General features: G+C 56.0%; 58 protein-coding genes and 3 tRNA genes (2 of these 61 only partly in view). 44 read left to right on the top strand and 17 right to left on the bottom strand.

All coding sequences use genetic code 11. The features are described from left to right. The 3 genes from ACOTXF_RS07520 to ACOTXF_RS07510 form a co-directional block, all read left to right on the top strand. Window positions 1-28: transfer RNA gene (locus ACOTXF_RS07520), tRNA-Met, on the top strand; it begins 49 nt to the left of the window's first position. 42 nt (window positions 29-70) lie between these two features. Beyond that, a tRNA-Gln gene (locus ACOTXF_RS07515) sits at window positions 71-145 on the top strand. A gap of 36 nt (window positions 146-181) precedes the next feature. Next, window positions 182-256: transfer RNA gene (locus ACOTXF_RS07510), tRNA-Gln, on the top strand. Window positions 257-361: 105 nt separating this feature from the next. Here ACOTXF_RS07510 and ubiF read toward each other — a convergent pair. Further along, the gene (gene ubiF, locus ACOTXF_RS07505; protein WP_047745909.1) at window positions 362-1,537 is read right to left on the bottom strand and encodes a 3-demethoxyubiquinol 3-hydroxylase; all 1,176 of its coding nucleotides are present in this window, start codon (window positions 1,535-1,537) and stop codon (window positions 362-364) included. 135 nt (window positions 1,538-1,672) lie between these two features. Between ubiF and miaB the strand changes: the two genes are divergently transcribed. From miaB to rihA, 10 genes are all read left to right on the top strand, one after another. Then, the gene (gene miaB / locus ACOTXF_RS07500; RefSeq protein WP_232926739.1) at window positions 1,673-3,097 is read left to right on the top strand and encodes a tRNA (N6-isopentenyl adenosine(37)-C2)-methylthiotransferase MiaB; all 1,425 of its coding nucleotides are present in this window, start codon (window positions 1,673-1,675) and stop codon (window positions 3,095-3,097) included. A 163-nt stretch (window positions 3,098-3,260) separates the two neighbouring features. Next, entirely contained in the window at window positions 3,261-4,307 is a 1,047-nt protein-coding gene (locus ACOTXF_RS07495) for a PhoH family protein (RefSeq protein ID WP_008501053.1), read from the top strand. After that, the gene (gene ybeY, locus ACOTXF_RS07490) at window positions 4,304-4,771 is read left to right on the top strand and encodes an rRNA maturation RNase YbeY (protein ID WP_008501052.1); all 468 of its coding nucleotides are present in this window, start codon (window positions 4,304-4,306) and stop codon (window positions 4,769-4,771) included. The genes ACOTXF_RS07495 and ybeY overlap by 4 nt, the downstream gene beginning before the upstream one ends. A gap of 89 nt (window positions 4,772-4,860) precedes the next feature. Beyond that, on the top strand, window positions 4,861-5,739 hold the full coding sequence (gene corC / locus ACOTXF_RS07485; protein WP_021242574.1) for a CNNM family magnesium/cobalt transport protein CorC: 879 nt from the start codon (window positions 4,861-4,863) through the stop codon (window positions 5,737-5,739). 5 nt (window positions 5,740-5,744) lie between these two features. Then, a complete protein-coding gene (gene lnt / locus ACOTXF_RS07480) occupies window positions 5,745-7,283 on the top strand; it encodes an apolipoprotein N-acyltransferase (protein ID WP_048962005.1) in 1,539 nt (512 codons plus the stop codon). A gap of 400 nt (window positions 7,284-7,683) precedes the next feature. Then, window positions 7,684-8,589 (top strand): amino acid ABC transporter substrate-binding protein, encoded by a 906-nt coding sequence (locus ACOTXF_RS07475; protein ID WP_008501049.1) that lies wholly within the window; start codon window positions 7,684-7,686, stop codon window positions 8,587-8,589. A gap of 155 nt (window positions 8,590-8,744) precedes the next feature. Next, entirely contained in the window at window positions 8,745-9,485 is a 741-nt protein-coding gene (gene gltJ / locus ACOTXF_RS07470; protein WP_008501048.1) for a glutamate/aspartate ABC transporter permease GltJ, read from the top strand. Beyond that, window positions 9,485-10,162: a glutamate/aspartate ABC transporter permease GltK gene (gene gltK / locus ACOTXF_RS07465; protein ID WP_008501047.1), complete on the top strand. Its 678-nt coding sequence runs from the start codon at window positions 9,485-9,487 to the stop codon at window positions 10,160-10,162. The genes gltJ and gltK overlap by 1 nt, the downstream gene beginning before the upstream one ends. After that, complete coding sequence (locus ACOTXF_RS07460; RefSeq protein WP_014883001.1) at window positions 10,159-10,884, top strand: amino acid ABC transporter ATP-binding protein; 726 nt, start codon at window positions 10,159-10,161, stop codon at window positions 10,882-10,884. Before gltK ends, ACOTXF_RS07460 begins: the two co-directional genes overlap by 4 nt. A gap of 120 nt (window positions 10,885-11,004) precedes the next feature. After that, entirely contained in the window at window positions 11,005-11,943 is a 939-nt protein-coding gene (gene rihA / locus ACOTXF_RS07455; protein ID WP_008501045.1) for a pyrimidine-specific ribonucleoside hydrolase RihA, read from the top strand. A gap of 64 nt (window positions 11,944-12,007) precedes the next feature. Here the strand turns inward: rihA and ACOTXF_RS07450 are convergent, their stop codons facing one another. After that, window positions 12,008-12,490: a zinc ribbon-containing protein gene (locus tag ACOTXF_RS07450; RefSeq protein ID WP_047745918.1), complete on the bottom strand. Its 483-nt coding sequence runs from the start codon at window positions 12,488-12,490 to the stop codon at window positions 12,008-12,010. Between the two features lie 214 nt (window positions 12,491-12,704). Here ACOTXF_RS07450 and leuS point away from each other — a divergent pair, with 214 nt between their 5' ends. The 14 genes from leuS to lipA all read left to right on the top strand — a co-directional run bounded on the left by leuS (window position 12,705) and on the right by lipA (window position 27,667). Next, window positions 12,705-15,287: a leucine--tRNA ligase gene (leuS, locus tag ACOTXF_RS07445; protein WP_047745902.1), complete on the top strand. Its 2,583-nt coding sequence runs from the start codon at window positions 12,705-12,707 to the stop codon at window positions 15,285-15,287. Window positions 15,288-15,301: 14 nt separating this feature from the next. Continuing rightward, entirely contained in the window at window positions 15,302-15,871 is a 570-nt protein-coding gene (gene lptE / locus ACOTXF_RS07440; RefSeq protein WP_008501042.1) for an LPS assembly lipoprotein LptE, read from the top strand. Next, window positions 15,871-16,902, top strand: coding sequence for a DNA polymerase III subunit delta (holA, locus tag ACOTXF_RS07435; RefSeq protein WP_039024429.1), 1,032 nt, complete (start codon window positions 15,871-15,873; stop codon window positions 16,900-16,902). The genes lptE and holA overlap by 1 nt, the downstream gene beginning before the upstream one ends. Further along, on the top strand, window positions 16,895-17,560 hold the full coding sequence (gene nadD / locus ACOTXF_RS07430) for a nicotinate-nucleotide adenylyltransferase (protein ID WP_032622886.1): 666 nt from the start codon (window positions 16,895-16,897) through the stop codon (window positions 17,558-17,560). The genes holA and nadD overlap by 8 nt, the downstream gene beginning before the upstream one ends. 269 nt (window positions 17,561-17,829) lie before the next feature. Beyond that, window positions 17,830-18,147: a ribosome silencing factor gene (rsfS, locus tag ACOTXF_RS07425; protein ID WP_003858696.1), complete on the top strand. Its 318-nt coding sequence runs from the start codon at window positions 17,830-17,832 to the stop codon at window positions 18,145-18,147. 3 nt (window positions 18,148-18,150) lie between these two features. Continuing rightward, the gene (rlmH, locus tag ACOTXF_RS07420) at window positions 18,151-18,618 is read left to right on the top strand and encodes a 23S rRNA (pseudouridine(1915)-N(3))-methyltransferase RlmH (RefSeq protein WP_003858701.1); all 468 of its coding nucleotides are present in this window, start codon (window positions 18,151-18,153) and stop codon (window positions 18,616-18,618) included. A 28-nt stretch (window positions 18,619-18,646) separates the two neighbouring features. Then, window positions 18,647-20,548, top strand: coding sequence for a peptidoglycan DD-transpeptidase MrdA (gene mrdA / locus ACOTXF_RS07415; RefSeq protein ID WP_023293034.1), 1,902 nt, complete (start codon window positions 18,647-18,649; stop codon window positions 20,546-20,548). 2 nt (window positions 20,549-20,550) lie between these two features. After that, window positions 20,551-21,663, top strand: coding sequence for a peptidoglycan glycosyltransferase MrdB (gene mrdB, locus ACOTXF_RS07410; protein ID WP_008501037.1), 1,113 nt, complete (start codon window positions 20,551-20,553; stop codon window positions 21,661-21,663). Between the two features lie 16 nt (window positions 21,664-21,679). After that, window positions 21,680-22,792, top strand: coding sequence for an endolytic peptidoglycan transglycosylase RlpA (gene rlpA / locus ACOTXF_RS07405; RefSeq protein ID WP_232926740.1), 1,113 nt, complete (start codon window positions 21,680-21,682; stop codon window positions 22,790-22,792). 139 nt (window positions 22,793-22,931) lie between these two features. Next, window positions 22,932-24,143, top strand: a complete 1,212-nt coding sequence (dacA, locus tag ACOTXF_RS07400) for a D-alanyl-D-alanine carboxypeptidase DacA (protein WP_008501035.1) — start codon at window positions 22,932-22,934, stop codon at window positions 24,141-24,143. A 106-nt stretch (window positions 24,144-24,249) separates the two neighbouring features. Continuing rightward, complete coding sequence (gene ybeD, locus ACOTXF_RS07395) at window positions 24,250-24,513, top strand: DUF493 family protein YbeD (RefSeq protein ID WP_003858718.1); 264 nt, start codon at window positions 24,250-24,252, stop codon at window positions 24,511-24,513. Between the two features lie 94 nt (window positions 24,514-24,607). After that, window positions 24,608-25,249 carry a lipoyl(octanoyl) transferase LipB gene (lipB, locus tag ACOTXF_RS07390; RefSeq protein WP_008501034.1) on the top strand — a complete coding sequence of 214 codons (642 nt, stop codon included), beginning with the start codon at window positions 24,608-24,610 and terminating at the stop codon, window positions 25,247-25,249. Between the two features lie 291 nt (window positions 25,250-25,540). Beyond that, on the top strand, window positions 25,541-26,494 hold the full coding sequence (locus ACOTXF_RS07385; protein WP_021242582.1) for a YbeF family transcriptional regulator: 954 nt from the start codon (window positions 25,541-25,543) through the stop codon (window positions 26,492-26,494). 207 nt (window positions 26,495-26,701) lie between these two features. After that, a complete protein-coding gene (gene lipA / locus ACOTXF_RS07380) occupies window positions 26,702-27,667 on the top strand; it encodes a lipoyl synthase (protein ID WP_008501032.1) in 966 nt (321 codons plus the stop codon). An 81-nt stretch (window positions 27,668-27,748) separates the two neighbouring features. On the opposite strand, the gene tatE is transcribed toward lipA, so the two are convergent. Beyond that, entirely contained in the window at window positions 27,749-27,952 is a 204-nt protein-coding gene (gene tatE / locus ACOTXF_RS07375; protein ID WP_008501031.1) for a twin-arginine translocase subunit TatE, read from the bottom strand. Window positions 27,953-28,077: 125 nt separating this feature from the next. Further along, a complete protein-coding gene (locus ACOTXF_RS07370) occupies window positions 28,078-28,866 on the bottom strand; it encodes a deaminated glutathione amidase (RefSeq protein ID WP_021242583.1) in 789 nt (262 codons plus the stop codon). A gap of 67 nt (window positions 28,867-28,933) precedes the next feature. Between ACOTXF_RS07370 and crcB the strand changes: the two genes are divergently transcribed. After that, window positions 28,934-29,317, top strand: coding sequence for a fluoride efflux transporter CrcB (gene crcB, locus ACOTXF_RS07365; protein ID WP_008501029.1), 384 nt, complete (start codon window positions 28,934-28,936; stop codon window positions 29,315-29,317). 219 nt (window positions 29,318-29,536) lie between these two features. Here the strand turns inward: crcB and cspE are convergent, their stop codons facing one another. Further along, a complete protein-coding gene (gene cspE / locus ACOTXF_RS07360) occupies window positions 29,537-29,746 on the bottom strand; it encodes a transcription antiterminator/RNA stability regulator CspE (protein WP_002439184.1) in 210 nt (69 codons plus the stop codon). Window positions 29,747-29,936: 190 nt separating this feature from the next. Continuing rightward, window positions 29,937-30,554 carry a lipid IV(A) palmitoyltransferase PagP gene (gene pagP, locus ACOTXF_RS07355; RefSeq protein ID WP_008501026.1) on the bottom strand — a complete coding sequence of 206 codons (618 nt, stop codon included), beginning with the start codon at window positions 30,552-30,554 and terminating at the stop codon, window positions 29,937-29,939. Window positions 30,555-30,948: 394 nt separating this feature from the next. Between pagP and dcuC the strand changes: the two genes are divergently transcribed. Further along, window positions 30,949-32,316 (top strand): anaerobic C4-dicarboxylate transporter DcuC, encoded by a 1,368-nt coding sequence (dcuC, locus tag ACOTXF_RS07350; RefSeq protein WP_021242585.1) that lies wholly within the window; start codon window positions 30,949-30,951, stop codon window positions 32,314-32,316. Between the two features lie 94 nt (window positions 32,317-32,410). Beyond that, entirely contained in the window at window positions 32,411-33,220 is an 810-nt protein-coding gene (gene rna, locus ACOTXF_RS07345) for a ribonuclease I (protein ID WP_023293038.1), read from the top strand. On the opposite strand, the gene ACOTXF_RS07340 is transcribed toward rna, so the two are convergent. Further along, window positions 33,214-33,831, bottom strand: a complete 618-nt coding sequence (locus tag ACOTXF_RS07340; RefSeq protein ID WP_008501022.1) for a flavin reductase family protein — start codon at window positions 33,829-33,831, stop codon at window positions 33,214-33,216. The two genes, rna and ACOTXF_RS07340, sit on opposite strands and share 7 nt — an antisense overlap. Window positions 33,832-34,077: 246 nt before the next feature. Here ACOTXF_RS07340 and rnk point away from each other — a divergent pair, with 246 nt between their 5' ends. Together rnk and yldA are read left to right on the top strand one after the other, a co-directional pair. Continuing rightward, the gene (gene rnk, locus ACOTXF_RS07335; protein ID WP_008501021.1) at window positions 34,078-34,488 is read left to right on the top strand and encodes a nucleoside diphosphate kinase regulator; all 411 of its coding nucleotides are present in this window, start codon (window positions 34,078-34,080) and stop codon (window positions 34,486-34,488) included. A 139-nt stretch (window positions 34,489-34,627) separates the two neighbouring features. After that, window positions 34,628-34,717 carry a small membrane protein YldA gene (yldA, locus tag ACOTXF_RS07330; RefSeq protein WP_274620904.1) on the top strand — a complete coding sequence of 30 codons (90 nt, stop codon included), beginning with the start codon at window positions 34,628-34,630 and terminating at the stop codon, window positions 34,715-34,717. Between the two features lie 10 nt (window positions 34,718-34,727). Here the strand turns inward: yldA and ACOTXF_RS07325 are convergent, their stop codons facing one another. Continuing rightward, window positions 34,728-35,966, bottom strand: coding sequence for a zinc-dependent alcohol dehydrogenase (locus ACOTXF_RS07325; protein ID WP_048962004.1), 1,239 nt, complete (start codon window positions 35,964-35,966; stop codon window positions 34,728-34,730). Between the two features lie 180 nt (window positions 35,967-36,146). Between ACOTXF_RS07325 and uspG the strand changes: the two genes are divergently transcribed. Continuing rightward, complete coding sequence (uspG, locus tag ACOTXF_RS07320) at window positions 36,147-36,575, top strand: universal stress protein UspG (RefSeq protein ID WP_008501017.1); 429 nt, start codon at window positions 36,147-36,149, stop codon at window positions 36,573-36,575. 61 nt (window positions 36,576-36,636) lie between these two features. On the opposite strand, the gene ahpF is transcribed toward uspG, so the two are convergent. Beyond that, window positions 36,637-38,202 carry an alkyl hydroperoxide reductase subunit F gene (gene ahpF / locus ACOTXF_RS07315; RefSeq protein ID WP_232926743.1) on the bottom strand — a complete coding sequence of 522 codons (1,566 nt, stop codon included), beginning with the start codon at window positions 38,200-38,202 and terminating at the stop codon, window positions 36,637-36,639. A 187-nt stretch (window positions 38,203-38,389) separates the two neighbouring features. Beyond that, window positions 38,390-38,953 carry an alkyl hydroperoxide reductase subunit C gene (ahpC, locus tag ACOTXF_RS07310; protein WP_008501015.1) on the bottom strand — a complete coding sequence of 188 codons (564 nt, stop codon included), beginning with the start codon at window positions 38,951-38,953 and terminating at the stop codon, window positions 38,390-38,392. Between the two features lie 675 nt (window positions 38,954-39,628). Here ahpC and citR point away from each other — a divergent pair. The 3 genes from citR to ACOTXF_RS07295 all read left to right on the top strand — a co-directional run bounded on the left by citR (window position 39,629) and on the right by ACOTXF_RS07295 (window position 42,520). Beyond that, window positions 39,629-40,528, top strand: a complete 900-nt coding sequence (citR, locus tag ACOTXF_RS07305) for a DNA-binding transcriptional repressor CitR (protein ID WP_232926745.1) — start codon at window positions 39,629-39,631, stop codon at window positions 40,526-40,528. A 157-nt stretch (window positions 40,529-40,685) separates the two neighbouring features. Next, the gene (locus tag ACOTXF_RS07300) at window positions 40,686-41,909 is read left to right on the top strand and encodes a phosphoadenosine phosphosulfate reductase (RefSeq protein ID WP_232926747.1); all 1,224 of its coding nucleotides are present in this window, start codon (window positions 40,686-40,688) and stop codon (window positions 41,907-41,909) included. Next, on the top strand, window positions 41,894-42,520 hold the full coding sequence (locus tag ACOTXF_RS07295) for an IbrB-like domain-containing protein (RefSeq protein WP_232926749.1): 627 nt from the start codon (window positions 41,894-41,896) through the stop codon (window positions 42,518-42,520). The genes ACOTXF_RS07300 and ACOTXF_RS07295 overlap by 16 nt, the downstream gene beginning before the upstream one ends. Here ACOTXF_RS07295 and ACOTXF_RS07290 read toward each other — a convergent pair whose 3' ends face one another. Then, window positions 42,521-43,681 carry a pyridoxal phosphate-dependent aminotransferase gene (locus ACOTXF_RS07290; protein ID WP_232926751.1) on the bottom strand — a complete coding sequence of 387 codons (1,161 nt, stop codon included), beginning with the start codon at window positions 43,679-43,681 and terminating at the stop codon, window positions 42,521-42,523. It lies immediately after the preceding gene. Between the two features lie 123 nt (window positions 43,682-43,804). Between ACOTXF_RS07290 and ACOTXF_RS07285 the strand changes: the two genes are divergently transcribed. The 3 genes from ACOTXF_RS07285 to ACOTXF_RS07275 are packed head-to-tail and all read left to right on the top strand — an operon-like array spanning window position 43,805 to window position 45,644. Next, complete coding sequence (locus ACOTXF_RS07285) at window positions 43,805-44,419, top strand: methylthioribulose 1-phosphate dehydratase (protein ID WP_008501010.1); 615 nt, start codon at window positions 43,805-43,807, stop codon at window positions 44,417-44,419. Then, window positions 44,416-45,105: an acireductone synthase gene (gene mtnC / locus ACOTXF_RS07280; protein WP_008501009.1), complete on the top strand. Its 690-nt coding sequence runs from the start codon at window positions 44,416-44,418 to the stop codon at window positions 45,103-45,105. The genes ACOTXF_RS07285 and mtnC overlap by 4 nt, the downstream gene beginning before the upstream one ends. Next, window positions 45,102-45,644, top strand: a complete 543-nt coding sequence (locus ACOTXF_RS07275) for a 1,2-dihydroxy-3-keto-5-methylthiopentene dioxygenase (protein WP_232926753.1) — start codon at window positions 45,102-45,104, stop codon at window positions 45,642-45,644. The genes mtnC and ACOTXF_RS07275 overlap by 4 nt, the downstream gene beginning before the upstream one ends. Before the next feature lie 53 nt (window positions 45,645-45,697). Here ACOTXF_RS07275 and ACOTXF_RS07270 read toward each other — a convergent pair whose 3' ends face one another. Together ACOTXF_RS07270 and mtnA are read right to left on the bottom strand one after the other, a co-directional pair. Then, a complete protein-coding gene (locus ACOTXF_RS07270; RefSeq protein ID WP_023326890.1) occupies window positions 45,698-46,168 on the bottom strand; it encodes an SRPBCC family protein in 471 nt (156 codons plus the stop codon). 42 nt (window positions 46,169-46,210) lie between these two features. Beyond that, the gene (gene mtnA / locus ACOTXF_RS07265; protein WP_021242599.1) at window positions 46,211-47,227 is read right to left on the bottom strand and encodes an S-methyl-5-thioribose-1-phosphate isomerase; all 1,017 of its coding nucleotides are present in this window, start codon (window positions 47,225-47,227) and stop codon (window positions 46,211-46,213) included. Window positions 47,228-47,331: 104 nt separating this feature from the next. Here mtnA and mtnK point away from each other — a divergent pair, with 104 nt between their 5' ends. Next, on the top strand, window positions 47,332-48,531 hold the full coding sequence (gene mtnK, locus ACOTXF_RS07260) for an S-methyl-5-thioribose kinase (RefSeq protein ID WP_234115181.1): 1,200 nt from the start codon (window positions 47,332-47,334) through the stop codon (window positions 48,529-48,531). Between the two features lie 87 nt (window positions 48,532-48,618). Here the strand turns inward: mtnK and ACOTXF_RS07255 are convergent, their stop codons facing one another. From ACOTXF_RS07255 to ACOTXF_RS07240, 4 genes are all read right to left on the bottom strand, one after another. Beyond that, entirely contained in the window at window positions 48,619-49,860 is a 1,242-nt protein-coding gene (locus ACOTXF_RS07255; protein WP_232926757.1) for an LVIVD repeat-containing protein, read from the bottom strand. An 83-nt stretch (window positions 49,861-49,943) separates the two neighbouring features. Beyond that, the gene (locus ACOTXF_RS07250) at window positions 49,944-51,008 is read right to left on the bottom strand and encodes a sugar ABC transporter substrate-binding protein (RefSeq protein ID WP_048962800.1); all 1,065 of its coding nucleotides are present in this window, start codon (window positions 51,006-51,008) and stop codon (window positions 49,944-49,946) included. A 19-nt stretch (window positions 51,009-51,027) separates the two neighbouring features. Next, window positions 51,028-52,023: an ABC transporter permease gene (locus ACOTXF_RS07245; protein WP_021242603.1), complete on the bottom strand. Its 996-nt coding sequence runs from the start codon at window positions 52,021-52,023 to the stop codon at window positions 51,028-51,030. Then, a complete protein-coding gene (locus ACOTXF_RS07240; RefSeq protein ID WP_048962799.1) occupies window positions 52,020-53,522 on the bottom strand; it encodes a sugar ABC transporter ATP-binding protein in 1,503 nt (500 codons plus the stop codon). The genes ACOTXF_RS07245 and ACOTXF_RS07240 overlap by 4 nt, the downstream gene beginning before the upstream one ends. Window positions 53,523-53,681: 159 nt before the next feature. Here ACOTXF_RS07240 and ACOTXF_RS07235 point away from each other — a divergent pair, with 159 nt between their 5' ends. From ACOTXF_RS07235 to ACOTXF_RS07220, 4 genes are all read left to right on the top strand, one after another. Then, entirely contained in the window at window positions 53,682-54,770 is a 1,089-nt protein-coding gene (locus tag ACOTXF_RS07235) for an oxidoreductase (RefSeq protein WP_048962798.1), read from the top strand. A 57-nt stretch (window positions 54,771-54,827) separates the two neighbouring features. Next, on the top strand, window positions 54,828-55,571 hold the full coding sequence (locus ACOTXF_RS07230; RefSeq protein WP_039024444.1) for an SDR family NAD(P)-dependent oxidoreductase: 744 nt from the start codon (window positions 54,828-54,830) through the stop codon (window positions 55,569-55,571). 183 nt (window positions 55,572-55,754) lie between these two features. After that, entirely contained in the window at window positions 55,755-56,051 is a 297-nt protein-coding gene (locus ACOTXF_RS07225; protein WP_023326881.1) for a type II toxin-antitoxin system RelE family toxin, read from the top strand. Beyond that, window positions 56,032-56,123: the beginning of a helix-turn-helix domain-containing protein gene (locus ACOTXF_RS07220; protein WP_008500997.1), read on the top strand. Its footprint extends 313 nt past the window's final position; the window shows 92 of its 405 coding nt (coding positions 1-92); it begins with the start codon at window positions 56,032-56,034; the stop codon falls past the right edge of the window. The genes ACOTXF_RS07225 and ACOTXF_RS07220 overlap by 20 nt, the downstream gene beginning before the upstream one ends.

The following is a 56,123-nucleotide window of genomic DNA, read 5'->3' as shown; positions in this document are numbered from 1 at the left end:
ACAGGTTCGAATCCCGTCGTAGCCACCAAATTGAGATTATCGATCGATTTCGGTAATGAGAAAAAATTGTTGGGGTATCGCCAAGCGGTAAGGCACCGGATTCTGATTCCGGCATTCCGAGGTTCGAATCCTCGTACCCCAGCCAATTTACAAAGTCGTTAAGCAGCTTGTTTAACGCAATTGGGGTGTCGCCAAGCGGTAAGGCTCTGGTTTCTGATACCAGCATTCCGGGGTTCGAATCCCTGCACCCCAGCCACTTAAAACAAAAAAGCCCGCTCTGCGGGCTTTTTTGTTTTTGTACAGAATTGTGCGGCCTGATGCCCTCACCCTGGCCCTCTCCCACGGGGAGAGGGAAAAAAGTTTAGAGTCCGAGAGCGTACTTCAGGGCCTGACGCTTCAGGCCACCGGCACGTTCCGCGGCCATCAGGCCTATGTTACGCAGAATACGCACTGGCGCTACGTCATTGCTGAACCCCGCATAGAACAGATCCATCCCCGACTGCATGATGAAGTTATCCGCCATACGTCGCGTCTGATAACGCTTCAGCACCTGATGGCTGGCCCAGTTTTCCGCGTGTCCGCGGGCGCTGCCCAGGACATCCAGCAGGGCATCGACGTCACGATATCCCAGGTTCACGCCCTGCCCGGCCAGCGGATGAATGGTGTGTGCCGCATCCCCCACCAGCGCTAAGCCTGCGCGGGCATACTGCAACGCATGACGGCGCGTGAGTGGGAACGCCCCGGCGGCGACCGGCGTGACGTGCCCCAGACGGCTCGGGAAGTGCAGCAGGATCTCGCGCTGCAGCTGTTCCATGTTCATCCCCTGCAGCTGACGAATGCGCGCCGGTTTGTCGTACCACACCAGCGACGCCCAGTTATCAAACAGCGGTAAAAAGGCATGCGGGCCGTTCGGCGTAAAGTGCTGCCAGGTGCTTTCACCCGGCGCATTCTCGCACTCGGCGGTAATCAGCATACAGGACTGTTCATACTGCCAGGCATGAACCCCGATCCCCGCCATCTGTCTGACCTGCGAGTTAGCGCCGTCCGCCCCGATGACCAGCTTCACGGCCAGCTCATCGCCGCTGTCGAGCGTCAGTAGATAGCCGCTCCCGTGAGGATGCAGCGCCTTAAGCGACGCAGGCACGCGCAGCGTCACCTTCGGATGCGCCTCCAGCGCCTGCCAGAGCGCCCGCTGGAGCACGTTGTTTTCCACCATATACCCCAGGCGCGGCAGCTTTAGCTCAGCGGCATCAAACGCGACGTGGGCATTTTCCCACTCCCAGGTTTCGAGGCGGCTGTAAGGGTGCGCGCGCATCGCCTGTACTGCCTCCCAGACGCCCAGCCCGCGCAGCAGATCGACGGATGCCGCGCTGATCGCAGAAATGCGCACGTCCGGTTTACTGGCGGGATCGTAGGCTGGCGGAGCCGCCTGTTCGATTACCGTTACCTCAAATCCCTGCTGTGCCAGCCCCAGCGCCAGCGCGCCGCCGACCATACCGCCGCCGACAACGGCAACTTCGGTGTGTTGGAGTGTCATGGTCAATTTTCCTTATTGGAGAATCCCTTAAGTTTACCGGATTTTTGCGGTCCTGAGACACATAACCTTCATACTGGTCACAACCCCACCAAAGCATTACAATACGCGGCTTGCAATCCTGAGCTGAGCAAGTCGATGACTAAAAAACTCCATATAAAAACCTGGGGCTGTCAGATGAACGAATACGATTCATCCAAGATGGCCGATCTGCTGGATACCACCCACGGATACCAGCTGACTGAAAATGCGAAAGAAGCCGATGTGCTGCTGCTGAACACCTGTTCAATTCGGGAAAAAGCGCAGGAAAAAGTCTTTCACGTGTTAGGCCGCTGGAAACTTCTCAAACGAAAAAATCCGGACCTGATCATCGGCGTGGGCGGCTGCGTCGCGTCGCAGGAAGGCAAGCTGATCCGCCAGAGAGCCCCGTATGTGGACATTGTCTTTGGCCCTCAGACCCTGCACCGTCTGCCTGAGATGATCAATCAGGTTCGCGGCAACCGTAGCCCGGTCGTTGACGTCAGCTTCCCGGAAATCGAAAAATTTGACCGTCTGCCGGAGCCGCGTGCCGATGGCCCGACCGCCTTCGTCTCCATCATGGAAGGCTGCAACAAATACTGCACGTACTGCGTGGTGCCGTACACCCGTGGTGAAGAGGTCAGCCGCCCGGCAGATGACATTCTGTTTGAAATCGCGCAGCTTGCCGCGCAGGGTGTGCGCGAAGTGAACCTGCTGGGCCAGAACGTTAACGCCTGGCGCGGTGAGAACTACGACGGCACGACCGGCAGCTTTGCTGAGCTGCTGCGTCTGGTGGCCGCGATTGACGGCATCGACCGCATTCGCTTTACCACCAGCCATCCGATGGAATTTACCGATGACATCATTGACGTTTATCGCGATACGCCAGAGCTGGTGAGCTTCCTGCACCTGCCGATTCAGTGTGGCTCTGACCGCGTGCTGAACCTGATGGGCCGTCCCCATACGGTGCTGGAGTACAAATCCACCATCCGTAAGCTGCGTGAAGCACGTCCGGATATCCAGATTAGCTCCGACTTTATCGTCGGGTTCCCCGGCGAAACCGCAGAAGACTTCGAGCGCACCATGAAGCTCATCGGCGAAGTGAACTTTGACGTCAGCTACAGCTTCATCTTCTCTGCGCGTCCAGGAACACCGGCGGCCGATATGGTTGACGATGTACCGGAAGAAGAGAAAAAGCAGCGCCTGTATATTCTGCAGGAGCGCATCAACCAGCAGGCTAACGCCTGGAGCCGCCGCATGCTCGGTACCGTACAGCGCATTCTGGTGGAAGGCACTTCCCGCAAGAGCATTATGGAACTCTCTGGTCGTACGGAAAATAACCGCGTGGTGAACTTTGAAGGCACCTCGGATATGATCGGTAAGTTTGTGGACGTCGAGATTGTCGAGGTGCTGACCAACTCGCTGCGCGCGAAAGTGGTCCGCACCGAAGACGAAATGGGCCTGCGTATTGCAGAGTCACCGGAATCCGTGATCTCGCGTACCCGCAAAGAAAACGATTCTGGCGTTGGGATTTACCAGCCATAATCCTTCAGGCCTGCCGCTTTGGCAGGCCTTGTATTTCCTCTCATCGCCCCCAATATCTTCCGCAACGCTTGCGCCTTTATTCTGTGGCGTGAATAATTTCGGTAATGACCGTTTTATTGCGCCGTGTGGCAGCGGGTCAGTTAATCAATCAAAGAGGAACAGTTTGAACATAGATACGCGTGAAATTAGCCTTGAGCCAGCAGACAACGCTCGCCTGCTGAGCCTGTGCGGGCCGTTTGATGACAACATCAAACAACTGGAGCGACGTCTGGGTATCGAAATCAATCGTCGCGATAATCATTTCAAACTCACCGGACGCCCTATCTGCGTCAACGCCGCTGCGGACATTCTGCGTAGCCTGTATGTCGACACCTCCCCCATGCGCGGCGAAATTCAGGATATCGAACCGGAGCAGATTCACCTCGCCATTAAAGAGGCGCGCGTGCTTGAGCAGAGCGCGGAGAGCGTGCCGGACTATGGCAAGGCAATCAACATTAAGACCAAGCGTGGCGTCATCAAGCCGCGTACGCCAAACCAGGCGCAGTATATCGCCAATATTCTCGACCACGACATCACCTTCGGCGTGGGGCCGGCGGGTACGGGTAAAACCTATCTGGCCGTTGCCGCGGCGGTCGATGCGCTGGAGCGTCAGGAAATCCGGCGTATCCTGCTGACCCGCCCTGCCGTTGAAGCCGGTGAAAAACTGGGCTTCCTGCCTGGCGATCTGAGCCAGAAGGTCGACCCGTATCTCCGTCCTTTATACGATGCGCTGTTCGAAATGCTGGGCTTTGAGAAGGTCGAGAAGCTCATTGAGCGTAACGTGATCGAAGTGGCCCCGCTCGCCTACATGCGCGGCCGTACGCTGAACGATGCGTTCATCATTCTCGATGAGAGCCAGAACACCACCATCGAACAGATGAAAATGTTCCTGACGCGTATTGGCTTTAACTCGAAAGCGGTGATTACCGGCGACGTCACGCAGATCGATCTGCCGCGCAGCACCAAATCGGGCCTGCGCCACGCCATCGAAGTGCTGGCCGAGGTCGATGAAATCAGCTTTAACTTCTTCCACAGTGAAGACGTGGTACGCCACCCGGTGGTCGCGCGTATCGTTAACGCTTATGAAGCCTGGGAAGAGGCAGATCAGAAGCGTAAGGCCGAACTGGCCGCAGAACGTAAGCGCGAAGCGCAGGAGCAAGAACAGAAATGAGTCAGGTGATCCTCGATTTACAGCTGGCCTGTGAAGACAATTCCGGCATGCCAGATGAGGCACAGTTTCAGAAATGGCTGGATGCCGTTATCCCCCAGTTTCAGGAAGAATCAGAAGTCACGATTCGCCTGGTGGATGAAGCAGAAAGCCATGAGCTTAACCTGACCTATCGCGGGAAAGATAAGCCGACCAACGTGCTCTCTTTCCCGTTCGAAGCCCCGCCTGGCATCGAGATGCCGCTGTTGGGCGATCTGATCATCTGCCGCCAGGTGGTTGAACAGGAAGCTAAAGAGCAGCAGAAACCCCTTGAAGCCCACTGGGCGCACATGGTGGTACACGGCAGCCTGCATCTGCTCGGCTACGATCATATTGAAGACGACGAAGCGGAAGAGATGGAGTCCCTCGAGACAGAGATAATGCTTGCTCTGGGCTATGAGGATCCGTACATTGCCGAGAAAGAATAGTCAGTCACCGGACTGACTCCCCTGCCGCCACGAAAGGACATCGCGTGGCGGTAAACATTGAACTAACAAGAGAACCCTTAACAAACGCCATGAGCGACGACAATTCACACAGTAGCGACACGACAACCAGTAAAAAGGGATTTTTCTCCCTCATTCTGAACCAGCTTTTCCACGGCGAACCGAAAAACCGTGATGAACTGCTGGAGCTGATTCGTGATTCCGGGCAAAACGACCTTATCGACGAAGATACGCGCGAAATGCTCGAAGGGGTTATGGACATCGCCGACCAGCGCGTTCGCGATATCATGATCCCCCGCTCGCAGATGATCACCCTGAAACGTAACCAGACGCTGGACGAGTGTCTCGATGTCATCATCGAATCCGCCCACTCGCGTTTCCCGGTCATCAGCGAAGACAAAGATCACATCGAAGGGATTTTGATGGCGAAAGATCTGCTGCCGTTTATGCGCAGCGATGCCGAAGCCTTCAGCATGGAAAAAGTGTTACGCCAGGCCGTGGTTGTGCCGGAAAGTAAACGTGTGGATCGGATGCTGAAAGAGTTTCGCTCTCAGCGTTACCACATGGCGATTGTTATTGATGAATTTGGTGGCGTCTCCGGTCTGGTCACGATCGAGGATATCCTTGAGCTGATCGTGGGCGAAATCGAAGATGAGTATGACGAAGAAGAGGATATCGACTTCCGTCAGCTCAGCCGCCACACCTGGACCGTGCGGGCGCTGGCCTCCATTGAGGACTTCAACGACGCCTTCGGGACCCACTTCAGCGATGAAGAGGTCGATACCATTGGCGGGCTGGTGATGCAGGCCTTTGGCCACCTCCCGGCGCGCGGAGAGACCGTTGACATCGACGGTTACCAGTTCAAAGTAGCCATGGCCGACAGCCGACGTATTATACAGGTTCACGTCAGAACGCCGGACGACTCACCGGTGCCAAAACTGGAAGATTAATGTAAATGGCATTTGCCCCATTGCTTGAACGCCAGCGCGTCCGTTTGCTGCTGGCGCTGTTAGTCGGAGCCAGCGGTACGCTGGCTTTTTCTCCTTACGACATCTGGCCTGCGGCCATTCTCTCTCTGATGGGGCTTCAGGGGTTGACCCTGAACCGTCGTCCGGTGCAGGCTGCCGCTATTGGCTACTTCTGGGGACTGGGGCTGTTTGGCTCAGGGATTAACTGGGTCTACGTCAGCATCGCCCAGTTTGGCGGTATGCCGGGCCCGGTAAACGTCTTCCTGGTGGTACTGCTCGCCGCGTATCTCTCGCTCTATACCGGTCTGTTCGCCGGCATCCTTTCTCGCCTGTGGCCCAAAACCACCTGGCTGCGCGTTGCCATTGCCGCGCCGGTGGTCTGGCAGATCACGGAATTCCTGCGCGGCTGGGTGCTGACCGGCTTCCCGTGGCTGCAGTTCGGCTACAGTCAGATTGACGGCCCGCTGAAAGGCATGGCGCCGGTCATGGGCGTTGAGGCCATTAACTTCCTGCTGATGGTCGTTAGCGGCCTGCTGGTATTAGCGCTGGTTTCACGATGCTGGAAACCGCTGGCTGTGGCGCTGGTGCTGTTCGCCCTGCCCTTCCCGCTGCGCTATATCCAGTGGTTCACGCCGGAGCCCGCGCGCGCCATGCAGGTCTCCATGGTGCAGGGGAATATCCCGCAGTCGATGAAGTGGGACGAGAAAGAGCTGCTGAATACGCTGAAGATCTACGCCAACGCCACCGAAGAGGTGATGGGTAAATCGCAGCTGATTATCTGGCCGGAGTCTGCTATTCCCGATCTGGAGATCAACCAGCAGCCGTTCCTCAACATGATGAACGACCTGCTGCTCTCGCGTGGCAGTACGCTGATCACCGGGATTGTCGATGCGCGTCTGAATCAGCAGAACCGCTACGACACCTACAACACCATCATTACGCTCGGCAAAGACAGCGAATACAGCTACCACTCCACCGATCGGTACAACAAGAACCACCTGGTGCCGTTTGGTGAATTTGTGCCGCTGGAGTCAATTCTTCGCCCGCTGGCCCCGTTCTTTGATCTGCCGATGTCCTCCTTCAGCCGCGGACCGTACGTTCAGCCTCAGCTGCACGCGCACGGCGCAGCCCTGACGGCGGCCATCTGCTACGAAATCATTCTCGGCGAGCAGGTGCGCGACAACTTCCGCCCGGATACGGACTATCTGCTGACCATCTCTAACGATGCCTGGTTTGGTAAATCAATCGGCCCGTGGCAGCACTTCCAGATGGCACGCATGCGCTCCCTGGAGCTGGCCCGTCCGCTGCTGCGCAGCACCAACAACGGCATCACCGCCGTGATTGGTCCGCAGGGTGAAATCCAGGCCATGATCCCGCAGTTCACCCGAGAAGTGCTGACCACCAACGTCACTCCTACCACCGGGCTGACGCCGTACGCCCGCACCGGCAACTGGCCGCTGTGGATCCTGACCGCGCTGTTCGGCTTTGGCGCGGTGCTGATGAGTCTGCGCCAGCGTCGTCGATAATCCCTCCTCTTCCTGCCGGGTGGCGCTGACGCTTACCCGGCCTACTGTTTCGCTTTTGTAGGTCGGGTAAGCGTCAGCGCCACCCGACAATTCCCTCCGGACTTCAATTCTGGCACGCCTATTGCTTTGTTTATTCAGTTAAACGCAGTTTGGCTTACTGTGCAACCTTGTCGCACCAGCGTAGATCATCGGTAGCACCGAAACGGTGCAACGGGAGATATTTGCCTCTGAATGGTGCGGCGTGCTTCGCAAAAATAAACAATAACGCAGCAAAATCTTTACATTAAGCCAGACTAAATGTTAACAAGCTTGCATAACACTGCACTCGCATTGCGCGAGATATAACAACATCACAATGGGTATCAATGCGTCGCTGGCGCTGATAAAAAAGGAGTTGGGTATGCAATTACGTAAACTGGCCACAGCAATGCTGGTTATGGGGATGTCCGCAGGCGTGGTTCACGCTGAAGACGCTCCGGCAGCAGGCAGCACTCTCGACAAGATTGCCAAAAACGGCGTTATCGTGGTCGGCCACCGTGAATCTTCTGTCCCGTTCTCTTACTACGACAACACGCAAAAAGTCGTGGGCTATTCACAGGATTACTCCAACGCCATCGTTGAAGCTGTGAAGAAAAAGCTGAACAAACCTGACCTGCAGGTGAAGCTGATCCCCATCACTTCACAGAACCGTATTCCGCTGCTGCAAAACGGCACCTTTGACTTCGAGTGTGGCTCCACCACCAACAACCTCGAGCGTCAGAAGCAAGCTGCCTTCTCCGACACCATCTTTGTTGTGGGCACCCGCCTGCTGACGAAGAAAGGCGGTGAGATCAAAGACTTCGCTGACCTGAAAGGGAAAGCGGTCGTTGTCACCTCCGGGACCACGTCTGAAGTGCTGCTGCACAAGCTGAACGACGAGAAGAAAATGGATATGCGCATCATCAGCGCGAAAGACCATGGCGACTCCTTCCGTACCCTGGAAAGCGGTCGTGCCGTCGCGTTTATGATGGACGACGCCCTGCTGGCAGGCGAGCGTGCGAAAGCGAAGAAACCAGACAACTGGGATATCGTCGGTACCGCGCAGTCAAAAGAAGCCTACGGCTGTATGCTGCGTAAAGACGATCCGCAGTTCAAAAAGCTGATCGATGACACCATCGCCCAGGTGCAGACCTCAGGCGAAGCGGAAAAATGGTTCGACAAATGGTTCAAGAACCCGATTCCACCAAAAAACCTGAACATGAATTTTGAACTGTCTGACGACATGAAAGCGCTGTTCAAATCTCCAAATGACAAGGCTCTTAACTAATTAGAACAACAGGGGCGGGATCTCCTGCCCTCTCGATTGTCGGGAAGCATGGACAGACTATACGTTGAGTGGTCGTTCCCCACTCAGCGCGAAAAATGAGCTTCTCACCAATCTTCGAGGGTAGCGCTGCTACCCTTTTTTTTCTGGAGTTTATTATGTCAATCGACTGGAACTGGGGCATATTCCTGCAACAAGCCCCGTTCGGCAACACCACCTATCTTGGCTGGCTGTGGAGCGGCTTTCAGGTCACCGTGGCATTATCGATAACGGCGTGGATCATCGCGTTTCTTGTCGGTTCTCTGTTCGGTATTCTGCGCACCGTCCCTAACCGTTTTCTTTCAACACTCGGCACCCTGTACGTGGAACTGTTCCGTAACGTTCCGCTGATCGTGCAGTTCTTTACCTGGTATCTGGTTATCCCGGAACTGCTGCCGGAAAATATTGGCATGTGGTTCAAGTCGGAACTGGATCCGAATGTGCAGTTCTTTGTCTCCTCCATGATGTGTCTGGGGCTGTTTACCGCTGCGCGCGTTTGTGAGCAGGTGCGTGCCGCCATTCAGTCATTACCCCGCGGACAAAAAAATGCGGGTCTGGCGATGGGGTTAACCCTGCCACAGACCTACCGCTACGTGCTGCTGCCTAACGCCTACCGCGTCATCGTTCCGCCGATGACCTCCGAGATGATGAACCTGGTGAAAAACTCGGCCATCGCCTCGACCATCGGCCTGGTCGATATGGCCGCGCAGGCGGGCAAGCTGCTGGATTACTCCGCTCACGCGTGGGAATCCTTCACCGCGATCACGCTCGCCTACGTTCTGATTAACGCTTTCATCATGCTGGTGATGAACCTGGTTGAACGCAAAATTCGCCTGCCGGGCAACATGGGGGGCAAATAATGTACGAATTTGACTGGAGTTCTATCGTTCCATCCATGCCTTACCTGCTTGATGGACTGATGATTACCTTAAAAATCACCGTCATTGCCATTATCGTCGGTATCGTCTGGGGCACCCTGCTGGCCGTCATGCGCCTGTCGAGCTTTAAGCCGCTCGCCTGGTTTGCGACCGCCTACGTTAACGTGTTCCGTTCCATCCCGCTGGTAATGGTGCTGCTGTGGTTTTACCTGATCGTGCCCGGCTTCCTGCAAAACGTGCTGGGGCTGTCGCCAAAAACCGACATCCGTCTGATCTCGGCGATGGTGGCGTTCTCAATGTTTGAGGCCGCTTACTACTCGGAGATTATCCGTGCAGGCATTCAGAGTATCTCCCGCGGGCAATCCAGCGCCGCGCTGGCGCTGGGGATGACGCACTGGCAGTCCATGCAGCTCATTATTCTGCCGCAGGCGTTTCGCGCCATGGTTCCGCTCCTGCTGACCCAGGGAATTGTGCTGTTCCAGGATACGTCCCTGGTCTACGTGCTGAGCCTGGCAGACTTCTTCCGTACCGCGTCCACCATCGGTGAGCGTGATGGTACGCAGGTTGAGATGGTGCTCTTTGCGGGAGCGGTCTATTTTGTGATTAGTTTAAGCGCGTCGCTGTTGGTCAGCTGGCTGAAGAAAAGGACGGTACAATGATTTCCCTGAAAAATGTTTCGAAATGGTATGGGCACTTTCAGGTGCTGACCGACTGCTCCACCGAAGTGAAAAAAGGCGACGTGGTAGTGGTGTGCGGACCGTCCGGTTCCGGTAAATCGACGCTGATCAAAACCGTTAACGGACTGGAGCCGGTCCAGCAGGGTGAGATCGTCGTCAACGGCACCAAAGTCAACGACAAGAAAACCAATCTTGCCCAGCTTCGCTCTCACGTTGGTATGGTGTTCCAGCATTTTGAGCTGTTCCCTCACCTCTCCATTATTGAGAACCTGACGCTGGCCCAGGTGAAAGTGCTCAAGCGTGATAAAAAAGCGTCGCGCGAGAAAGGCCTGAAGCTCCTGGAACGCGTTGGCCTCTCTGCGCATGCCGATAAGTTCCCGGCGCAGCTTTCCGGCGGCCAACAGCAGCGTGTGGCGATCGCCCGCGCGCTGTGCATGGATCCGGTTGCCATGCTGTTTGATGAGCCCACGTCGGCGCTCGATCCGGAGATGATCAACGAAGTGCTGGACGTAATGGTCGAACTGGCGCACGAAGGGATGACCATGATGGTGGTGACCCACGAAATGGGCTTCGCCCGCAAGGTGGCCAACCGCGTGATCTTCATGGACGAAGGGAAAATTGTCGAAGATTCCCCGAAAGAGGAGTTCTTCGCCAACCCGAAATCGGAACGTGCGAAAGATTTCCTCGCGAAAATCCTGCACTAACCTTCTCAGTGCGCAATCTGCGGATTGCGCACTGCCTCACGCTTTCGCTCACTTCTTCTCGTCGGTGCCCCATTGCAGCGTTAACCTTGTCACAAAATAACGCTATGAATGGAGAACGCTATGGCACAACCTATAATTTTCGATTGCGACCCGGGTCATGATGACGCGATCGCGCTCGTCCTTGCACTTGCCTCCCCCGAGCTCGACGTCAAAGCCGTCACCTCTTCTGCCGGAAACCAGACGCCGGATAAAACCCTGCGTAACGTTTTGCGCATGCTGACGCTGCTCAAGCGCACGGATATTCCTGTCGCCGGCGGCGCCCTCAAGCCCCTGATGCGTGAATTAATTATTGCGGATAACGTGCATGGCGAAAGCGGGCTGGACGGTCCGGCGCTGCCGGAACCTGGCTTCACGCCGCAAAGCTGCACCGCCGTGGAGCTGATGGCAAAGGTGCTGCGCGAGAGCGCGGAACCCGTCACTCTGGTGGCAACGGGACCGCAAACCAACGTCGCGCTGCTGCTGAACAGCCATCCTGAACTGCACAGCAAAATCGCTCGTATCGTCATCATGGGCGGGGCTATGGGCCTGGGAAACTGGACGCCTTCCGCAGAGTTCAACATTTTTGTCGACCCGGAAGCAGCGGAGATCGTCTTCCAGTCGGGCCTGCCAGTTGTGATGGCAGGGCTGGACGTGACGCATCGCGCGCAGATTATGGCAGACGACATTGAGCGCTTCCGCTCCGTGGGCAATCCGGTCGCGACAACCGTGGCTGAGCTGCTCGACTTCTTTATGGAGTATCACAAAGCCGAGAAATGGGGATTCCACGGCGCGCCGCTGCACGATCCGTGCACCATTGCCTGGCTGTTAAAACCGGAGATGTTTACCACCGTCCACAGGTGGGTTGGCGTCGAAACGCAGGGGAAATACACCCAGGGGATGACGGTGGTGGACTACTACTCGCTGACGGGGAATAAACCGAATACCACGGTGATGGTGGATATTGACCGTGAGGCGTTTGTGGATTTGCTGGCGGAGAGACTGGCTTACTATAGTGCGTAGTGCGGCCTGATGCCCTCACCCCGGCCCTCTCCCACGGGGAGAGGGCGCAAACCTGCGCTTTTACCTAAGGTTCAAACGGCCGACGCTGGAACTGATCGTGGCCGCATTTCGGACACAGCGACAGGACCTCCGGCGTATACACTGCAATATGATGGTGGCAATTCTCGCACACCAGATTTCCCAGCCCGACCACTTCACCGCTGTGGTACACACCGTGGTGGTTTAAATCCTGAAAGACTTCACGCCACTCCAGCTGCGTTTTATCGGTGATATCGGCCAGCTCCTGCCACAGGCTCTCTTTAATCACCCGCATGAAAACGCTGTCCGTGACCTCCTCCTGACTCTCCTGGTAGCTGCGCACGAACTCTTCCAGATCGCGACGCACGGCGCGGGTCACCTCTTCCACTTCGGTTCGCGTTAACTCACCCGTTTGCGACACGCGGGCACGCGCCTGCTCCACCAACGCGTCGATATCACGCTCGCCGTTACGCAGCCGTTCCGTCAGTGTCGCCACCAGTTCGCGGTAAAATTGAGCAACCTTGTTCATCATTTTGCCTCCCGGATAAGTAACTATTTCTAATAATAGACCTTATTTCAGCGCCGCTTTGTCAGGTGAAGCACAGACCCGGTAAATTCCTGCAAAGCGCATTTGTGCGAAAGGCTGTTTTGACGCGGGCGTTTGGGCTATGCTATGCGGATCTGAATTACCACATCCATTGGCTACATTTGTAGCTGTATTGAACACAGGACCACTGGCTGCCATGCAAGAGCAATACCGCCCGGAAGAGATAGAATCAAAAGTCCAGCAACACTGGGACGAGAAGCGCACCTTTGAAGTAACCGAAGACGAGAGCAAAGAGAAGTATTACTGCCTGTCGATGCTTCCCTATCCTTCTGGTCGACTACACATGGGCCACGTGCGTAACTACACCATCGGTGATGTGATTGCGCGCTACCAGCGCATGCTGGGCAAAAACGTTCTGCAACCCATCGGTTGGGATGCGTTCGGTCTGCCTGCGGAAGGCGCGGCGGTCAAAAACAATACGGCGCCGGCACCGTGGACGTACGACAACATCGCGTACATGAAAAACCAGCTCAAAATGCTGGGCTTTGGCTATGACTGGAGCCGCGAGCTGGCAACCTGTACCCCGGAATACTACCGCTGGGAACAGAAATTCTTCACTGAGCTGTACAAAAAAGGCCTGGTGTACAAGAAGACCTCTGCCGTTAACTGGTGCCCGAATGACCAGACCGTTCTCGCGAACGAACAGGTTATCGATGGCTGCTGCTGGCGCTGTGATACTAAAGTAGAGCGTAAAGAGATCCCGCAGTGGTTTATTAAAATCACCGCTTACGCTGATGAGCTGCTGAACGATCTGGATAATCTGGACCACTGGCCAGATACCGTTAAGACCATGCAGCGCAACTGGATCGGCCGTTCTGAAGGCGTGGAAATTACCTTCAACGTTGAGAACTACGACCAGACCCTGACCGTCTACACCACCCGTCCGGACACCTTCATGGGCGCGACCTACCTGGCCGTGGCCGCAGGTCACCCGCTGGCGCAGAAAGCGGCAGAGAACAATCCCGAACTGGCTACCTTCATCGACGAGTGCCGCAACACGAAAGTGGCAGAAGCCGATATGGCAACGATGGAGAAAAAAGGGGTTGATACCGGCTTTAAGGCCATTCACCCACTGACGGGCGAAGCGATCCCTGTCTGGGCCGCCAACTTCGTACTGATGGAATACGGCACAGGCGCCGTGATGGCTGTTCCGGGTCACGACCAGCGCGACTATGAATTTGCCACTAAATATGGCCTGACCATCAAGCCTGTTATTCTGACGGCTGACGGTTCTGAACCAGACCTGTCCGAACAAGCGCTGACCGAAAAAGGGACCTTGTTCAACTCCGGCGAGTTCAACGGTCTGAGCTTCGAAGAGGGCTTCAACGCTATCGCCGACAAGCTGGCCTCCCTTGGCGTGGGCGAGCGTAAAGTTAACTTCCGTCTGCGCGACTGGGGCGTTTCCCGTCAGCGTTACTGGGGTGCGCCAATTCCAATGGTGACGCTGGAAGATGGCACCGTGATGCCAACGCCAGAAGATCAGCTCCCGGTGATCCTGCCGGAAGACGTGGTCATGGACGGCATCACCAGCCCGATCAAAGCCGATCCCGAGTGGGCAAAAACCACCGTCAACGGCCAGCCTGCGCTGCGTGAAACCGACACCTTCGATACCTTTATGGAATCCTCCTGGTACTACGCGCGCTACACCTGCCCGCAGTACCAGGACGGTATGCTTGATTCCGATGCGGCAAACTACTGGCTGCCGGTAGACATCTACATCGGTGGTATCGAACACGCCATCATGCACCTGCTCTACTTCCGCTTCTTCCACAAGCTGATGCGCGATGCGGGCATGGTGAACTCTGACGAACCTGCAAAACAGCTGCTGTGCCAGGGCATGGTGCTGGCGGATGCCTTCTATTACGTCGGGGCAAACGGCGAGCGTAACTGGGTATCTCCGGTTGACGCGATCGTTGAGCGCGACGAGAAGGGCCGTATCGTGAAGGCGAAAGACGCTGAAGGTCACGAGCTGGTCTACACCGGCATGAGCAAAATGTCCAAGTCGAAAAACAACGGTATCGACCCGCAGGTGATGGTTGAGCGTTATGGTGCGGATACCGTGCGTCTGTTCATGATGTTTGCCTCTCCGGCAGACATGACGCTGGAATGGCAGGAGTCTGGCGTGGAAGGCGCAAACCGCTTCCTGAAACGCGTCTGGAAGCTGGTTTACGAGCACACCTCACTGGGCGATGCCCCGGCGCTGAACGCTGCTGCCCTGACTGAAGATCAGCAGGCGCTGCGTCGTGACGTTCATAAAACCATTGCGAAAGTGACCGATGATATTGGTCGTCGTCAGACCTTCAATACCGCAATTGCGGCTATTATGGAACTGATGAACAAGCTGGCGAAAGCCCCGCAGGACGGCGAGCAGGATCGTGCCTTAATGCGTGAAGCGCTGCTGGCCGTCGTTCGCATGCTGAACCCGTTCACGCCGCACGTTAGCTTTACCCTGTGGCAGGAGCTGAAAGGCGAAGGCGATATCGACAACGCGCCGTGGCCGCAGGCTGACGAAGCCGCGATGGTGGAAAACACCACGCTGGTCGTGGTCCAGGTGAACGGTAAAGTCCGCGGTAAAATTACCGTGGCGGTCGATGCAACCGAAGAACAGGTTCGCGAGCGCGCGGGCCAGGAACCACTGGTCGCTAAATATCTTGAGGGCGTTACCGTACGTAAAGTGATCTACGTACCTGGTAAACTGCTGAATCTGGTCGTTGGCTAAGCGCGGGAGGAAACGTGCGACAACTGGCAACAATACTCTTATCTCTGGCGGTGCTTGTCACCGCTGGCTGCGGCTGGCACCTGCGCAATACCACGGCGGTGCCTGCTCAGATGAAAACCATGATCTTTGATTCCGGAGATCCGAACGGTCCACTCAGCCGGGCAATTCGCAATCAGCTGCGTCTGAACGGCGTTGAGCTTGTTGAGAAACAGACGCTGCGTCAGGATGTACCGTCTCTGCGTGTGACAGGAAGTGGTCTGTCGAGAGACACTGCGTCTATCTTCCAGGATGGCCGTACCGCAGAGTATCAAATGGTGTTGACGGTCAACGCGGCAGTTCTGATCCCGGGTAAAGACATCTATCCGATCAGCACGAAAGTGTACCGTTCGTTCTTCGATAACCCGCAGACGGCGCTGGCAAAAGATGCCGAACAGCAGATTATCATCAACGAAATGTATGACAAGGCGGCGGAACAGCTGATCCGTAAACTGCCAAGTATTGCAGCGTCAACCAAACAAGGATCTGACATTGTTGATAAACCGGTTGATGGCACGCTTCCTGCTGCTAACTCTCTGGGTAAATGATGATCAGGCTGTATCCTGAACAACTCCGCGCGCAGCTCAATGAAGGGCTGCGCGCGGCGTATCTGCTTCTTGGAAACGATCCGTTATTACTTCAGGAAAGCCTGGATGCCGTGCGGCATGCCGCCGCCGCGCAGGGCTTTGATGAACACCACACCGTCCAGTTGGATAACAATACCGACTGGAACGCCCTCTTCTCGCTCTGTCAGGCGATGAGCCTGTTCGCATCGCGCCAGACAATTCAGATCCTGCTGCCGGAAAACGGGCCTAACGCGGCGATGAACGAGCAGCTCGCTACGCTGGTCAGCCTCTTACACAGCGATCTGATCCTGATTGTGCGTGGCAACAAGCTGACCAAAGCGCAGGAAAACGCGGCATGGTTTACCCAACTCGCGCCCCACGCGGTGTTGGTCACCTGTCAGACGCCTGAGCAGGCGCATCTGCCTAAATGGGTCGCCGCGAGAGCGAAGCAGCACAACCTTCAGCTGGATGATGCGGCGAACCAGCTGCTCTGCTACTGCTATGAAGGTAACCTGCTGGCCCTGGCGCAGGCGCTGGACAGACTCTCCCTGCTCTGGCCGGACGGCAAGCTGACCTTGCCGCGCGTCGAGCAGGCTGTTAACGACGCGGCGCACTTCACGCCGTTCCACTGGGTGGACGCGCTGCTGTCGGCAAAAAGTAAACGCGCCCTGCATATTCTGCAGCAGCTGCGCCTCGAAGGGAGCGAACCGGTCATTCTGCTGCGTACGCTGCAGCGCGAACTGCTGCTGCTGATTACGCTCAAGCGTCAGTCTGCCCATACGCCTTTGCGTTCGCTGTTTGATAAACACCGGGTGTGGCAAAATCGCCGGGCTTTGACTTCCGAGGCCATCAACCGTCTGAGTCATGAACAGCTTCGCCAGGCGGTACAGCTTCTGATGCGCGCCGAACTCACGTTAAAACAAGATTACGGCCAGTCGGTCTGGGCTGAGCTGGAAAGCCTTTCCCTGCTGCTCTGCCACAAGGCGCTGGCAGACGTTTTTATTGATGGATAGTATGCACTCTTTACAGGCCCTGTATGGCGGCACCTTCGACCCGGTACACTACGGGCATCTGAAGCCGGTTGAAATTCTGGCGAATCTGATCGGCCTTCAGCGCGTCACCATCATGCCGAATAATGTCCCTCCCCACCGTCCACAGCCTGAGGCGACCAGCGAGCAGCGAAAAGAGATGCTTGCCCTGGCCATCGCAGATAAGCCGCTCTTCCGGCTTGACGAGCGTGAGCTGCGTCGCGACACCCCCTCCTGGACCTCACAGACGCTTCAGGAGTGGCGCACAGAACAAGGTCCAGACCAGCCGCTGGCTTTTATCATCGGACAGGACTCCCTGCTGAACTTCCCCACATGGCATAAATATGAAACCATCCTGGAGAACAGCCACCTGCTCGTCTGCCGCCGTCCTGGCTATCCGCTGACCATGCGCGAAGCGCAGTACCAGCAGTGGCTGGAAGATCATCTCACCGCCAATGTTGAAGATCTTCACACTCAGCCTGCCGGGAAGATTTATCTGGCCGAAACGCCGTGGTTCGATATCTCTGCAACCCTCATTCGCGAGCGCTTACAGCAGGGTTTAGCGTGTGACGATCTGCTCCCCGCACCGGTGCTGGCCTATATCCATACGCATGGTTTGTATCAGAAAAGCGCAGATGAATAGCCGGAGGGCATAAAAAGCGGCTTATTGTTTATCCTGCCTTGACAGGGTAAGCCATACTGTTATTCTCCGCTGCCAGACTTTCCCGCCGATGATTGCTTTACAGAAATTGTTTTACAAAAATGGCGATGCAATCTCAGGCAGAGGGTGGGATGATACCCGCCTTCAAAAGCCCGACCGGAGACTTTTGTCCCGATACAGGCATGAGTTCAGGTATACTGTCTGGCTACGAATTCAACGTTTTACAATCTCATTCACCCCAGGGGGAAAACTTGCAGGGTAAAGCACTCCAGGATTTTGTTATTGACAAAATTGATGACCTGAAAGGTCAGGACATCATCGCTATCGACGTTAAAGGTAAATCCAGTATTACCGACTGCATGATCATCTGCACCGGTACGTCCACACGTCATGTTGTTTCAATTGCCGATCACGTGGTACAGGAATCACGTGCTGCAGGGCTGTTGCCGCTCGGCGTTGAAGGTGAAGCGACGGCTGACTGGGTGGTTGTCGATCTCGGCGATGTGATTGTCCACGTCATGCAGGAAGAGAGCCGTCGCCTGTATGAGCTGGAAAAACTCTGGGGTTAATGCGTGAAGTTGCAGCTGGTCGCCGTCGGCACCAAAATGCCGGACTGGGTACAAACCGGTTTTACTGAATATCTGCGTCGTTTTCCAAAAGACATGCCGTTCGAACTGGTGGAAATCCCCGCCGGTAAGCGCGGCAAGAACGCCGATATCAAACGTATTCTCGATAAAGAGGGCGAACTGATGCTGGCTGCCGCTGGCAAAAACCGCATCGTCACCCTCGATATTCCAGGAAAACCCTGGGATACGCCGCAGCTGGCGCACGAACTGGAGCGCTGGAAGCAGGATGGCCGTGACGTCAGTCTGTTGATTGGCGGACCCGAAGGGTTATCCCCTGCCTGCAAAGCGGCAGCAGAACAAAGTTGGTCCCTCTCCGCGCTGACGCTTCCCCACCCGCTCGTTCGGGTACTGGTGGCAGAAAGCCTGTATCGCGCGTGGAGCATTACTACCAACCACCCCTATCACCGCGAGTAATGACTGACCAGGGTAGATTAAGCAGCGGATGAAACTACAGAATTCTTTTCGCGACTATACGGCTGAGTCCGCGCTGTTTGTGCGCCGGGCGCTGGTCGCCTTCACCGGGATTTTGCTGCTTACCGGCGTGCTGATCGCCAACCTTTATAATCTGCAAATTGTCCGTTTTACCGACTACCAGACGCGTTCCAACGAAAACCGTATCAAGCTGGTGCCTATCGCGCCCAGCCGCGGCATTATTTACGATCGCAACGGCACCCCGCTGGCGTTAAACCGCACCATCTATCAAATCGAGATGATGCCGGAAAAAGTCGATAATGTTCAGGATACGCTGGAAGCGCTGAAAAGCGTTGTCGACCTTAACGACGACGATATCGCCGCCTTCAAAAAAGAGCGCGCCCGCTCTCACCGTTTCACCTCCATACCGGTTAAAACCAACCTGACGGAAGTCCAGGTGGCCCGCTTTGCGGTGAACCAGTACCGTTTCCCCGGCGTGGAAGTAAAGGGGTACAAGCGTCGCTACTACCCCTACGGCTCCGCGCTGACGCATGTGATTGGCTACGTCTCCAAGATTAACGACAAAGACGTCGACCGCCTCGATAAAGACGGCAAGCTGGCGAACTACGCCGCAACGCACGACATCGGTAAGCTCGGTATTGAACGCTACTACGAAGATGTCCTGCACGGGCAAACCGGCTATGAAGAGGTTGAGGTTAACAACCGTGGCCGCGTGATTCGCCAGCTTAAAGAAGTGCCGCCTCAGGCGGGGCATGACGTCTATCTGACCCTCGACCTTAAGCTTCAGCAGTATATTGAAACCCTGCTGGCGGGCAGCCGCGCAGCCGTTGTGGTCACCGATCCCCGCACCGGCGGCATCCTGGCGATGGTCTCTATGCCAAGCTATGACCCGAACCTGTTTGTTGACGGCATTTCCAGTAAAGACTACTCCGGTCTGCTGAATGACCCCAACACGCCGCTGGTGAACCGCGCGACGCAAGGGGTTTACCCGCCGGCATCCACGGTTAAACCGTACGTGGCGGTCTCTGCACTGAGCGCTGGCGTCATCAACCGCAATACCAGCCTGTTTGACCCAGGCTGGTGGCAGCTGCCCGGTTCAGAAAAGCGCTATCGCGACTGGAAAAAATGGGGCCACGGTCATCTGAACGTCACCAAATCGCTGGAGGAGTCTGCGGATACCTTCTTCTATCAGGTGGCGTATGACATGGGGATCGACCGCCTGTCAGAGTGGATGAGCAAATTCGGCTACGGACACTACACCGGCGTTGACCTTGCGGAAGAACGCTCCGGCAACATGCCGACGCGCGAATGGAAGCTGAAGCGCTTTAAAAAACCGTGGTATCAGGGCGACACCATTCCGGTGGGTATCGGTCAGGGTTACTGGACGGCAACGCCGCTTCAGATGAACAAAGCCATGATGATCCTCATCAATGACGGCGTGGTGAAAGTGCCTCACCTGCTGCAGAGTACGGTTGAAGACGGCAAAAAAGTGCCGTGGAACCAGCCGCACGAAGCGCCGGTGGGTGACATTCATTCCGGCTTCTGGGAGATCGCGAAAGACGGTATGTACGGTGTGGCAAACCGCCCCAACGGTACCGCACACAAGTATTTCGCCGGTACGCCGTACAAAGTGGCGGCGAAGTCTGGTACTGCGCAGGTCTTTGGTCTGAAAGCCAACGAAACCTATAACGCGCACCGCATTGCCGAACGTCTGCGTGACCACAAGCTGATGACGGCGTTTGCCCCTTACGACAACCCGCAGGTCGCGGTGGCGATGATTCTGGAGAACGGCGGTGCCGGGCCTGCAGTAGGGACCATCATGCGCCAGATCCTTGACCACATTATGCTGGGTGATAACAACACCGAACTGCCGGCTGAAAACCCGGCCGCCGCTGCGGCGGAGGACCAATAATCATGACGGATAATCCAAATAAAAAATCGCTGTGGGACAAAATCCACATCGACCCAGCCATGCTGCTGATCCTGCTGGCTCTGCTGGTTTACAGCGCGCTGGTTATCTGGAGCGCCAGCGGCCAGGACATCGGGATGATGGAGCGTAAAATCGGCCAGATCGCCATGGGCCTGATCATTATGGTGGTGATGGCGCAGATCCCGCCGCGCGTCTACGAAGGCTGGGCGCCCTACCTCTACATCTTCTGTATTATTTTGCTGGTTGCGGTCGATGCCTTTGGGGCCATTTCAAAAGGGGCGCAACGCTGGCTGGATTTGGGCATTGTCCGCTTTCAGCCTTCGGAAATTGCCAAAATCGCCGTGCCCTTAATGGTGGCACGCTTTATCAACCGCGACGTCTGTCCGCCGTCGCTGAAGAATACCGCTATCGCGCTGGTGCTGATTTTCCTGCCAACGCTGCTGGTTGCGGCACAGCCTGACCTGGGTACCTCTATCCTCATCGCCCTCTCTGGCCTGTTTGTCCTGTTCCTGTCGGGCCTGAGCTGGCGCCTGATTGGTATCGCGGTAGTGCTGATTGCGGCGTTCATCCCTATTCTCTGGTTCTTCCTGATGCACGATTACCAGCGCCAGCGCGTCATGATGCTGCTCGATCCGGAAACCGATCCGCTGGGCGCGGGCTATCATATTATTCAGTCCAAGATTGCGATTGGCTCCGGCGGCCTGCGCGGTAAAGGCTGGCTGCACGGCACGCAGTCGCAGCTGGAATTTTTACCGGAACGTCACACCGACTTTATCTTTGCCGTCCTGGCGGAAGAGCTGGGGCTGGTGGGCATCTTAATACTCCTGGCCCTATACGTTCTGCTGATCATGCGAGGATTGTGGATTGCAGCACGCGCGCAAACGACCTTTGGTCGCGTCATGGCTGGCGGGTTGATGCTGATTTTATTCGTTTATGTCTTCGTAAATATTGGTATGGTGAGTGGTATTCTGCCGGTGGTAGGCGTACCGCTGCCGCTGGTGAGTTACGGAGGCTCGGCACTGATCGTGTTGATGGCCGGGTTTGGTATCGTGATGTCGATCCATACCCACAGAAAAATGTTGTCAAAAAGCGTATAAAAATAAGGGGATCGGAATGCGTAAGCAGTGGCTGGGGATCTGCATTGCGGCAAGTTTACTTGCGGCCTGTACTAGTGATGATGGTCAGCAACAGGCAACCATCGCGCCGCCGCAGCCTGCGGTGTGTAATGGCCCGATCGTAGAAATCAGCGGTGCCGATCCCGTTTATGAACCGCTGAATTCCAGTGCCAATCAGGATTACGAGCGCGACGGCAAAAGCTATAAAATTGTTCAGGATCCTTCCCGTTTCAGCCAGGCGGGCTTTGCCGCCATTTATGATGCCGAGCCAGGCAGTAACCTGACGGCCTCCGGAGAGACGTTCGACCCCATGCAGCTGACGGCGGCACATCCGACGCTGCCGATCCCGAGCTATGCTCGTATCACCAACCTGGCAAACGGCCGCATGATCGTCGTGCGTATCAACGACCGCGGCCCGTACGGAAATGATCGGGTGATCTCCCTGTCGCGCGCGTCTGCCGATCGCCTGAATACCTCGAACAACACCAAAGTCCGTATTGACCCGATTATCGTGGCGCAGGATGGTTCGCTGTCCGGGCCAGGTACCGCGTGTACGACGGTGGCGAAACAGACCTATGCCCTGCCCGACCGCCCAAATCTTGACGGCGGAATGGGCAGCGTCTCTTCTCCGGCCGAGCCTGCTCAGCCGGGGGGAGAAATACGCCCAATCAGCAATGACACGCTGCAAAGCGACGATTCAACGGGCGCACCGGTAAAGAGTAGCGGCTTTCTTGGCGCACCGACGACCTTAGCCTCGGGCGTGCTGGAAGGCAGTGAGCCTACCCCAGCCCCCGCTCCCGTTGCTGCACCAGCGACCCAGTCGGCTCCCGTAACGGCGCCCGCGGCCACGCAAAGTGCTGCGGTGGCGGCTCCAACAGCGGCCAGCGGCAGCTATGTGGTTCAGGTCGGTGCTGTGAGCGATCAGGCCCGGGCTAAACAGTATCAGCAGCGTCTGAGCCAGCAGTTTGGCGTACCTGGACGCGTTGAGCAGAACGGTGCGGTCTGGCGCATTCAGATGGGGCCGTTTGCCAGCAAATCGCAGGCAGCCTCCCTGCAGCAGCGTCTGCAGAATGAAGCTCAGCTTCAGTCATTTATCGCTGTTGCGAAATAATTAACCGGCGGTATCCGAATTGTCAGTTTGTGTAAAACACATTCACAAACTCATGCTTAAAGTCGGATGCCTGCCTGAATAGCATTTGCTATAGTAAGGCACTTTTTTTAATTCCATCACGGATGTCGTAGTTCTGACCATGAAGACCACTTTTTCTGCTCGTTTTGTGCAGCGCATGGCGCTGACCACGGCCCTTTGCGCGGCTGCGCTCTCTGCAGCTCACGCCGATGACCTGAATATCAAGACCATGATCCCTGGCGTTCCGCAAATCGACGCGGAATCCTACATCCTGATCGATTACAACTCTGGCAAAGTGCTGGCAGAACAGAATGCCGATGCCCGCCGTGACCCGGCCAGCCTGACCAAAATGATGACCAGCTACGTTATCGGCCAGGCGATGAAGGCAGGTAAATTCAAAGAAACGGATCTGGTCACCATCGGTAACGATGCGTGGGCAACCGGGAACCCGGTCTTTAAGGGTTCCTCTCTGATGTTCCTGAAACCGGGTATGCAGGTTCCTGTTTCCCAGCTGATTCGCGGTATCAACCTGCAGTCGGGTAACGATGCCTGCGTAGCGATGGCCGATTTCGCCGCCGGTAGCCAGGATGCCTTCGTAGGCCTGATGAACAGCTACGTGAACGCGCTGGGTCTGAAAAACAGCCATTTCCAGACCGTACACGGCCTGGACGCAGACGGTCAGTACAGCTCGGCACGTGACATGGCGTTGATTGGTCAGGCGCTGATCCGCGATGTCCCTAATGAGTACTCTATTTATAAAGAGAAAGAGTTCACCTTCAACGGTATCCGTCAGACCAACCGTAACGGCCTGCTGTGGGATAACAGCCTGAACGTTGACGGCATCAAAACCGGTCACACCGACAAAGCGGGCTACAACCTGGTCGCCTCCGCCACTGAAGGCCAGATGCGTCTGATCTCTGCCGTGATGGGTGGCCGCACCTTTAAAGGCCGTGAAACAGAAAGCAAGAAGCTGCTGACCTGGGGCTTCCGTTTCTTCGAAACCGTGAATCCACTGAAAGCAGGCAAAGAGTTTGCGTCTGAACCCGTCTGGTTCGGCGACAACGACCGTGCTTCTCTCGGCGTTGATAAAGACCTCTACCTGACCATTCCGCGCGGTCGTATGAAGGATCTGAAAGCCAGCTACGTCCTGAACAGCACCGAGCTGCACGCCCCGCTGCAGAAAAATCAGGTCGTGGGCACAATCAACTTCCAGCTGGATGGCAAAACGATCGATCAGCGCCCGCTGGTGGTCCTGCAAGAAATTCCTGAAGGCAATTTCTTCGGCAAAATCATTGATTATATTAAATTGATGTTCCACCACTGGTTTGGTTAAAAATCGAACACTTGAAAGTGTGATTTTGATCCCCATATACTAAGTATCCTGATAACTCCCACCTGACGTGGGAGTTATTATTTTTTGACGTTACGCCGGAGCTGACATGAAAACCAAACTTAACGAACTGCTTGAATTCCCTACCCCATTTACCTACAAAGTAATGGGTCTGGCGAAACCTGAGCTGGTTGATCAGGTGGTTGAAGTGGTACAGCGCCATGCGCCGGGTGACTACTCTCCGTCAGTAAAACCAAGCAGCAAGGGCAACTACCACTCGGTTTCTATTACCATCACTGCGACACACATTGAGCAGGTTGAGACGCTGTACGAAGAGCTCGGCAATATCGAAATCGTTCGTATGGTGCTGTAGTCCCTTTGCGGTTACCCGGTTTGCCGGGTAACCCCTCTCCCCGCTGTGATATACTCCCGCATACCTTTTGTCCCTCGTCTTCGGAGACGCAGTTTTGTATCAGGATAAAATTCTGGTCCGTCACCTCGGGCTGCAACCTTACGAGCCTGTCTCCCAGGCTATGCATGACTTCACCGATTCACGCGATGACACTACCCCCGATGAGATCTGGCTGGTCGAACACCTGCCGGTCTTTACGCAGGGTCAGGCGGGAAAAGCAGAACATTTATTAATGACGGGCGATATTCCGGTTATCCAGAGCGATCGCGGCGGTCAGGTCACGTACCATGGTCCCGGGCAGCAGGTAATGTACGTCCTGCTCAATCTGAAGCGCAGAAAGCTCGGCGTGCGTGAACTGGTTACCTTACTGGAACAGACAGTCGTCAATACGCTGGCGGAATACGGGATTGACGCGCATCCGCGGGCCGATGCGCCTGGGGTCTACGTTGGGGAAATGAAGATCTGCTCTCTGGGGCTGCGTATTCGTAAAGGCTGCTCATTCCATGGCCTGGCCTTGAATATTAATATGGATCTCGCGCCTTTCCAGCGCATAAACCCCTGCGGCTACGCCGGCATGGAAATGACGCAAATGCGCCAGTGGGTAGAAACCGCTACGCCAGACACGATTCGTCCCGTGCTTTTGAAGAACGTGTTAGCACTACTTAACAATCCCCCACACGAATATATCCCTGCTTAATATATCGTACAACAGGGCTCGCTAATTTGACGGGCCACTGTCTATTTACCGTTTTTGCACTTTACAATAATCCATAGATTCTATATTTTCGAAGCGCCCGAATATTACCGCTACATATTATTTAGCCTCCAGCATGCACGGCAAACACGGCATAAGTAACGTGAGCAATTATCACACAAGTGTTTGCTTTTGATAAACAAATGAAACAAAACCAACACTTTACGAATCTCTACAAGCATAATAAATAAATTCAACTATCATTCATATTGTGAATGTATACGGAGTGAAAGCGTGGAGTATAATAATTTACCAGCCAAACGACTGAATGAACCTGGTGGCGAAGACAAGCCGCAAATTTTTCGGACTTTACGTAATATTGATCTCAATTTACTGACTATTTTTGAGGCAGTATATGTCCATAAGGGTATCGTTAACGCTGCGAAAATTCTTAATCTCACGCCTTCAGCAATTAGCCAGTCCATCCAAAAGCTACGCGCTATATTTCCTGACCCATTATTTATCCGTAAGGGCCAGGGGGTAACGCCGACGGCCTACGCCACGCATCTCCATGAGTACATCAGCCAGGGGCTGGAGTCGATTCTGGGCGCACTGGATTTAACCGGGAGCTACGATAAGCAGAGAACCATCACCATCGGCTGTTCCCCTTCGGTGGGTGTGCTGGTCATGCCTGCGATCTTCCAGGCCGTAAAAGAGCATGCTCCGCAGCTCCTGCTTCGCAATGTGCCTCTCCATGAGCCTGACGTTCAGCTTGCCCAGTTCCAGACGGACCTGATTATTGAAAGCGGCAGCTTCAGTGCCAGAGCGCTGGGGCAAAATGTGCTCTATGCGGATAACCTGGTACTGGTTTGCCGTCAGCAGCATCCTGCCCTCAGCGAGCCGCTGACCATCGAAAACCTGCGCAACTACGACCACTCGTCTTTCATGACCGAAGGGCAGTCCAACCATGGCCTTCGTCAGCGTATTGATGAAATTTTCCCGGAACGTCAGATCAGCTTCAGCAGTTACAATATGTTCACCACCGCATCCCTGATAGGCAGCAGCGATATGCTGTGCATCATGCCATCGCGCCTGTACAGCCTGCTCCGGAAATGCTGGCCGCTGGACAGTATCCCCCTCAGCCAGCTTAATGCGGAATCTATTGAAATTTCACTGCATTACAACAAGCTGAGCTTGCGCGATCCGGTTCTGGAAAACGTCATCCGCATTATCCGTCAGGCCTTCTGACAGGTTGAGCCAGCATAAGCCCCTGCGGCAGGCAGGGCAAAAGGCACAAAACAACAACTATTTTACAAATTGGCGATCTGGCAGGCTGCTTTAACGACCGTTTCAATGATATACTGCCTGTCGTTCGTTCAAAAAGAGTTGATAAATACAACATTCCCTTGAATTGAAACGCTTTCCTTCGATATTCGCAACTGGAACACGCACGCTATGAGTAAACCCATTGTGATGGAACGCGGTGTTAAATACCGCGATGCCGATAAAATGGCCCTTATCCCGGTTAAAAACGTGGCTACAGAGCGCGAGGCGCTGTTAAGAAAACCGGAATGGATGAAAATCAAACTTCCGGCCGACTCTTCGCGTATCCAGGGGATCAAAGCGGCGATGCGCAAGAATGGCCTTCACTCCGTTTGTGAAGAAGCCTCTTGTCCGAACCTTGCTGAATGTTTCAATCACGGTACCGCGACGTTTATGATTCTGGGTGCTATCTGTACCCGCCGCTGCCCGTTCTGCGATGTTGCTCATGGCCGTCCGGTCGCGCCTGATGCTAACGAACCCCAGAAGCTGGCGCAGACCATCGCCGACATGGCGCTGCGTTACGTGGTTATCACGTCCGTTGACCGTGACGATCTGCGCGACGGCGGAGCGCAGCACTTCGCTGACTGTATTACGGCCATTCGCGAGAAAAGCCCAAACATCAAAATCGAGACGCTGGTGCCAGACTTCCGCGGCCGTATGGACCGTGCGCTGGATATCCTGACCGCGACGCCGCCAGATGTGTTTAACCACAACCTGGAAAACGTACCGCGTCTCTATCGTCAGGTCCGCCCGGGCGCTGACTATAACTGGTCTCTGAAACTGCTGGAACGCTTCAAAGAAGCGCATCCGCATATTCCGACCAAGTCAGGTCTGATGGTAGGTCTGGGTGAAACTAACGATGAAATCATCGAGGTGATGCGCGATCTTCGCCGCCACGGTGTAACCATGCTGACTCTGGGCCAGTATCTGCAGCCAAGCCGTCACCACCTGCCGGTACAGCGCTACGTGAGCCCGGACGAGTTTGATGAAATGAAGGCCGAAGCGCTGGCGATGGGCTTTACTCACGCCGCATGCGGCCCGTTTGTTCGCTCCTCCTACCATGCAGATATGCAGGCAAAAGGCGAAGAAGTTAAATAGTGCTGTAATATTCATTTACAGTAATACAAAAAAACCGGCCTCATGAGCCGGTTTTTTTTCGCAATCCCGCAGGCGTTGCCGTCACTCTTTGTGAGAAAGCTTGTCTGCCGGGACGTCATCCTCAGCGCTTTTCTTCGCGGCTGTATCATCGTCGTTCATCGCTTTCTTAAAGCCTTTGATGGCAGCCCCCAGGTCACCACCCAGCGTGCGTAACTTCTTGGTACCAAACAGCAGGACGACCAGTGCGGCAACCACCAGCAGTTTGGTAATACTAATCTCACCCATAGATACCTTCTTTACTTAAAACAGGCTGCATTCAGCGCCAAAACCTGACTGTATTAACGGTCATTTAGCGCGTGCACACAATAGCAATCTGTAACAAGGTGAATCAAGCATTGTTGAAAAAAACATCACAATAATTGCGGTGGCGCAAACCGACGATTGCGAAGAACAGGTAATTGCTGACGTGCAAGCGCAATTCTGTCTATGTTTATCTCTGCCACCAGCAAATCCGGGGCTTCCGCAGCGGCGGCAATCGTCACACCCAGCGGATCGACCACCCTGCTTTGCCCGATGTTCTTCGTTCCGCATTCTCCTGCAGCAACGACATAGCAGGTGGTATCCAGCGCGCGTGCCGCCAGCAGCGTTGCCCAGTGATGTTCTTTTAACGGCCCTTTAACCCACGCGGCAGGCAGAACCAGCACGTCCGCCCCCTGTAGCGCCAGATGGAGTGCCAGCTCCGGAAAACGCAGGTCATAGCAGGTCATCAGCCCAACCTTTAATCCGTCAATCTCCAGCAGCGGCGGAACACGGTCTCCTGGGTCGACGCGCCGTGATTCCTGAATGCTGAAGGCATCATAAAGATGGAGCTTGGCGTAACGTGCGACTATGGCTCCGCCGCGAATCGCCACCAGCGTATTCACCGCCCGACCCGGCGTAGAGGGAACATGGATTGTTAAGATCGTCGTCATCGTATTGCCCACGCTCTGGGCGAGCAATTGCTGTAAAAATTCACCGTCCAGCGGCTGCGCGGACTTCACGGATAAATCCGGGTCATTATCATCCCTGGCCAGCAGCGCCTCAGGAAGCACCAGCAGCGACGCGCCTTTCTGTTGGGCCTGCATCATCAGATTGACGCATTTTATCGCGTTAGCCTGCCAGTCAGGCGTGACCGCAAATTGCCCTACCGCAACATACATATTTGTCCCCTCATCATAAACGGCGTTAAACTCGCTTCTCTTACACATCAAATAGCAGGTATTTAGCGTGTTACAACTACTTTTAGCCGTTTTTATTGGTGGGGGAACGGGTAGCGTTGCGCGATGGTTTCTCAGTATGCGGTTTAACCCCCTGCATCAGGCGATTCCCATGGGGACGCTGGCTGCAAACCTGATAGGTGCCTTTATCATTGGCATGGGGCTGGCCTGGTTTAACCGAATGACACACATTGACCCAATGTGGAAAGTCCTGATTACCACCGGATTCTGCGGCGGGTTAACCACCTTCTCAACCTTTTCTGCGGAAACGGTTTTTCTCTTTCAGGAAGGCCGTATCGGCTGGGCGCTGATGAATATGGCGATCAATATGCTCGGCTCCTTTGCGATGACGGGGATCGCATTTTGGCTATTTTCTTCCGCAAGCGCGCATTAACAGCCGAACCGTTAATGTTGGCTTAATTTTTCTCTGTCACTCTGGCTGCAGTAATGAACGAGGGTGACAGAATGAAACAGAGTCTGATGAGCGCAGGCATGGTGTTGTTAAGCGTGCTGATCGTGGCCAGCTTCCTGAAAATGTATCTGCTTGGCTGATTCAAAACGAAAAAAACCCGCTCAGTGAGCGGGTTTTGAAATTCTTGCTGACGCGTCTGGATTACAGAGCGATTACGTTAGCAGCAGAAGGGCCTTTGGCACCGTTAGTGATTTCGAACTCTACACGCTGACCTTCAGCCAGAGTTTTGAAACCATTAGACTGGATTGCAGAGAAGTGTACGAACACGTCTTTGCTGCCATCTTCAGGAGTAATGAAACCGAATCCTTTGGACTCATTAAACCACTTAACGTTACCTTTAATCTTAGACATCAAAATTACCTTTACATTAAAAAACGACACAAATGCTGTGTCGGTTACCAGTACATCAATTGTGAGACCTTTTGTCCAGCGGATCTTTGATAAAAAGTGACTAAAGTCGCGTTAATTTTCACTGGCAGATTTTTATCGTTTATGAATCAACGGCTGCGCGTTTTATCACCAACAGGTAACGTTTTTTCAGTTAAAACTGAAAACGCATCCAGGCGAAGTAAACGTTACCGTTGTTGTACGTGCCCGGGATGTAGGTCATCTGGAACGTTGCGGGGCCGTAACCGATAGAGGCCAACGGCAGCAGCACCGGGATCGGAATGTAGTTCCAGTTGTCACGCGCGGTGACCCCCGCGGTATAGCCCAACCCGACATGGAAGTTCTCGTCGGCTAGCGGACGCCAGGTTTTCTCCCAGCCGTAGCCCCCAATCGGCTCCCATTTATTAAAGGAGTCTTTAAAGGCCATCAGATAGATGCCATGCCAGTTTCCCTTATCATCCCAGCGCGACTGACCGAAACCAGCGCCCCACGGACGCTCGTTATATTTATCGGTTTTCTCTTTGTCGTAAGCAAAACGCGCATGCCACGTTATTGCCGGAACATAGAGATCATAATGTTCGGGCGCCGTCCAGGTCTGAGAGACATTATCCGTAAAGGTTGAGAACCACCCTTTATCCGTCGCGTTGTCCTCTGCCTGTGCAACAGAAGAAAACGTTAACTGCCCAAAAATAAACAATAAAATTGAGAAAAATGTATTACGTACGATCACAATGCAATTACCATTCTTAGTATTCGAGGCAAAGTTTACCATAAAGTAGTTGAATCAAGGCTTAACGACATCAGCGTTATTCCTAATTATTCGGCCTTTTTCCGGGAATATTCTCAATAAACTGGACCGCAAGTTTGAATAAGCACATTCAGAGTGAGCCTTTAACCTGTTTAGCCTTGTATATCAGCAACATGCTGAATTACACAAAATATTAACAATCTGTTATCATTGTAAGGACATATTGCGCTATTTCTGACGGTCAAGACTCTCATGGCGTAAATGTAAGAGCCATGGCAAAAACACGGTTGTTCTGCTCTCTAGTCGTCTGTTTATTGATTTTAATCAGCAAGAACAGGCCATTTATTCGGCACATTTTCATCCTTCTTATTTTTATTGATTTTTTGTGCTCCATTGCAGCAGAGATACAGGGGAAATCATGCTTACGTTATTCGAACTCCTTATTGGGGTCGTCGTCATTGTCGGTGTCGCACGCTACATCATTAAAGGCTATTCGGCCACGGGCGTATTATTTGTTGGCGGTTTAACGCTGCTGATTATCAGCGCCATAATGGGACATCAGGTATTACCTGCCAGTGCAACCAGTACGGGTTACACCGCCACTGATATTGTTGAATACATTAAGATATTACTCATGAGCCGCGGCGGCGACCTGGGTATGATGATCATGATGCTGTGCGGTTTTGCCGCCTACATGACCCATATCGGTGCCAACGACATGGTCGTTAAGCTTGCCTCAAAACCGCTGCAATACATCAACTCACCCTATCTGCTGATGGTCGCCGCCTATTTCCTCGCCTGCCTGATGTCGCTGGCCGTGTCGTCGGCAACCGGACTTGGCGTACTGCTCATGGCCACGCTGTTCCCGGTCATGGTGAACGTCGGTATCAGCCGCGGCGCGGCAGCAGCCATTTGCGCGTCTCCGGCAGCCATTATTCTCTCCCCAACCTCCGGCGACGTTGTGCTGGCGGCAAAGGCTGCGGAGATGTCGCTGATCGACTTCGCCTTTAAAACCACGCTGCCAATCTCTATTGTCGCCATTGTGGGAATGGGAATCGCGCATTTCTTCTGGCAGCGCTATCTGGACAAGAAAGAAAACATCAGCCACGAGATGATGGATGTGAGTGAGATCACCACCACCGCACCCGCGTTTTATGCCATTCTGCCCTTCACGCCGATTATCGGAGTGCTGATTTTTGACGGCAAATGGGGCCCGCAGCTGCACATCATCACCATTCTGGTGATCTGCATGCTGCTGGCTGCCGTGCTGGAGTTTGTGCGCGGTTTCAACACGCAAAAGGTGTTCTCTGGTCTGGAAGTCGCCTATCGCGGTATGGCGGATGCCTTCGCTGGTGTGGTGATGCTGCTGGTGGCAGCGGGCGTTTTTGCTCAGGGTCTGAGCACCATCGGCTTTATCCAGAGCCTGATCTCTATCGCCACCTCGTTCGGCTCGGCAAGTATTATCCTGATGCTGGTCCTGGTGGTACTCACCATGCTGGCGGCCATGACCACCGGTTCCGGCAATGCGCCTTTCTACGCTTTCGTGGAGATGATCCCGAAACTGGCCCACTCCTCCGGTATTAACCCGGCCTATCTCTCCATTCCCATGCTGCAGGCGTCAAACCTGGGCCGTACCATTTCCCCGGTATCGGGCGTGGTCGTCGCCGTTGCCGGGATGGCAAAAATCTCGCCGTTTGAAGTGGTAAAACGCACCTCAGTGCCCGTTATGGTTGGGCTGATTATCGTGATTATCGCCACGGAAGTGCTGGTGCCCGGCGCAGCCTAAGCTAAATTCCTGATATCCAGAAAGCGCCTGCGGGCGCTTTTTGTGCTTTAATAACCCCCAGAAATCAATCACGCTCATTCGATCAGGAAATCATATGTTCAGGAAGGATATCGTTATCCCGTCTGGGGCAATCGCGCTTGCCCTCTGTGTTTTCTCCACGCAGGCAGAACCGCTCAAGGCAACCCAGTATGGCGATTTCGATCGCTATGTGCTGGCTCTGTCCTGGCAAACCGGGTTTTGCCAGAGCATGGTCGAGCGCAACCGCAATGAACCTGACGAATGTCGCCTGCAAAAAGAGCGCGAAAATAAAGCTGATTTTCTGACCGTTCACGGGCTATGGCCCGGCCTGCCGAAATCCATTGCCGCACGCGGGGTGGATGAACGTCGATGGATGCGTTTTGGCTGCGCCACGCGCCCCATTCCGAACATGCCGGAAGTGAAGGCCAGCCGCAAATGCGATGCCGCCGAAACCGGACTGTCGCTTTCCGCTGCCGCAAAGCTCAACGACGTGATGCCGGGTGCGGGCGGTAATTCCTGCCTGGAACGCTACGAATACGCCAAACATGGCGTCTGCTTTGGTTTCGATCCGGATGCCTATTTCGGCACGATGGTGCGGATGAATCAGGAAGTTAAAAACAGTGCGGTCGGTAAATTCCTTGCCAATAACTACGGAAAACCCGTCAATCGCAGCGACTTTGACAGTGCCGTAGCCAAAAGCTGGGGCAAGGAGAACGTCAAAGCGTTCAAGCTGACCTGCAACGGCAATCCGGCTTATCTGACCGAGATGCAGATTTCGCTGAAGGCTGACGCCATTAACAACCCGCTTTCTGCGGCCTCATTTGCCCCGCAGCCACATCCGGGTAACTGCGGAAAACAATTCGTGATTGATAAAGCCGGTTACTGATCCGCGCCCGGGCGCACCATATCAAACCGGTTTTCATCGCTGATGCCATAGTATGCCGTCGGCCCACCCGCACGCAGGATGGGCTGCGCTTTCGCCGTCTGGTATATCCCCTCTTCCAGCAGCGTTTCGGCAATATGGATACCGACCACTTCCCCCAGCACCAGCCACGTGTCCACCGGCGTACCGTCGGCTCCGGTAAGCTGAATGCACTGGGACAGTCGACATTCAAAATTCACCGGGCTTTCTGCAACGCGGGGGGCGTTAACCAGCTGGCTGGCCGCTGGCGTGAGTCCGGCAAAGCTAAATTCATCCCGATCGTGGGGAAGCATCGCGGAGGTTTGATTCATCGCCTGTGCGAGATCGCGCGTTGCCAGGTTCCAGACAAACTCCCCGGTTTCCGTAATATTACGCACGCTGTCCTTCCAGCCGTTGCTGGAAAAGCCGATGATCGGCGGGCGGTAGTTAAAGCAGTTGAAGAAACTGTACGGTGCAAGGTTCAGCTGACCGGCCTTGTCGCAAGAGGAGATCCAGCCTATCGGACGTGGACCAATAATGGCGTTCAGCGGGTCATGCGGCAGGCCGTGCCCCTGAGACGGTTGATAGAAGTACATAATTCTCTCTCGTTGGTGGGCAACGCCCGGGTTCAGGACACTCAGCGTAACGTATTCCGTCAGGAATGAAGACTGAATAAATTTCAGCGAAAATTCATATGGCCCATGAATGTGACTTTCATCACTTCAAACTTGCGCGCTCAGCCAGTATCATCGGGAGAGTTAAACCCTCGCTGCCAGACGGCGAGGGTTTTCTTTTGGATCAGTTTCTGCGTTAGACGCAGCATTAACGACATGGAGTAAAAAATGTCCAGACCTACCATTATCATCAATGAGCTCGACGCAGAACGTATCGACAGGCTGCTGGAAAAAGCGGAATTTGCCTCGCTCCCCGTGGCCGACGCCCTGAATGAGGAGCTCGACCGGGCACAGATGTGCACGCCTGAGACAATGCCACATGACGTGGTCACCATGAACAGCCAGGTGAAATTCCGCAACCTGACCACCGGTGAAGAGTTGACCCGTACGCTGGTATACCCGGCTCAGATGACCGACAGCAGCACACAGCTTTCTGTTCTGGCCCCTGTGGGTGCCGCACTGCTGGGACTGCGTACGGGGGATACGATCCACTGGGAATTACCGGGTGGGGCGTCAACCCATCTGGAAGTGCTGGAGCTGCTCTACCAGCCAGAAGCCGCGGGCGATTACCTGCGTTAATCTCTTCTGAATAAGCGCCTACCCGCTTTGCACAGAGGATGCAGCCGCATCCTCTTTCCGCAAATTCACCCAATTTTCCTATACCGCGCAAAATGGCCTTAATCCACGCTTAACCTGTTTTGGTGCCGCGGGGACGGTCATGAGTGAGATAGGCGTTATCACACTTATCTTTCTGATTTTTGCGGCGATTATCGTCACGGCCGTGCTCTATCTTGAACGCCACTGGTAAGCGAATATTCTCAGGCAACCCCGCCCGGGAAGGCATTCACCAGCCCTTTAACGGTCTGCTCTGCGGCTTCGGGGGTCTCTGCGCCCGGGACCAGAATCACCTTCCGGCACTCCTCCTCCCGTTTTTCGAAAATCTTATAGGCGCGTTCCGCATCCGCAAGGGGGAGATAATGGGTCACGATCTCCTCCGGCGTAAGCAGCCCTTTTTCGATCAGCGGTAACAGTTCACCCAGCCAGGCATGGACGTGCGTCTGGCCCATCTTAAACGTCAGCCCCTTATCAAAGGCATCGCCAAACAGGAAGCCATGGATAAACCCTGCGTATACGCCGGGTACGCTGACCACCCCGCCGCGACGCACGGCAGCAATGCACTGACGCAACGCTTTGCCGCTGCTGCCTTCGATTTTAAGATTGCTGAGGATCGTTTCCGTGGTGCTGCCTTTCGCTTCAAACCCGACCGCATCAATCACGGCGTCAACGCCGCGCTGGCCCGCGGTCTGCTCGATGATTTTTTCCGCCGCGTCGTTGTCATCATCGAAGTTGATGGGGATAGCGCCATAGCGCGCCTCGGCAAATCGCAACCGGTAGGGATGGTGATCGATAACAAAGATCTGCTCAGCCCCCAGCAGCCGCGCACAGGCGATGGTCAGTAGCCCCACCGGCCCGGCGCCGAAAACGGCTAAGCTTGAGCCTTTTTCAATCTGCGCATTTTTTGCCGCCTGCCAGGCCGTGGGTAAAATGTCGGACAGGAACAGCGCTTTATCATCAGAAAGAAGCTGCGGGACTTTAAACGGCCCGACGTTACCCTTCGGCACGCGAACGTATTCCGCCTGCCCGCCCGGCACGCCGCCGTAGAGGTGGCTATAGCCAAACAGCGCCGCAGGCGCGGGAATTTGCTTTTTGTTCAGTGCGGCACCCTGCCCGGCGTTGGTATTCTCACAGGCCGCATACTGCTGGAGGCGACAGAAGAAACAGTCCCCGCAGGCGATAACAAAGGGGATCACCACGCGATCGCCCTTTTGCAGATTCTTAACCTCTGCGCCGCACTCGACGATTTCCCCCATAAACTCATGGCCAAAAATATCGCCGTGCTGCACCTTCGGTATCTTTCCGCGGTAGAGATGCAAATCGGAGCCGCAGATAGCCGTGGCCGTGACGCGCAGAATAATATCGTCGGGCTGTTCGATGATGGGGTCGGGGACATTCTCGACGCGAACATGGTGTGGACCGTGATACGTAAGTGCTTTCATGCGACCTCCGAAAGGTTCCGGGTAAGTGTATAAGGGTAGCTACCCCTGAAGGTCTGCCTGTGAATACGGGTCTTTTGAGATTTATCCTGGCAAGATAAGAAAACTGACGGAGCGCTTACAGAAACCATGACTATTTTGTGGTTGAATGAGTACAGCGTTTATAAACAAGGAGAAACGGGTATGTATCAGAGAATCATTATGCCGGTTGATGTTTTTGAAATGGAGCTGAGCGACAAGGCCGTACGCCACGCGGAGTTTCTGGCGCAGCAGGACGGTGTCATCCATCTGCTACACGTGCTGCCAGGCTCCGCCAGCCTGAGCCTGCACCGCTTTGCCGCCGATGTGCGTCGCTTCGAGGAACATTTGCAGCACGAAGCGGAAAATCGCCTGCAAACCATGGTCAGCCACTTCAGCATCGACCCTTCACGGATCAAAACACACGTCAGATTCGGCAGCGTACGCGATGCGGTCAATGAGCTGGCGACCGAGCTGAAGGCAGACGTGGTGGTTATCGGTTCGCGTAACCCGTCCATTACCACGCATCTGCTGGGCTCTAACGCCTCCAGCGTCATCCGTCACACCCATATACCGGTGATGGTCGTCAGATAAAAAAAAGAGGCCACCTTTCGGTGGCCTCTCGCTATTGCAGGTGTAGCCTTACTTTCTTTTCTTATGCGGTTTTGGTGCGGATCAGGTAGTCAAACGCGCTCAGAGACGCCTTCGCCCCTTCGCCCGTGGCGATAATAATCTGTTTGTACGGCACGGTGGTGCAGTCGCCGGCCGCAAACACGCCCTTCACGCTGGTTTCACACTTGGCATCGATGATGATTTCGCCCATGCGGTTGCGCTCAATCGCCCCTTCCAGCCAGGTGGTGTTTGGCAGCAGACCAATCTGCACGAAGATCCCTGAAAGCTGCACGCTGTGCACGTCGCCGCTCACGCGGTCGCGGTATTCCAGACCGGTCACCTTGCTGCCGTCGCCCTTCACTTCCGTGGTCTGCGCGTTCAGCACGATGTCGACGTTTTTCAGGCTGCGCACTTTATCCTGCAGAACCTGGTCGGCCTTCATGTCTGGCGCGAACTCCAGCAGGGTTACGTGTTCAACAATTCCCGCCAGGTCGATAGCCGCTTCCACGCCGGAGTTTCCGCCGCCGATCACCGCCACGCGCTTACCTTTAAACAGCGGGCCGTCGCAGTGCGGGCAGTAGGTCACGCCTTTGGTGCGATACTGATCTTCGCCCGGCACGTTCATGTTGCGCCATTTCGCACCGGTGGCAATGATGATGCTGCGCGCTTTCAGCACCGCGCCGGAGGCGGTTTCAATCTGGTGTAACCCCCCCTCAACCGCAGCAGGTACCAGCCTGCTGGCGCTCTGGCTGTCGATCACATCCACGTCGTAATCGCTGACGTGCGCCTTCAGCGCACCGGCCAGCTTCTGGCCTTCGGTTTTCGGCACGGAGATATAGTTTTCAATGTCCACGGTATCCAGTACCTGGCCACCGAAGCGTTCGCCCATCAGGCCGGTACGGATACCTTTACGCGCGGAGTACACTGCCGCCGCCGCACCCGCAGGGCCGGAACCGACAATCAGCACGTCGTAAGCATCGCGTTTGTTCAGCGCTTCTGCGGCACGTTTTTCGGCACCGGTATCCACTTTGGCGACGATTTCCGTCAGCGTCATACGGCCCTGGCCGAATTCCTGACCGTTCAGATACACCGCCGGAACGCCCATCACGTTGCGATCGGTGATTTCATTCTGGAAGGTACCGCCATCAATTGCCGTGTGTTTGATGCGCGGGTTGAGGACCGACATCAGGTTCAGCGCCTGCACCACGTCAGGACAGTTGTGGCAGGAGAGCGAGTAATAGGTTTCAAACTCATAATCACCGTCGATATCGCGGATCTGCTCCAGCAGCGCCTGCGCCTCTTTCGACGGATGACCGCCGGTCCACAGCAGCGCCAGCACCAGCGAGGTAAATTCATGCCCCAGCGGCGAGCCGGCAAAACGCGGCCCCAGCTCAGAGCCTGGGTTAGTGATCAGGAAAGACGGCTTACGGACGTTAAGCGAGTTATCCTCTTTGAAGGTCACTTTTGGTGACAGTTCAGCGATCTCTGCCAGCAGCTCCTTGATCTCTGCCGATTTCGCGCTGTCGTCCAGCGTGGCAATCAGCTCAACGGGTTTGGTCAGTTTCTCAAGGTAGGCCTTGAGCTGGGTTTTCATCGTGGTGTCGAGCATGGTTCTTCCCTCTCTTAAAACGTCATCATGCAAGCTGCCTTATACGGGCGGCCTGAATGCAACTTGCATCATGGTGCTGGAATGAAATGGGCGCGGGTGCGCCCATTGATTGCCGGGTGGCTCGTCGTTTACCCGGCCTACGATACTGTAGGCCTGTGCAAGCGCAGCGCCGCCAGGCTTTACAGACTTAGATCTTGCCGACCAGGTCTAAAGATGGCGCCAGCGTTGCTTCGCCTTCTTTCCATTTAGCCGGGCACACTTCGCCTGGGTGAGAAGCGACATACTGCGCTGCTTTTACTTTACGCAGCAGGTCAGACGCATCACGGCCGATACCTTCAGCGGTAACTTCGATAGCCTGGATAATGCCCTGCGGGTCAACAACGAAGGTCGCACGGTCAGCCAGGCCTTCATCTTCACGCATGTTGTCGAAGTTACGGGTCAGGGCGCCAGTCGGGTCACCGATCATCGCGTATTTGATTTTGGCGATGGTTTCAGAGCTGCTGTGCCATGCTTTGTGGGTGAAGTGGGTATCGGTAGACACAGAGTAAACGTCTACGCCCAGCTTCTGCAGTTCGTCGTAATGGTCAGCCACGTCGCCCAGTTCGGTCGGGCAAACGAAGGTGAAGTCAGCCGGATAGAAGAAGAAGACGCTCCAGCGACCTTCGGTATCTTTCTCGGTTACTTCGATGAACTCACCGTTTTTGAACGCCTGGTTTTTGAAAGGTTTAATTTTAGTGTTAATCAAAGACATCTGTACTTCCTCCGTGTTTTCGTTGAGATGTAAGGTAACCAACTTTATCCATCGGGGCTAATGCGTATGCTTTATCAAATCAATCAGCCAAACCTTACAACGCCAACAAGACAACCTTGTGAACGAAACTAACGGAAAGCCTGAACGTAAAAAGGCCGCCCTGGTGGGCGGCCCTGATACCTGAACTTTCCACAGGAACTTTCAGTGCCAGCCTGGGCTGGCGTTGCGTTGCGCTCTACATACCTTATTTCAGGCCGTAACAGCGGTTTGATTACAGCACCGGTTTTCAGTTTGGGCAATGCGTCACGCCGGCATTCCGCCCTATGGCTGTGATAGGTTTTACCGAATAGCCTCCGCGTCTGCCTGACTCAACGAGAGGCTTAATAATGAGAATGAGTTGCAATAAGTGGTCTGCCTGGTGGCCAGAACGAAAGTGACAATAATGAGTCACAGCGAATGTATAACCAATAATGGTTATTTGAGAACAACGCCGCAAGTTTTAAAGATAAAAATATCTTAATAACGGCTGAAGTTCTATTTCAATAATCCAGCCTCGTGATATATTAAGCTCGTATTTAAAACAAATTAAGTAGGTTAATCACAAGGATTGTAAATGATTAACTTCGAACTATAGTTATCAGTAATGTGATGACAACAACACACTCAGGATGATTTATGGCAAATCTTTACGACCTTAAAAAATTCGATCTTAATCTGTTAGTCATTTTTGAGTGCATTTATCAGCACCTTAGCATTAGCAAGGCAGCGGAAACACTCTATATCACGCCCTCAGCAGTGAGCCAGTCCCTGCAACGCCTGCGCGCGCAACTGAATGACCCGCTTTTTATTCGTTCGGGTAAAGGCATTACCCCGACGACGGTGGGGATCAATTTGCATCACCATCTGGAAGAAAACCTTAATAGCATTGAGCAAACCATTAATATCCTGAATAACGCGCAGCTCAAAAAGAGCTTTGTCATCTACTGCCCGCAGATTGTGGCCCATGGGCGCTTCGGCAGCCTGCTAAGCTCTCTGCTTGCAGACGAAAATTACGACATAGAACATAATGATGTGCTCTTATCTCCTGAGTCAGCCGAGGATTTGCTCGCCTACCGCAAGGCCGACCTGGTGTTTAGCTTTGCTCCCGTTAACAGTCGCTCTATCGTCTGTACCCGCTTTATGAAGTTAGCAATGCTGTTGGCGTGCAGCAAAGATCACCCCCGCCTCGGCGATAGCGCAACGATTGAGGAACTCAGCCAGGAAAAATTCACGCTGATGCGCAGTCAGGAGAATGGCATAAAAGAGTTCCAGCTGCAGTCAAACATTCTCCTTCCGGAACGCAACGTCTGTTTCCGCAGTGACTCACTGCTTTCGATTATGAATATTATTGGCGTGAGTGATTTAATAGGCTTTGTACCAACAATATTGTTTGAACGATATAAAGACCATCTCAACCTGAAGAGCATTTCCTTGCCTTTTGCGATTCCTCAAGTAGATGTTTACATGCTTTACAATCGCTCGGCGTTAAACAGCAGCGTGTTTACGCAATTCATTGAAAAAATCGAAGTGGAATAACTTGCGATATCGCCTGAATACTTTTTAATTACATTCGGGCAACAAATCCTTTAATGGAAGATCTTATTCTTCCGGTTTCTCCTTAATATCTTTACTATTCATGGTTAATCAGCGTAAATAAAAGCCCCCGACAGTCATACTCAGGAAGAGATTGAACATGTCACTGTATAAATATCCCCTGCAGCTTAACGTGCTGGAGGCCGCGCAGGAGCGCATCGCCTGGACGTTCGCCACCTTTTCCCGCATCTGCGTCTCCTTCTCCGGTGGCAAAGACTCCACCGTCATGCTGCATCTCACCGCGCAAATGGCCCGGGCGCAAAAACGAAAAATCAGCGTGCTTTTTATTGACTGGGAAGCACAGTTCTCCTGCACCATTGAGCACGTTAATGCGCTGCGCGAAGGCTACCGGGACGTCATCGAGCACTTTTACTGGGTGGCGCTTCCGCTGACCACGCAAAATTCCCTCTCACAGTATCAGCTTGAATGGCAATGCTGGGCGCCGGACGTGCGCTGGGTGCGCCAGCCACCGGAAGGCGCCATCACCGCTGCGGATTATTTTGATTTTTACCAGACGGGAATGACCTTTGAAGCCTTTGTCCGCTCGTTTTCCGACTGGTTTGCCCTGCACCGTCCGGCAGCCATGCTGGTGGGCATTCGCGCCGATGAATCCTACAACCGATTTTTGACCATCGCCAACAACCGTAAGCATCGCTTCGCGGACGATAAGCCCTGGACAACCACCGCGCCCGGCGGGCACGCGTGGTACGTCTATCCTCTTTACGACTGGAAAACCGCAGACATCTGGACATGGTTTGCAAAATCCGGAAGCAGCTATAACCCGCTCTACAACCTCATGTTTCAGGCGGGCGTCCCGCCGCGCTATATGCGCATCTGCGAGCCCTTCGGCCCGGAACAGCGCCAGGGACTGTGGCTCTATCACGTTCTCGAGCCCGAGCGCTGGGCCGCCATGTGCGAGCGCGTCAGCGGCGTGCGCAGCGGCGGCTTCTACGCCGGGCAGAACAACCACTTTTATGGCCACCGGAAAATCCTCAAACCCGATCACCTCGGCTGGCGCGACTACGCCATGCTCCTGCTGAACAGCATGCCGCAAAACACGGCTGAGCATTACCGCAATAAAATCGCGATCTATCTGCACTGGTATCAGAAGAGAGGCATGCCGGATATCCCCGAGACGCAGGACGGCGATATCGGCGCCAAAGACATCCCCTCATGGCGCCGTATTTGTAAGGTATTACTTAATAATGACTACTGGTGCAGGGCGCTGTCGTTCAGCCCGAATAAACCTAAACATTATCAGCGCTACAGCGAACGAGTGAAGGCGAAGCGCAAGGAGTGGGGCATTTTATGCGACAAAGAATAATTACCGAGATCGAAACGTACCTTCAGTCACTTTGCGAGGAGGATCGGATTACTGCCATCAATGCCTTTCGCGAAGCGATCCATAAAAACAGCCCTTTTCGCGAGCAACCGATAGACTGCGTTCTCTGGATCAAACAGGACGCGATTATCGCTAACGACTACAACCCCAATAACGTTGCCCCTCCGGAAAAACGGCTGCTCAGCAAGTCACTCGAACTCGATGGATTCACCCAACCTATTGTTGTGACGGAAAGTGAAGCCCATCACTACGAAATTGTGGATGGCTTTCATCGCCACGAAATCGGCAAAAGTCGGGCGGCGTTAAAGCGTCAGCTCAGGGGATATCTCCCCGTCACCTGCCTGCGCCAGCACCGGCAGGATAAACATGACCGTATGGCCGCCACGATTCGCCACAATCGGGCGCGGGGTCGGCATCAAATCAACGCCATGTCAGATATCGTGCGCGAACTGGCACAGCTCGGCTGGAATGATGAGCGAATAGGCAAAGAGCTGGGCATGGACAGCGATGAGGTGCTGCGCCTCAAGCAAATCAACAGTCTGCTGGAGCTGTTTGCAGGCCGCCGTTACTCAGAAGCGTGGACGGTGAAATAATCAGAGCGTGTTCAAACGCTCCGCCGCCGCCAGCAGCGTCGATTCCTGCTTCGCAAAGCACAGGCGGATCAGCCTGTGCGGGAAGGGATCGGCGCAGAACACCGACAATGGAATGGCGGCCACGCCGACCTCTTTCGTCAGCCACTGGCAAAAGCTAACGTCGTCCAGATCGGAAATCGCGCTGTAGTCGGCGAGCAGGAAATAGGTTCCTTCAGACGGCAAAATTTCCAGGCGGCTTTGGCTCAGCGCCGCCACAAACAGATCCCGACGTTCACGATAGAAGTGCGGCAGCTCGCGGTAATGCGCGGGTTCCGCGCGCAGCATATCCGCCAGCGCCAGCTGAGCCGGCGTGTTCACGGCAAACGTCAGGTACTGATGCACTTTGCGCAGCTCAGCGCTGATGGCCGCCGGGGCCACGCAGTACCCTACCTTCCAGCCGGTCATATGGTAGGTCTTACCAAACGAAGAGACGGCGATAGCACGCTCGCGAAGCTGCGGATGGGCCAGCACGCTGGCATGCCCTTCCTCAGCAAAGCAGATGTGCTCGTAGACTTCATCGCTCAGGACGTAAATTTCCCGTTCGGCGATAGCCTGCCACAGCGCGGCATAATCGGCTTTTTGCCACACCGTCGCCGACGGGTTATGCGGCGTATTCAGGATCACCAGACGGGTTTTGTCACTCAGCAGCGCAGCAAACGCCTGCCAGTCAGGGCGGAAATGCGGCGGCTGGAGCGCCACGCGTTTCACCACGCCGCCGGAGAGTTCAACCGCAGGCGCATAGCTGTCGTAGCTCGGATCAAAGCAGATGACTTCATCCCCCGCGCGCACCAGCGCGGTGATGGCCGCGTACAGCGCTTCGGTCGCCCCTGCCGTCACCGTGATGTCGGTGTTCGCATCGGGCTTATGGCCATACAGCTCCGCCGTTTTGTCGGCAATCGCTTCCCGCAGCGCCTGCACGCCCGTCATCGGCGCATACTGATTCGCCCCCTGCGCCACGTGATACGCCAGACGCGCCTGCAGATAAGCCGGGCCGTCGAAATCCGGGAACCCCTGAGAAAGGTTAATGGCGTTGTGCTGCTGCGCCAGGGCGCTCATCTGCGTAAAGATGGTAGTACCGAGGTTGGGAAGTTTACTTTGCGGAATCAAGGCGTTAATGCTCATTGTGTTGTGCCTGCGTGTAATACTTATGTTGCTGCCACTATAACACGATGTTAGTCTTTGGCAATCAAGACGCTTAGACGTCTAAACCATATGAATATTCCTGGCCGAGAGGGTAAAAGGAAAATGACAGACAACCTGCAACTCACGCATCTGGTCGACGCCTGCCGCTGGATCGGTGCCAAAGGCTGGGCGCCCGCTACCGGCGGTAACATGTCGGTGCGTCAGGACGAACATCTCTGCTGGCTCAGCGAATCCGGCAAAGACAAAGGTAGCCTCACAACCGATGACTTTCTGCAGGTGGAGATCGCCACCAACCGCGCGCCGTCCGGTCGTAAACCGTCGGCGGAGACCGGTCTGCACACGCTGATTTATCGCCTGTTCCCGGAAGCCAACGCCGTGCTGCACGTTCACACGGTTAACGCCACGGTGCTATCGCGTCTGGTCAAAGAGGCCGAGCTCACCATCAGCGGCTTTGAGATGCAAAAATCCCTCACCGGACAAACCACGCATCTGGATACGGTGGCAATCCCGGTCTTTGATAACGACCAGGATATCGACGCCCTCGCCTCACGCATCGCTCATTACGCCCAGGAACGGCCGCTTAATTATGGTTTTCTTCTGCGCGGTCATGGCTTAACCTGCTGGGGACGCGACGTGGCCGAAGCCCGGCGTCATCTGGAAGGATTAGAGTTCTTATTTGAATGCGAAATGCGTTTACGACAACTGGAGAGAGTATGATTCGCGCGATTGTGACGGATATTGAAGGGACCACCAGCGATATTCGTTTTGTCCATGATGTTTTGTTCCCCTACGCGCGTGAGCGACTGGCGGCCTTCGTGACCGCGCAGCAGTACGCCGAGCCGGTCAAATCCATTCTGGACAACCTGCGTGATGAAATCGCTAACCCACACGCCAGCGTCAGCGAACTTATCGACGCCCTGTTTGCCTTTATGGATGAAGACCGTAAATCTACGGCACTTAAAGCGCTGCAGGGGATCATCTGGCACGACGGCTACGTTAACGGCGACTTTACCGGCCATCTCTACCCGGACGTGCTCCCGGCGCTGGAAAAATGGAAAGCGCAAGGGATTGATCTCTATGTTTATTCCTCTGGCTCCGTCGCCGCGCAGAAACTGTTATTTGGCTACAGCGACGAAGGTGATATTACTCATCTGTTCAGCGGCTATTTCGACACCCATATCGGCGCCAAGCGCGAGGTGCAGTCTTATCAGAACATTGCGGCGCAAACGGGCATTGCCCCGTCGCAGATCCTCTTCCTCTCCGATATTCATCAGGAGCTGGACGCGGCTGAACAGGCAGGATTTCGTACCCTGCAGCTGATTCGCGGTGATGATGACGGCGCAAGCCACCACCATCAGGTCCACCAGTTTGACGAGATTAACCCGGAGCAGATCCCTTCATGAGCGCATTGACCATTTATTCCGACAAAGACGCCAGTCAACACCAGTGGCACAGCACCGACGCCGCCGAGATTGCCCAACGGCTCAACGCGAAAGGCGTGCGGTTTGAACGCTGGGCGGCGGATCGCGATTTAGGACACGATCCCGCGCCTGAAGCCGTGATCGCGGCGTATCAACATGCGATCGACAAACTGGTGGCAGAGAAGGGCTATCAGAGCTGGGACGTGATCAGCCTGCGCGCCGACAATCCGCAGAAAGACGCGCTGCGCGCGAAGTTCATGAACGAACACACCCACGGCGAAGACGAAGTACGCTTTTTCGTGGAAGGCGCGGGCTTGTTCTGCCTGCACATCGGCGATGAGGTATATCAGGTCTTGTGCGAGAAAAACGACCTGATCTCCGTGCCCGCGGGCACGCCGCACTGGTTTGATATGGGCTCAGAGCCGAACTTTACGGCGATTCGTATTTTCGATAACCCGGAAGGCTGGGTTGCCCAGTTTACCGGTGACGCAATTGCGGATGCGTATCCACGCCTGGCCTGATCTTTTCTCCCTCTCCCTGTGGGAGAGGGTCGGGGTGAGGGCACCAGCGCGCACTACGCGTTAAGCCCTTTCACATACGCCACCAGCTGATCCAGCACAATCCCCCACCCTTCGTGGAAGCCCATCTGCTCATGCTGCTCACGAATTTCCTTCGTGGGGTGGCGCGCTATCGCCGTATAGCGGGTTTTGCCCTCGCCCACCTCTTCCAGCAGCAGGATCGCCGTCATAAACGGCTTCTCGGCCGGTTTCCAGCCTTCGGTATAGCCGTCGGTAAAGACCAGCTTTTTCCCCGGGTCGATTTCAAGGAACACGCCCCGGTTATCCATCCGCTGGCCGTCCACCTCAAACACGGTGTTGAACCGCCCGCCCACGCGCAGATCGAGATCGCAGTCGAGCACCTTATGCGGTGCAGGGATGAAGAAGTGTTTGATGTGTTCGGGCGTAGTCCAGCAGAGCCACAGGAGGTCGCGTGGTGCGTCCACCACGCGCTCCAGTTTTAAGTCTGTTTCAGGGTCGAGCGTCACGATGTTGTCCTCTTAAGGGAGCCCCTTAAAGGATAGCCGGACTCAGGCAAATTTCCCTTCTGCAACCTCTTCCGGCGTGACCACGCCCGTATCCAGCACCCAGCCGCTAATCAGCGAGGCTGGGGTCACGTCAAACGCCGGGTTGTAGACCTTCGCGTTTTCAGGTGCCCACTGCACCGCGCCAAAGCTTCCGGCGACGCCCGTCACCTCGCTGGCGGCGCGCTGCTCAATCGGGATCGCGTCGCCGTTCGGGCAGTCCGGATCGAGGGTCGTTTGCGGCGCGGCGACGTAGAACGGAATGCCGTGGAATTTTGCCAGCACCGCCAGGGAGTAGGTGCCGATTTTGTTCGCCACGTCGCCGTTGGCCGCAATGCGGTCTGCGCCCACCCACACGGCGTCGACCTGCCCTTTCGCCATCAGGCTGGCGGCCATGGAGTCGGTAATCAGCTGATACGGCACGCCCAGCTCGCCCAGCTCCCAGGCGGTCAATCTACCGCCCTGCAGCAGGGGGCGGGTTTCATCCACCCAGACGTTGCTGACGTTGCCTTCCTGGTGCGCGCGAGCAATCACCCCCAGCGCGGTGCCGACGCCCGCCGTTGCCAGCCCGCCGGTGTTGCAGTGGGTCAGCAGACGGCTGCCGGGCTTCACCAGCGCGCTGCCCGCGCTGGCAATCGCATCGCAAAGTCGTTTGTCTTCGTCAATCAGGCGCAGCGCTTCGGCCACCAGCGCCGGAACATACTCTTCCTGCCACAGCGCCCGCTTCATGCGGTCGAGGTTGTTCATCAGGTTCACCGCCGTCGGGCGGGACGCGCGCAGGGTTTCCAGCGCAACCGCCAGCTCATCACGGCTTTTGCCGTTTTCCGCCAGCAGCGCCAGCAGCAGGCTTGCAGAGAGACCAATCAGCGGCGCGCCGCGCACCCGCAGGGCGTGAATATGCCCCACCAGCGCCTCTACCGTTGAGGCATCCAGCCAGCGTTTCTCCTGCGGAAGGGCCTGCTGGTCGAGAATAAAGAGCTGATTATCCGCTACCCGCAGGCTGGTCGTCTGTAATGTCTGCATGTCGTTAATTCCCTGTTGCGTTGTTGTAGCACATTGTGTCAGGATGAATTCCAGATGTATAGACGTCTACATGTCTTTATTAGCAAACCCGTGAGGAGCAGGCCATGTCGCAATACCGTACCTTTACCGCTCAGGACGCCGTGGAATATGCCAGGCAATTTGGCGACCTTGACGATCCTTCATCGCTGGTGGAGGCGCAGGAGGTAGGCGACGGCAACCTCAATCTGGTGTTTAAAATTTTCGACAGCGCGGGCGTGAGCCGCATCATCGTCAAGCAGGCGCTGCCCTACGTGCGCTGCGTCGGCGAGTCCTGGCCGCTGACGCTGGATCGCGCCCGTCTGGAGGCGCAAACCCTGGTCGAGCACTACCGGCACAGCCCGCAGCACACAGTGAAAATCCACCACTTTGACCCGGAACTGGCGGTAATGGTGATGGAAGATCTCTCCAGCCATCGCATCTGGCGCGGCGAGCTGATCAAAAATAATTATTACCCGCAGGCGGCGCGTCAGCTGGGTGAATACCTCGCGCACGCGCTGTTCCACACCAGCGATTTCTTCCTGCATCCGCACGAGAAGAAAGCGCAGGTGGCGAAATTCATCAACCCGGAGATGTGCGAGATCACCGAAGATCTGTTCTTCAACGATCCGTACCAGATCCACGAACGCAACAGCTACCCGGCCGAGCTGGAAAACGACGTCGCCGCCCTGCGCGACGACGCCCAGCTGAAAATGGCCGTGGCCGCCCTCAAGCACCGCTTCTTTTCTCAGGCTGAAGCCCTGCTGCACGGGGATATCCACAGCGGCTCGATTTTTGTGGCCGACGGCAGCCTGAAGGCCATCGACGCCGAGTTCGGCTATTTTGGCCCGATTGGATTTGATATCGGCACCGCCATCGGCAACCTGCTGCTCAACTTCTGCGGCCTGCCGGGGCACCTGGGCATTCGCGATGCCGCCGCCGCGCGCGAGCAGCGCCTGACCGATATTCAGGAGCTGTGGAACACCTTCGCGGAACGCTTCCAGGCGCTGGCGCACGAGAAAACGCGCGACGCGGCGCTCAGCGCGCCGGGCTATGCCTCCGCGTTCCTGAAAAAGGTCTGGCATGACGCCATCGGCTTCTGCGGCACCGAACTCATTCGCCGCAGCGTCGGGCTTTCCCACGTCGCGGATATCGACACCATTCAGGACGAGGCGATGCGCCACGAGTGCCTGCGCCACGCGATAACGCTCGGCAAGGCGCTGATCGTGATTGCCGATCGTATCGACAGCGCGGAAGATCTGGTGGCGCGGGTGAGGCAGTACAGTTGAGAACGTTTGCCCGGTGGCGCTGCGCTTACCGGGCCTACGGGTGCAAAATGTAGGCCGGGTAAGGCGAAGCCGCCACCCGGCTAAAACTCATCCTAAATACTCAATCACCGACAGCCCGCCGTTGTAGTCCGTGCTGTAAATAATCCCCTGCGCATCCACAAACACGTCGCACGACTGGATCACCTGCGGGCGATTCGGGCGGGTATCCATCATTTTCGCCGGCGCGGCAGGCACCAGCGCCCCCGTTTCAACCGGCCGATACGGATTAGAGATGTCATACGCGCGCACGCCCGCATTCTGATAGGTGGCAAAAATCAGCGTGGAGCTGACAAAGCTTCCCGGCCGGTTCTCGTGCAGGTTGTGCGGGCCGAAATGCGCCCCTTTCGCCACGTAGTCGATTTCATCCGGCTGCGGGAAGGTAGAGATGCTGACCGGGTTCGACGGCTCGCGGATATCAAACAGCCAGATCAGCTTCTCGCCGTCTTCCTGGTTATCGAGCACCGCTTCGTCCAGCACCACCAGCAGATCGCGGTCCGGCAGCGGCAGCGCGGTGTGCGTGCCGCCGCCAAACGGCGGACTCCAGTTACGGTGGCTAATGAGCTTAGGCTGGGTGCGATCCTTAACGTCCAGCAGCGTCAGGCCGCCGTCGCGCCAGCTGCCGTACGCGGTATCGCCGGCAATAATCGCATGGTGAAGCGCGTAGCGTTTCCCTTCCGGCCAGTTAGGCTTCTCCCCTTCTGCCTGATTCATCCCCGGCAGCCACCAGCGCCCTGCCACCTCGGGCTTACGCGGGTCGGCCAGGTCAATCGTCAGAAAGATGTAGTCGGTAAAGCCGTCAATAAGCGCCGACACGTACGCCCAGCGGGCACCGACGTACCAGATGCGGTGAATGCCGATGCCGCTCAGCGACAGAAAGCCGATTTCGCGCGGTCTGTCCGGCGTGGAGATATCAAAAACGCGAAGCCCGGCGCTCCAGCCTTTGTCCTGCACGTCGCTGACGGTCTCTCCTACCTGCCGGGTGTAGTAGACCTTCTCGTCGGCAAAACGCGCATCGGCAAACAGATCCCGGGCGTTGATGACCAGCAGCAGATCGTCATGCGCCTGGAGGTGCACGTTCCAGGTGCCGGGCGGCGCGGGAACATAGCCCGCGGGTTTCGGGTTTTTCGGGTCGCGCACGTCCACTATCGAAAAGCCCTGCGACACCATATGGCCGATCCAGGCGAAACCGCGGTGCACCATCAGCTGCACGCCGTCCGGGCGACCGCCCTGATCGCTATGGCCAATCAGCCGCATATTGCGGCTGTATTCGGGAGGGGGTAAATGAGTCACCTTGAGCTCCTTTCGCCGGGTGGCGGCTGCGCCTTACCCGGCCTACAACACCGTAGGCCCGGTAAGCGAAGCGCCACCGGGCATTATTTTGACCTGGCTTCCAGCGTCGCAAACCACGGCGCGATAAAATCTTCCGTCTGGCCCCAGCCCGGAATGATTTTCCCCAGCGACGCCACGTTCACCGCGCCCGGCTGGGCGGTCAGCAGCGCCTGCGGAATAGCGGCCGCTTTAAAATCGTAGGTGGCCGGGGTCGGTTCACCGGCAATCTTGTTCGCCACCAGACGCACGTTGGTCGCGCCAATCAGCTTCGGATCCACCGCCACGCTCACCTTCCACGGGCTGCCCGGCTCGCGCATCAGCTGCAGATCCTGGTTGGAGATGTCGATGCTGTAGAGTTTAATCTCGGTACGGCCGTTCTCCTTCAGCGCCTTATACGCGCCCTGGCTGAAGGCGTCCCAGGTTCCCCAGATGGCGTCGATTTTGCCTTTCGGGTATTTCGCCAGGATCGCCCCCACCTTGTTGGCGGTGTCGCCCTGCACGTCAGATGAGACGGCACCGATAGACTCCAGCTCTTTGATGTCCGGATACTGCTTTTGCAGTTCTTTATACGCCGCCTGACGGCGCTCCATTGGCGGGAAGCCCGCTACCCACAGCTTGACGATATTGGCCTTGCCGTTGAAATCTTTCGCCAGCTGGCCGAAGGAGAGATTGGTCAGAGAGGCATCGTCCTGTTGGGTAACGGTCACGCCCGGGATCTCGCCGTTGACGGCGGTATCAAACACGGCAATCTTAATTCCGGCGTCCACCGCCTTCTTCACCAGCGCGGTGGAGTACGGATCGCGGCCCTGAGACAGGATAATCCCGTCGTACTTCTGGCTGATGGCCTGGTTCACGAAGTCCTGGAATTTGGCGTCGTCCCCGTTGCTTAAAAAGGTGCTGACCTTAAAGCCAAGCTTCTTCCCTTCCTGAATGGCCCCGGCAATAAACTGCGTGGTGTTGTCGTCTGAGCCGAGGTTACGGATCACCGCGATGCGGATCGGGCCGTCATGGTTGGCAATGGCCGCCGGGAGCGGTGCGGGCGTGGCCGCGAAGCCAGGCAGAGCGGTGAATAACCCTAATGCCACCAAAGAGAGTGCAATCTTTTTCATTTTTTATCCCGTTGTGTTGTCAGCGTTTTTGTATGTAGGTAATCGCCAGCGCTACCGCGAGCACCAGCCCTTTTATAATGTCCATGGCGTAATACGGCACGGAGAGCATCACCAGCCCGTTCGACAGCACGCCGAGAATCACCGCCCCCACCAGCGTGCCCAGGGCATTCGGCTTGCCGGACCCGGCCAGCGAGAAGCCGATCCACGCCGCCGCCACCGCATCCATCAGGTAACCGCCGCCCGCGTTCACCTGCGATGAGCCAATGCGCGAGGCCAGCAAAATCCCGCCCAGGCCCGCCAGCAGGGAGGCAATCACGTAGGCCGCCACCTTGTAGCGCGTGGTGCGAATCCCCGAGAGACGCGCCGCTTCCGGGTTACCGCCAATGGCATACATCCGACGACCGTGAGTGGTGAGCGACAGCCCAAGCTGCGCCAGCACCGTCACCACCAGCATGACGATCACGATAGTCGGCACCTGTCCCAGCAGGCTGAACGTCGCAGGGATGGTGCCTTCCGCCATGTCGCCGCTCGGCAGCACCATGTTCTCGGTAATCGACCCGCCGTAGCTGTAGGTCATCGCCACGCCCTGGATCACAAACAGGCTGGCCAGCGTCGCGAGCATGTCCGGAATGCGCAGGATGACGATCAGAAAGGCGTTAAACAGCCCCACCAGCGTGCAGAGCGCGAGGGTGATAAGAATCGACTCGGTGGTGCCGAAGCCGTGCCAGACAAAAAGCGAAATCACCAGCGCGTTCGCCAGCGACGCGGTAGACCCCACGGAGAGATCGAACCCGCCGATGGTCAGCGAGATCGACACGCCGATGGCAATCACCGTCACGATGGCAATCGAGCGCAGGATATTGATGATGTTGTTGGGATCGAGGAAGCTGTCCGACGCCAGGCCAAAGACGGCCACCAGCGCGACGACGGTTAACAGCATGCCCCACTTGTAGAGAAAATCGAAAATCTGCTGACGGCCAGACGCCGTCGCGTTTACTGAAAGGGCCTTGCTCACGACGCCGTTCCTCCGGTTGAATAATAAAGTAGTGTCTCTTCACGGGCCTCGGCCCCGGCGATCTCCGCCACGATGCGCCCGTCCCACAGGACGCAGATGCGGTCGCACAGCCCGACCAGCTCGGCAAATTCGCCCGAGGCGTAAATCACCCCTTTGCCCTCGCGCGCCAGGCCGTCAATCAGCTGGAACAGATCGGTTTTGGCCTTCACGTCCACGCCTTTGGTCGGCTCGTCGAAGATCAGCACGCTCGCGTCATTGCGCAGCCATTTGCCGATGGCGATCTTCTGCTGATTGCCGCCGGAGAGACGTCGCAAAACCTGCCCGGGACCGCGGGCGCGCACGCCGACGCGGGCGATCACCTCCTCCGCCCAGCGCCACGCCTGACGATGGCCGAAAAGGCTCCAGCGCGAAAAGCTGTTATCGGCGCACACGGCAAGATTCATGCTCACCGGCTCGTCGATAAAAATGCCCTCTTTGCGCCGCTCTTCCGGCACCAGCGCCAGCCCGCGCAGCACCGAGTCCGCCGGGTCGCGCGGCTGCCAGGGCTGTTGATTCAGCTCACCGCGCGCCACGCGGCTTTTGCTGGCGCCAAACAGCGCCTTACAGAGTTCTGTTTTGCCCGCGCCCGCCAGCCCGGCAATACCGAGAATTTCGCCCTTGCGCAGGTGCAGAGAGATATCTTTCAGCAGCGCGTCGTCGTGCAGCCCTTCTACCCGCAGCAGCGTTTCGTCGCCGTGCGGCGGCCGCGCGGGCGGGTAGATATCGCTCAGCACGTGGCCGAGCATCTTCTCGACGATCGCTTCGCCGCTCAGATCGGCCATCGGGCCGGACTCAATCAGCTTGCCGTCGCGCAGTACCGTCAGGGTGTCGCAGATGGCCTTCAGCTCGTGAATGCGGTGTGAGATAAACACCACGCCGATGCCCTGCTGCTTTAACCGTCTCACCACCGCAAACAGGCGCTCGCTCTCGTGCGCGTCCAGCGGCGCGGTGGGCTCATCAAGAATGAGAAAACGGCAGTGGTGTGACAGCGCACGCGCCAGCAAAATCTGCTGCTTTTCGGCAAGCGTGCAGCTGTCGATGGAGCGGCGAACGTCCAGAGAAACATCCAGCTGCGCCAGCGCCTGTCTCGCCTGCTGGCGGACGGCGCGCCAGCTGAAGCGATGCCCCGGCTGCGCCAGCTGGTCGAGCATGATGTTCTCAGCGATGCTTAATCCCGGGATCAGCGCCACGTCCACCTCCTGCTGCACGAGGTGGATCCCCAGCCGTTTGGCGTCCAGCGGCTCGCGGATGCTTACCGGCTGGTTATTAATGCAGATTTCGCCTTCATAGTGGTCGTGCGTCCCGCACAGCACCGCCATCAGCGTCGATTTCCCCGCGCCGTTGGCGCCGGTCAGCGCATGTACCGATCCGCCGGTTAAGGTGAAGTTCACGCGCGACAGCGCCTGAAAGCCGGAAAAGGCCAGGCTGATACCGCGCATTTCAAGGCGACTGGAAACCATCCGCGTAAATCCTTCATTACTCTTCTGATTTATCGAATTTTTCACAGCTCAGGTTGACTGACAACGACGGAAAATGCATAAGTTAAAGCGAAATATTATTAGCCATCCGGATGTCCAGACATAACATCGGGTTAGCGCTTGCTAAAAAAGGACAACACCATGAGCAACACCGATATCCGCGTCGTGCCTGGCCCGGCGAACTACTTCTCCCATCCCGGAAGCCTTGCGCGTCTGAATGACTTCTTTACCCCGGAGCAGCTTTCCCGCGCGGTGTGGATTTACGGCGAGCGCGCTATCGACGGCGCGCGCCCGTTCCTGCCGGAGAGCTTTCACGCGCCGGGAGCGAAACACCTGCTTTTTAAAGGCCACTGCAGCGAGCGCGACGTCACCCATCTGGTGGACGAATCCGGCAGTGACGCCAGCGTGGTGATTGGCGTCGGCGGCGGTGCGGTACAGGATGCCGTCAAGGCCGTAGCGCGTCGTCTGGGGGTGCCGTTCGTGGGCATCCCCACCATTGCCGCCACCTGCGCGGCGTGGACGCCACTCTCCGTCTGGTACAACGATGCCGGTCAGGCGCTGCAGTTTGAGATCTTCGATGACGCCAACTTCCTGGTGCTGGTGGAGCCGCAGATCGTTCTCAACGCCCCGGCCGAATACCTGCTGGCGGGTATCGGCGATACGCTGGCGAAGTGGTACGAAGCGGTGGTGTTGGCACCTGAGCCGGAGAACCTGCCGCTGACCGTGCGGCTTGGCCTTAACGGCGCGCTGGCGATCCGCGACGTGCTGCTGGAGCACAGTGAGGAAGCGCTGGCCGACCAGCAGCGCGGCGAACAGACGCAGGCGTTCCGGGACGTGGTGGACGCGATTATCGCCGGCGGCGGGATGGTCGGCGGTCTGGGCGAGCGCTATACCCGCGTGGCGGCGGCGCATGCGGTGCACAACGGCTTAACCGTGCTGCCGCAGACGGAAAAATACCTGCACGGCACCAAGGTGGCCTACGGCATTCTGGTCCAGAGCGCCCTGCTCGGCCAGGACGACGTGTTGGCGCAGCTGGTGGCGGCGTACCGGCGCTTTAACCTCCCGACCACGCTTCGCGCGCTGGACGTCGATATTCACAACCGCGACGAGCTGGATAAGGTGATAGCTCACACCCTGCGTCCGGTGGAGTCAATTCACTCTCTGCCGGTGACGTTAACGCCCGACGTTCTGCGCGCCGCGTTTGAGAAGGTGGAATCCTTCAGCCGTTAATCGCGCCGACAGGCTATACCTAATGATGATTCTCACCACTCTCGTCACGAGGTCATCATGCAGATCGATTTAACAGGTAAAAAGGCGCTGGTTACCGGCGCCAGCCGTGGATTGGGTCGGGCTATCGCGCTGTCGCTGGCACGCGCCGGTGCCGATGTGGTTATTACGTATGAAAAATCCGCCGATAAAGCCCAGGCGGTCGCCGATGAAATTAAGGCGCTTGGGCGGCACGGCGAAGCGATTCAGGCCGACAGCGCCAGCGCGCAGGCGATTCAGGATGCCGTCACCCATGCGGCGCGTGCCCTTGGCGGGCTGGACATTCTGGTCAACAACGCGGGTATCGCGCGCGGCGGCCCGCTGGAATCCATGACGCTGGCGGACATTGACGCGCTGATCAACGTCAACATTCGCGGCGTAGTGATCGCCATTCAGGAAGCGCTGGTGCACATGTCCGACGGCGGGCGCATCATCAACATCGGCAGCTGTCTGGCGAACCGCGTGGCGATGCCGGGCATTGCCGTTTACTCGATGACCAAGTCTGCCCTTAACTCCCTCACTCGCGGCCTGGCGCGCGATCTGGGGCCGCGCGGCATTACCGTTAACCTGGTGCATCCCGGCCCCACCAACAGCGATATGAACCCGGAAGACGGCGAACAGGCGGAAGCCCAGCGCCAGATGATCGCGGTCGGCCACTACGGCCAGCCGGAAGATATCGCGGCGGCGGTCACCTTCCTCGCCAGCCCGGCTGCCGGGCAGATCTCCGGCACAGGGCTGGATGTCGACGGCGGGTTGAACGCCTGATCGCACCTTTTCTGCAAGCCTCTGTCGTCCGGCAGAGGCCTTGTCGAGCCGCCTTGATGTTTCGCTTTTTACCGCTTACTTCCGTTTTATGTCCGCTCTACAGTACCTCATAAGAAATTCGGAATTTATCTAATAGTCTTATTATTTCCTTATAATTTGTGCGGGCGTACAGTGGAGGTACGGATGAAGATTGTCTGGTCTAATGGTGCAAAAAAGGCTTTTTCCAGAATTGACGAGCGGTATCAACGCCGCATTGAGGTAAAGCTTGCCGAACTGGATGACCGCTCGGCACCCCGGCCCGATATCAAAAAAATATCGGCGACAGAAAATCATTTCCGGCTACGCGTTGGCGATTACCGCATCATCTATACGCTTCGGGACGATCCCGATAACCATTGTTATGTTTTAGCCGTCAAGCGCAGAACTTCAACGACTTACCTGCATGAGGAGAAAGCCACCTATGGCTGTTCAGCTAATTAAGGACGATAACGGTAAAACGCAGTATGTGGTTATTCCTTATCACGAATACTTCCGCATGTGCTCACAGATGGC

Source organism: Enterobacter cloacae complex sp. IR53041 (assembly GCF_049238285.1).
In the GTDB taxonomy this organism is placed as follows: Bacteria; Pseudomonadota; Gammaproteobacteria; order Enterobacterales; family Enterobacteriaceae; genus Enterobacter; species Enterobacter roggenkampii.
The sequence above is the reverse complement of the archived record's forward strand: the minus strand, read 5'-3'. Positions and strand labels throughout refer to the sequence as shown.

Bases quoted from the DNA above. Each gene is read 5' to 3' on its own strand.
- ubiF (WP_047745909.1), bottom strand. From the start codon at position 1,537: ATGACACTCCAACACACCGAAGTTGCCGTTGTCGGCGGCGGTATGGTC.
- miaB (WP_232926739.1), top strand. From the start codon at position 1,673: ATGACTAAAAAACTCCATATAAAAACCTGGGGCTGTCAGATGAACGAA.
- ybeY (WP_008501052.1), top strand. From the start codon at position 4,304: ATGAGTCAGGTGATCCTCGATTTACAGCTGGCCTGTGAAGACAATTCC.
- corC (WP_021242574.1), top strand. From the start codon at position 4,861: ATGAGCGACGACAATTCACACAGTAGCGACACGACAACCAGTAAAAAG.
- lnt (WP_048962005.1), top strand. From the start codon at position 5,745: ATGGCATTTGCCCCATTGCTTGAACGCCAGCGCGTCCGTTTGCTGCTG.
- ACOTXF_RS07475 (WP_008501049.1), top strand. From the start codon at position 7,684: ATGCAATTACGTAAACTGGCCACAGCAATGCTGGTTATGGGGATGTCC.
- gltJ (WP_008501048.1), top strand. From the start codon at position 8,745: ATGTCAATCGACTGGAACTGGGGCATATTCCTGCAACAAGCCCCGTTC.
- gltK (WP_008501047.1), top strand. From the start codon at position 9,485: ATGTACGAATTTGACTGGAGTTCTATCGTTCCATCCATGCCTTACCTG.
- ACOTXF_RS07460 (WP_014883001.1), top strand. From the start codon at position 10,159: ATGATTTCCCTGAAAAATGTTTCGAAATGGTATGGGCACTTTCAGGTG.
- rihA (WP_008501045.1), top strand. From the start codon at position 11,005: ATGGCACAACCTATAATTTTCGATTGCGACCCGGGTCATGATGACGCG.
- ACOTXF_RS07450 (WP_047745918.1), bottom strand. From the start codon at position 12,490: ATGAACAAGGTTGCTCAATTTTACCGCGAACTGGTGGCGACACTGACG.
- leuS (WP_047745902.1), top strand. From the start codon at position 12,705: ATGCAAGAGCAATACCGCCCGGAAGAGATAGAATCAAAAGTCCAGCAA.
- holA (WP_039024429.1), top strand. From the start codon at position 15,871: ATGATCAGGCTGTATCCTGAACAACTCCGCGCGCAGCTCAATGAAGGG.
- nadD (WP_032622886.1), top strand. From the start codon at position 16,895: ATGGATAGTATGCACTCTTTACAGGCCCTGTATGGCGGCACCTTCGAC.
- mrdA (WP_023293034.1), top strand. From the start codon at position 18,647: ATGAAACTACAGAATTCTTTTCGCGACTATACGGCTGAGTCCGCGCTG.
- mrdB (WP_008501037.1), top strand. From the start codon at position 20,551: ATGACGGATAATCCAAATAAAAAATCGCTGTGGGACAAAATCCACATC.
- rlpA (WP_232926740.1), top strand. From the start codon at position 21,680: ATGCGTAAGCAGTGGCTGGGGATCTGCATTGCGGCAAGTTTACTTGCG.
- dacA (WP_008501035.1), top strand. From the start codon at position 22,932: ATGAAGACCACTTTTTCTGCTCGTTTTGTGCAGCGCATGGCGCTGACC.
- ybeD (WP_003858718.1), top strand. From the start codon at position 24,250: ATGAAAACCAAACTTAACGAACTGCTTGAATTCCCTACCCCATTTACC.
- lipA (WP_008501032.1), top strand. From the start codon at position 26,702: ATGAGTAAACCCATTGTGATGGAACGCGGTGTTAAATACCGCGATGCC.
- tatE (WP_008501031.1), bottom strand. From the start codon at position 27,952: ATGGGTGAGATTAGTATTACCAAACTGCTGGTGGTTGCCGCACTGGTC.
- ACOTXF_RS07370 (WP_021242583.1), bottom strand. From the start codon at position 28,866: ATGTATGTTGCGGTAGGGCAATTTGCGGTCACGCCTGACTGGCAGGCT.
- cspE (WP_002439184.1), bottom strand. From the start codon at position 29,746: ATGTCTAAGATTAAAGGTAACGTTAAGTGGTTTAATGAGTCCAAAGGA.
- pagP (WP_008501026.1), bottom strand. From the start codon at position 30,554: ATGGTAAACTTTGCCTCGAATACTAAGAATGGTAATTGCATTGTGATC.
- dcuC (WP_021242585.1), top strand. From the start codon at position 30,949: ATGCTTACGTTATTCGAACTCCTTATTGGGGTCGTCGTCATTGTCGGT.
- rna (WP_023293038.1), top strand. From the start codon at position 32,411: ATGTTCAGGAAGGATATCGTTATCCCGTCTGGGGCAATCGCGCTTGCC.
- ACOTXF_RS07340 (WP_008501022.1), bottom strand. From the start codon at position 33,831: ATGTACTTCTATCAACCGTCTCAGGGGCACGGCCTGCCGCATGACCCG.
- rnk (WP_008501021.1), top strand. From the start codon at position 34,078: ATGTCCAGACCTACCATTATCATCAATGAGCTCGACGCAGAACGTATC.
- yldA (WP_274620904.1), top strand. From the start codon at position 34,628: ATGAGTGAGATAGGCGTTATCACACTTATCTTTCTGATTTTTGCGGCG.
- ACOTXF_RS07325 (WP_048962004.1), bottom strand. From the start codon at position 35,966: ATGAAAGCACTTACGTATCACGGTCCACACCATGTTCGCGTCGAGAAT.
- uspG (WP_008501017.1), top strand. From the start codon at position 36,147: ATGTATCAGAGAATCATTATGCCGGTTGATGTTTTTGAAATGGAGCTG.
- ahpF (WP_232926743.1), bottom strand. From the start codon at position 38,202: ATGCTCGACACCACGATGAAAACCCAGCTCAAGGCCTACCTTGAGAAA.
- ahpC (WP_008501015.1), bottom strand. From the start codon at position 38,953: ATGTCTTTGATTAACACTAAAATTAAACCTTTCAAAAACCAGGCGTTC.
- citR (WP_232926745.1), top strand. From the start codon at position 39,629: ATGGCAAATCTTTACGACCTTAAAAAATTCGATCTTAATCTGTTAGTC.
- ACOTXF_RS07300 (WP_232926747.1), top strand. From the start codon at position 40,686: ATGTCACTGTATAAATATCCCCTGCAGCTTAACGTGCTGGAGGCCGCG.
- ACOTXF_RS07295 (WP_232926749.1), top strand. From the start codon at position 41,894: ATGCGACAAAGAATAATTACCGAGATCGAAACGTACCTTCAGTCACTT.
- ACOTXF_RS07290 (WP_232926751.1), bottom strand. From the start codon at position 43,681: ATGAGCATTAACGCCTTGATTCCGCAAAGTAAACTTCCCAACCTCGGT.
- ACOTXF_RS07285 (WP_008501010.1), top strand. From the start codon at position 43,805: ATGACAGACAACCTGCAACTCACGCATCTGGTCGACGCCTGCCGCTGG.
- mtnC (WP_008501009.1), top strand. From the start codon at position 44,416: ATGATTCGCGCGATTGTGACGGATATTGAAGGGACCACCAGCGATATT.
- ACOTXF_RS07275 (WP_232926753.1), top strand. From the start codon at position 45,102: ATGAGCGCATTGACCATTTATTCCGACAAAGACGCCAGTCAACACCAG.
- mtnA (WP_021242599.1), bottom strand. From the start codon at position 47,227: ATGCAGACATTACAGACGACCAGCCTGCGGGTAGCGGATAATCAGCTC.
- mtnK (WP_234115181.1), top strand. From the start codon at position 47,332: ATGTCGCAATACCGTACCTTTACCGCTCAGGACGCCGTGGAATATGCC.
- ACOTXF_RS07250 (WP_048962800.1), bottom strand. From the start codon at position 51,008: ATGAAAAAGATTGCACTCTCTTTGGTGGCATTAGGGTTATTCACCGCT.
- ACOTXF_RS07240 (WP_048962799.1), bottom strand. From the start codon at position 53,522: ATGGTTTCCAGTCGCCTTGAAATGCGCGGTATCAGCCTGGCCTTTTCC.
- ACOTXF_RS07235 (WP_048962798.1), top strand. From the start codon at position 53,682: ATGAGCAACACCGATATCCGCGTCGTGCCTGGCCCGGCGAACTACTTC.
- ACOTXF_RS07230 (WP_039024444.1), top strand. From the start codon at position 54,828: ATGCAGATCGATTTAACAGGTAAAAAGGCGCTGGTTACCGGCGCCAGC.
- ACOTXF_RS07225 (WP_023326881.1), top strand. From the start codon at position 55,755: ATGAAGATTGTCTGGTCTAATGGTGCAAAAAAGGCTTTTTCCAGAATT.